This window comes from Streptomyces sp. NBC_01381 (assembly GCF_026340305.1).
Lineage (GTDB): Bacteria > Actinomycetota > Actinomycetes > Streptomycetales > Streptomycetaceae > Streptomyces.
In genome coordinates, this window is record NZ_JAPEPI010000001.1 from 3,534,105 (window position 1) to 3,591,087 (window position 56,983).

The following is a 56,983-nucleotide window of genomic DNA, read 5'->3' on the forward strand; positions in this document are numbered from 1 at the left end:
TGTCCGCGGGCACGAACCAGAGAGCGGGCGGCGGGAACATGTTGCTGATCAGGACGTCGGGCTTGAGGCCCGCGTACTTCTCGATGTTGAACTGGTTGAAGGACTCGCCGAGGCTCGTCAGTTTGTCGACATCGAGATCGCCCGCCTGGGGGTTGGGCTTGCCGTCCACCGGCTTGGACGGGCCGAAGATGCCGGTGCACTCGACGCCGTAGTCGTACAGCGCGGCGGCCGTGCTGACGTAGGCGACGATGTTCTTCGGGGTGTGGTTCACCTTGGCGGTTCTGCCGCGGTCGTCCTTGAAGCTCCAGGCCTTGGAACCGGAGTCTTTCTCGGGCTTCTTCTCGCTCCCGCAGGCCGTGAGCAGGGCGCCGGCGCCGATGGCGCCGCCGGCGGTGAGCAGGCCGCGGCGGGAGAGAGTGCGGTGGGTGTTCATCAGACGGCCTTCTTCGACTTGTCGACGGCTGCCGCGAGCTGCTCGATGAGCGGTGCGTAGCCGGCGTGACTGAACTGGGCCTCGTTGGACCACGTGATGACCTGGTCCGCCTTGACGGCAGGGAGCTTTGCCCAGGTCGGTTTGGACTTCTTGAGCTCGGCGGGCTTGAGGTTGCCCGTCCGTTTGTCGACGAGGATCAGATCGGCTTCGTACGTGTCGGCGTTCTCCCAGCCGAGCTCCTGGAAGAAGCCGCCCTTGGCCGTCTCGTCCGGGGTGACGAACTCGATGCCCAGGTCGGCGTAGTGGCGCAGATCGGTGAAGTCGGTGGGGTTGCCCACGTAGAGCAGGTCGGGCTGCGCCGAGATCGCCATGACCTTGATGCCGCCGCTCGCCTTCGCCGCCTTCGCGGACTTGCGCAGGGTCTCCGACGCCGCCTCGAAACGCTTCTTGGCGGCGATGACCTTCTCCGCCTTGAGGTCGGCGCCCAGCGATTCGGCGAGTGCGGCGAAGCGGCCGATCGCCTTCGTCAGCGAGGTCTTGCCGGTGAGGATGCCGACGGTCGGGGCGAGCGAGGTGATCTTCTTGGCGGATTCCTCGGGGACGTACCAGAGAGTCGGCGCCACGTTCATGGTGCTCACGAGCAGCTCCGGCCGGAGCTTGGCGTACTTCTCGATGCTGAACTCGCCCCAGGCGTTGCCGAGGATCGTCACTTTGTCGACATCGATGTCGGCGGCCTGCACATCGGGTTCGCCGTTCCTCAGCTTCGTCGGGCCGAAGACGCCGGTGCACTCGATGCCGAAGTCGTGCAGCGCGGCGGCCGCGCCGATGTAGGCGACGATGCGGCGCGGGGTCTTGCCGGCCTTCGCGGTCGTGCCGCGATCGTCCTTGAAGCTCCAGCCGTCGCCCGATGCTTTCGCGCCATCGTCCGAGCCGTCGCCGCATGCCGAAAGAAGTCCGCCGAGGCCAAGGGCTCCGACGCCGCCGAGCACACCACGGCGGGTCAGAGCGGGAGGTATCGGGCGGCGAGCACGCATGGCTGTTGCTTCTCCCGTCGAAGTCGAGTGAGAGGGTAGGCTAACCTAACCTGGTGTTGGTCGACAGTCCCCCCGAAGCCAGCGCGGAGACCGCTCCCGCGCCACCCAACCGCCGCGCGATACGCAGCGCCGGGCTCCTTGTCTCGGTCGGTGTGCTCGCACTCGTCGCCGTGGCGAGCATCGCGGTCGGTGCCAAGTCGATGCCCCTGGACCACGTCTGGCACGGTCTCTTCCAGGACACCGGGACGTACGACGATGTCGTCGTCGCGGAGCGGCTTTCGCGCACGCTGCTCGGACTGCTCGTCGGTGTGGCCCTTGGTCTCTCCGGTGCCGTTCTGCAGGCGCTCACCCGCAATCCGCTGGCCGACCCCGGACTGCTCGGCATCAACCTCGGTGCATCGGCCGCCGTCGTCACCGCCATCAGCTTCTTCGGCGTCACATCGCTGAGCGGCTATGTGTGGTTCGCGTTCTTCGGCGCTGCCGCGGTCGGCGCCCTCGTCTACGCGCTCGGCGGCACCCGCAACGCGACGCCGGTGCGCCTCGCGCTCGCCGGAACCGCGATCAGCGCCGCCCTCTACGGCTATCTGCAAGCCGTGATGATCATGGACAATGCGGCGCTCAACAAGATGCGCTTCTGGACGGTCGGTTCCCTGGCGTCGGCCAAGAACGAGACCATCCTGCAGGTCCTCGCCTTCTTTGTGATCGGCAGCGTGCTCGCGCTCGGCCTCGCCCGGCCGCTGAACGCCATGGCCATGGGCGACGACACCGCCCGCGCGCTCGGCGCCCACCTCAACCGCACCCGCGCGCTGTCCATGGCCGCCGCGACCCTGCTGTGCGGGGCGGCGACCGCGGCGGTCGGGCCCATCATGTTCGTCGGCCTGATGGTGCCGCACGTCGTGCGCTCCTTCACCGGGCCCGACATGCGCTGGATCCTGCCGTACGCGGCGGTCCTCTCCCCGGTCCTGCTGCTCGGCGCCGACGTCGTCGGACGCATCGTCGCGCGCCCCGCCGAGCTGCAGGTCGGCATCATCACCGCGTTGATCGGCGCCCCGGTCTTCATCATTCTCGTACGACGGCGGAGGCTGGCTCAGCTGTGAAGGCGATACGCACCCGGGGCGGGCTCAGCTTCCGTCTCGACGTCCGCACGGCCGTGGTCGTCGCCCTGCTCGTCGTGGCCGCGCTCGCCGCGAGCGTCGTCCTGATCGGCACCGGCGACTTCGACATCCCCACCGCCGACGTCATCCGCACCCTGCTCGGCAACGGCGACGCCGGGCAGGAGTTCATCATCAACGACCTGCGGCTGCCCCGCGTCCTGGTCGGACTCCTCGTGGGGGCCGCGCTCGGACTCGGCGGCGCCATCTTCCAGTCCATCTCGCGCAATCCGCTGGGCAGTCCGGACATCCTCGGCCTCGGGCAGGGGTCCACCGCCGGGGCGCTCATCATGATCGTCCTCTTCCAGGGCAGCGCGGTGCAGGTCGCCGGCGGTGCGCTCGTCGGCGGTCTGGTGACGGGCACGGCGATCTATCTCCTTGCCTGGAAGCGGGGCGTGCACGGCTTCCGGTTCGTCCTTGTCGGCATCGGCGTCGCCGCCTTCGTCACCGCCATCAACGGCTATCTGCTCACCAAGGCCGACATCGTCGACGCCGCGCGCGCCGTCGTCTGGATGACCGGCTCCCTCAACGGCCGGGACTGGGAGCAGGTCTGGCCGCTGCTCGTGCTGTGCGCGATCCTGGTGCCGCTCGTCATGACGTACGCGCGACCGCTGCGGATGCTGGAGATGGGCGACGACGTCGGATACGCGCTCGGCGTGCCCGTCGAGCGCACCCGCCTCGTCCTGATGGGCTCGGCCGTGCTGCTCACCGCGGCGGCGACCGCCGCCGCGGGACCCGTCAGCTTCGTGGCGCTCACCGCGCCGCAGCTGGCCAGGCGGCTCACCCGCTCGCCGGGACCGAACCTGATCCCGTCCCTGTGCATGGGCGCCACCCTGCTGATCGTCGCGGACTGGGCCTCGCAGCGGGCGTTCGGCGCCGATCAGCTGCCCGTGGGCGTGGTCACCGGTGTGCTCGGCGGCGTCTATCTGCTCTGGCTGCTCGTCATCGAGCGCAAGGCGGGGCGGATATGAGCGGCGGGGCGCAGATCAACAGCGGGGCGCAGATGAACAGCGGGGCGCGTATGAACACCGGGAAGACCACCAACTCTGAAAGCACCGACAGGCAGGAGCGTGCCGCAGTGAACCGGCTCATCGCGGACGACGTGACCCTTGGCTACGACCAGCGCGTCATCGCCGAGAAGTTGTCCGTCGAGATACCCGACAACTCCTTCACGGTGATCGTCGGCCCGAACGCCTGCGGCAAGTCCACCCTGCTGCGCGCCCTGTCCCGGATGCTCAAGCCGTCGGCGGGCCGCGTCCTGCTCGACGGGAACGTCATCCAGTCGATGCCCGCGAAGAAGGTGGCGCGCACCCTCGGCCTGCTGCCGCAGTCGTTCATCGCGCCCGACGGGATCACGGTGGGCGACCTGGTGGCCCGCGGCCGCTATCCGCACCAGGGCCTGCTTCGGCAGTGGTCGGCGGACGACGAGCGGATCGTCGGCGAGTCGATGGCCTCGACCGGTGTCGCCGAACTGGCCGACCGCTATGTCGACGAACTGTCCGGCGGGCAGCGCCAGCGGGTCTGGATCGCCATGGCGCTCGCCCAGCAGACCCCGCTGCTGCTGCTCGACGAGCCGACGACGTACCTCGACATCCAGCACCAGATCGACGTACTCGACCTGTGCGCCGAACTCCACGAGGAGCAGGGGCGCACCCTCGTCGCCGTCCTGCACGACCTCAACCACGCGGCCCGGTACGCCACTCACCTCATCGCCCTGCGCGACGGCGAGGTCGTCGCCGAGGGCGCGCCGGCCGACATCGTCACGGCGGAGTTGGTGCGGGACACCTTCGGGATGGACTGCCAGATCATCGACGACCCGGAGTCGGGGACGCCGCTGGTGGTGCCGGCCGCGCGCAGGGGACGTACGAAGCTGGCGAAGAAGGCCGGCGCTGATGCAGGTGCCGGTGCTGTGGCCGGTGGGGCTAAAGCAACGTCCTGAGGCGGAGCAGATCGCGCAGTCCTGCCTCCAGCTTGACCCGGCCGGAGGCCCAGGCCTTCGCGAAGTTCAGCTCGCCGTCCACCATCGCCACCAGATCGTCGCCGGACATGGCGAGCCGGATCTCGGCCTTCTCCCTGGGCGCGCCGGAGTAGGTGTCGAGCACCGTGATCCGGCCGTTCTCGAGACGGCCCGTGAACGAGACGTCGAGGTCGGTGATGCGGCAGCTCAGCGAGCGGTTGAGCGCTGCCGCACTGCGCACGCCGCCTTCCGCGCCCGCCAGGTTGTCCGAGAGTTTGTCCAGTGCCGCGCGGCACTCTTCGATCGTCGCCATCGTGATCGACGGTACCCCAGCGCTTCGCGGTAGCGTCGTGGCATGAACGACTCGTTGCCGGGCCCCGGGCCCGAGGCCGCGGAGCCCGAGGCTGAGCCTGAGCCTGTGGAGGCGTACGACCCCGCGGGCCCCGCGCCGCTCGGCGTGGAGCGCGCGCCGACCGGTGACGCGGAGGTGGACGCCCTGCTCCAGCGCCTCGGCGACGCCGACCACCTCGCCACGGACGGCCACATCGAGGTGTACGAGGATGTGCACCGGGGACTGCGTGACGCGCTGACCGCGCTCGACGCACGCCCCGGGCCGCCGGCGCCCTCGCCTTCGTCCCCGCACACACCGTCGTACACACCCTCGTACAACAGGAGCTGAACAGAACGTGGCAGGAGTGGCACGCCGCCGCCTCGACGCCGAGCTGGTCCGTCGCAAGCTGGCGCGCTCGCGCGAGCACGCAAGCCAGCTGATCGCCGCAGGGCGGGTGACCGTCGACAAGAACACCGCGACGAAGCCCGCGACGCAGGTGGAGACCGCCGCAGCCATCGTGGTCGCGGCCGACGAGAGCGACCCCGACTACGTCTCGCGCGGCGGCCACAAGCTGGCGGGCGCGCTCGCCGCGTTCGGGCCGCAGGGGCTTGTCGTCGAGGGGCGGCGCGCGCTGGACGCGGGCGCTTCGACCGGCGGCTTCACCGATGTGCTGCTGCGCGCCGGTGCCTCCGGTGTCGTCGCCGTGGACGTCGGATACGGACAGCTCGCCTGGTCGCTGCAGAGCGACGACCGGGTCACCGTCAAGGACCGTACGAACGTACGTGAGTTGACGCTGGAACTCATCGACGGCGTCCCCGTCGACCTGGTCGTCGGCGACCTCTCCTTCATCCCGCTCGGGCTCGTGCTGCCCGCGCTCGTGCGGTGCGCCGCCCCCGACGCCGACCTGGTCCTCATGGTCAAGCCGCAGTTCGAGGTCGGCAAGGAGCGCCTGGGCAGCGGCGGTGTGGTGCGCAGCACGGAGCTGCGGGCCGACGCGGTGCGGACGGTGGCGCGGCAGGCGTGGGGGCTCGGGCTCGGTGTACGTGGCGTGACTGCGAGCCCCCTGCCCGGCCCTTCCGGAAATGTCGAGTACTTTCTGTGGCTGCGTGCCGGGGCGCCCGAACTGGACCCGGCGGACGTTGACCGTGCCGTGGCGGAGGGGCCCCGTTGACTCAGACCCGAGTGACCCAGACCCGAGCTCGTACTGTTTTCCTGCTCGCGCACACCGGGCGGCCCGCGGCCATCCGCAGTGCCGAACTCGTCGTCCAGGGGCTGCTGCGCAGCGGCCTGGGCGTACGGGTCCTTGAGGCGGAGGCGGCCGATCTGCCGCTGCCGCCCGATGTCGAGACGGTCAAGGAGGCCACGGCCGAGTGCATCGACGACTGTGAGCTGATCGTCGTGCTCGGCGGCGACGGAACCTTGCTGCGCGGCGCCGAGTTCGCGCGCGCCTCCGGGGTGCCGATGCTCGGCGTGAACCTGGGCCGGGTCGGCTTTCTCGCCGAGGCCGAGCGCGACGACCTCGACAAGGTGGTCGACCGGGTCGTCACCAAGGCGTACGAGGTCGAGGAGCGGATGACCATCGACGTCGTCGTGCACCGCAACGGCGATGTCGTGCACCGCGACTGGGCGCTCAACGAGGCCGCCGTGCAGAAGATGTCGGCCGAGCGGATGCTCGAGGTCGTGCTCGAGATCGACGGCCGCCCCGTCACCGGCTTCGGCTGCGACGGCATTGTGTGTGCCACCCCGACGGGGTCCACCGCGTATGCCTTCTCGGCGGGCGGGCCCGTGGTGTGGCCGGAGGTGGAGGCGCTTCTCATGGTGCCGATCAGCGCGCACGCCCTGTTCGCGAAGCCCCTTGTGACCTCGCCGGACTCGGTGCTCGCCGTCGAGGTCCAGCAGCACACGCCGCACGGGGTGCTGTGGTGCGACGGGCGGCGGACCGTGGAACTGCCCGCGGGGGCGCGGGTCGAGGTGCGCAGGGGAGGGGTGCCGGTGCGGTTGGCGCGGCTGCACCATGCGTCCTTTACGGACCGGCTTGTGGCGAAGTTTGCGCTGCCGGTTTCTGGGTGGCGTGGGGCGCCTCACTAGGGCTCCGCTGCGGGGCGGTCTTGGTGCGGTCCTCAGGTGCGGGTCGGTGGGGGCTTGGCGCGCCCACGCGGCGGAGCCGCAAATGTCACAGCCCCGCGCCCCTGACGGGGCGCGGCCCTTCTACGGTCACGCCGAGCCGACCACGGATATCGCCTGCCTCCGCATCACCGCACGTACCGGAAGGCCCGTCGCCAGGAGCGTCAGGAGCAGGGTGCCCGTAGCTATCCCCGTCGGTACGCCCCACGGAAGGTAGGGCATCGATGAGCCGAACGCCGTGCTGAGGATCGGCGCCAGTGTGCCGAGTGCGATGGCTGTGCCGAGCAGCAGCGCGGTCCCCGCCACGACCACCGCCTCCCAGGCAGCCATGGCCCGCACCTGGGCCCGCTGGCTGCCGACCACCCGCAGCAGTGCGACGTCGCGGCGGCGCTCGAAGGAGATCATGGCGAGGGTGTTCGCCGCGGCGATCGCGGCGAAGCCCGCGTACAGCCCCGTGCCCACATAGTCGAGCCAGACCTCGCCCGTGCTGCCCGCCGAGCCCGTGTGGTGCTGGGCCGTGGTGTGCATGCCGATCTTGGTGAGGCCGAAGCCCACGACCAGGACGAGCGGCACCACCGCGGCGGAGAAACGGCGGGGCTGCGAGCGGACGTTGAGCATGGCGAGGCGCGCGCTCGGGCCGAACCGGCCGACCAGCGCCGAGACCAGCCAGGCCGCGGGCCCGATGATGCGCGGGCCGAGCAGTCCGGCGCCGACGCAGAAGAGGATCAGGACGAGGAACGCGCCCTCGCCCGCCTCGTCCGCTGGCTGCCGGGACAGGAGCACCGCGATGACGCACGCCCCCGCGACCGCTGTCACGCCGAGCGGCGCCCGCAGCACGCCGAGGCCGCGCCGCCCGGTCGCCGCCTCGCTCAGGGCGCGGGCCGGGCGCAGCAGCGAGAACCGCAGGGCCGAAAGGAGCGCGGCGAGCGTCGTCGTCACCACGGCCACGCCGAGGCACACCGGCAGGGCGACCCAGCTGAAGCGGAAGGCCGCCTCCGCGGGGAGCAGCCCGTGGTCGACCATCCCCGCATGCCACCAGCGGGCGACGAAGCCACCCAGGACGAAGCCGGCGAGGGCAGCGGGGATCGACGCGGCGAGGGCCTGCGCGGCCACCGCGCGGCGGACCTGCCGGGGTCTGGCACCGATGGAGCGCACCATGGCCAGCTCGCGGTGCTGTTGCGCCACGGCCGTGCCCATCGTCGACGCGACCACGAATATCGACATGTAGATCGAACCGATGAGGAGTACGACGGCCATGTCGCCGACGCCGTTCTCGGCGATCTGATCGCGGGCCCGTGCGGAGAGCCCCTCCGTGCCGGTGGTGCCGAGCATCATCGTCGATGCGCTCACCACGGTCGCCGCGAAGAGCGCGGCCACCGCCGTGCCCACGAAGGCCGGGCGGTGCGCGCGCAGCGCCGCCAGTGCGAGTCCCGTTCTCATACAGATCATGGTGGGGTGCTGGGGCCACCGGGCACCATGAGGCAAGCAGGAAGATCACGGTGGGGTAATCCCCACCCCTAAATCCCCACCCCCTGCGGGTGACAGCGTCCGTTCGGTCCGCCTTTGCCACCTGCGCCTTCGCGGAAGGTGGCCAGGGGCCGTCGCACACCCGGGCTCTGACCTCGTAAGGTCGTGTCCGTGTTGGAGGAGATGCGGATACGGTCGCTCGGAGTCATCGACGACGCGGTCGTCGAGCTGTCACCGGGTTTCACCGCCGTGACCGGTGAGACCGGTGCGGGCAAGACGATGGTGGTCACGAGCCTCGGCCTGCTGCTCGGCGGGCGCGCGGATCCCGCCTTGGTGCGGATCGGCGCCAAGGCGGCGGTCGTCGAGGGCCGGATCACCGTGCCCGACGGCGCATCGGCGGCCGTGCGCGCGGAGGAGGCGGGGGCCGAACTAGACGAGGGCGCGCTGTTGATCAGCCGTACCGTCTCGGCGGAGGGGCGCTCACGGGCGCACCTCGGAGGCCGTTCGGTGCCGGTGGGTCTGCTGTCCGAACTGGCGGACGACCTCGTCGCGGTGCACGGTCAGACGGATCAGCAGGGGCTGCTCAAGCCGGCCCGGCAGCGCGGCGCGCTCGACCGGTACGCGGGCGACGCGGTCACCGTGCCGCTGGCCAAGTACACGGCGGCGTACCGAAGGCTGCGGGCCGTGACGACCGAGGTCGACGAGATCACCACGCGCGCGCGGGAACGCGCCCAGGAGGCGGATCTGCTGCGCTTCGGCCTCGACGAGGTCGCGGGCGTCGAGCCGCGTGCGGGCGAGGACGTCGAACTGGCCGCGGAGGCCGAGCGGCTCGGCCACGCCGAGGCGCTCGCGTCCGCCGCCACGGCTGCCCACGCCGCGCTCGCGGGCAACCCCGAGGACCCGGAGGGCGTCGACGCCACGACGCTGGTGGCGGGCGCGCACCGGGCCCTGGAGGCGGTGCGTTCCCACGACGCCGCCCTCGCCGCGCTGGCCGAGCGGATCGGCGAGATCGGGATTCTGCTGGGCGATGTGGCGGGCGAACTGGCCGGTTACGCCGATGACCTCGACGCCGATCCGCTGCGGCTCGCGGCGGTGGAGGAGCGGCGTGCCGCGCTGACTCAGCTGACCCGGAAGTACGGCGCCGACATCGACGCCGTACTTGCCTGGGCCGAGGAGGGGGCCGCGCGGCTCACCGAACTCGAGAGTGACGACGACCGGCTGGAGGAGCTGACGGCCGAGCGGGACGCGCTCCGGGGCGAACTGGCGGGACTTGCGCAGGCGTTGACCGACGCCCGTCAGGAGGCGGCTTCGCGGTTCGCGGCGGCCGTCACTGAAGAGCTCGCCTCCCTCGCGATGCCGCACGCGCGCGTGACGATCGACATCACCGCCACGGAGGTGCCCGAGGGCGCGGACGGTGTGCCGGTCGACGGACGTCTCGTCGCGTACGGCCCGACGGGCGTCGACGAGGTGGAACTCCTCCTGGCCCCGCATCCGGGCGCGCCGCCACGGCCGATCGCCAAGGGGGCGTCCGGCGGTGAGCTGTCGCGCGTGATGCTGGCCGTCGAGGTCGTCTTCGCGGGCACGGATCCCGTTCCCACGTACCTCTTCGACGAGGTCGACGCGGGCGTCGGCGGCAAGGCCGCGGTCGAGATCGGGCGGCGCCTCGCCCGGCTCGCCAAGTCGGCGCAGGTCGTGGTCGTCACGCATCTGCCGCAGGTGGCGGCGTTCGCCGATCGGCAGCTGCTGGTCGAGAAGACGAACGACGGGAGCGTCACCCGCTCCGGGGTCCTGGTCCTGGAGGGCGAGGACCGGGTGCGGGAGCTGTCCCGGATGCTGGCGGGGCAGGAGGACTCGGAGACCGCGCGGGCCCATGCGGAGGAGTTGCTGGCCACGGCTCGGGGGGACGGTTAGCGGGCCGGGGGCCTTGGACGGGCCGTGCGTACCGCAGATCACCGGCTTCGCCGAGTTCGTCCTCAAACGCCGGACAGGCTGATACGCCGTCGCCCGTACGCTGAAACGCATGAACGCCCGACGCATCACCGCCCGCCGCATCACCGCCCGCCGCATCACCGCCCTCCTCACCGCCGCCGCCGTCACCCGCGCCGCCACCACCGCGTTGCGTTCCCGCGCCCCCGGCGGCCCCGACCGCTGGGAGCGGAAGAACTACGCGGGGCGGGCAGTGGAGTTGTACGCCGGGCCCGCTGCCGCTCTGGGGGCCGCGGCCGGTGGTGTCGCCCTGGCGGGCAGGCCTCGCGCCGCCACCGCACTGGCCGTGCTCGCCGCCGGTGCCTGCGGGGTGTACGACGACATGGCGGGGGCAGGCGACCCGCGCCGAGGGTTCCGCGCGCACCTCGCCGCGCTGCGCGGCGGTGAAGTCACCAGCGGGGCCGTGAAGTTGTTCGGGATCTCCGCGGCCGGTCTCGCCGCGGGCGCGCTGCTCAAGGAGCGGCCGGTGGACAAGGTCCTCGCGGGCGTCGTGATCGCCGGTACCGCCCACTTCGTCAACCTCGTGGACGTACGCCCCGGACGCGCCGCCGGAGCGGTGCTCGCCCTGGGGGCGCCGGGGCTGCTGCGCAAGGGCACCGCCGGGGTTCTCGCCGCCGCCTCCATGGGGGCCGCCGCGGCCGTGCTCCCGGAGGACCTGGGGGAGCGCGCCATGATCGGTGACGCCGGAGCGCACGCCCTGGGCGCGGCCCTGGGCACCGCCATCGTCGCGGGCAACGGCCGCGCGGGCCTGGTGGCGCACGCGGCGGGCCTCGTCGCCGCGGCGGCGTACGGAGAGAAGGTCAGCGCGGCAGCCGGGGCCTAGGTCCTGTCTTCGAACGCCCGTCTGCCCCGCGGCACGGCCCCCACGACAGCCGAGCCACGCCGAGCCGCCCGAAAGCCTTCCGTCCGTCGAGGCCCCGCTGCGAAGATGCCTGGGGCCGCAGGGCATCCGCGGCGCTGAAACCCCTTTGTCCTCACCCATGCGAGTGATCCGCTTCAGGGAGTTGCCTGCCCCCGTGCGGAAGAGACCTTTCGGCGGTGCCGGAACGTCCGTACGGACTGGCATCCTTGGCGCAGCCCCCCGACGCCGACTCAGGAGCCCCGGCTACGTGAGCCACGTGAGCAGCCACTCACCGCACGGCCAGACGCCGCTGCACACCGTGCAAGTGCTGGGCGGCGGAAGCGCGGGCAGCAGCGCCCACGTCAGGTCGCTCGCCGCGGGCCTCGCCGCGCGGGGCGTGCGGGTCACGGTGTGCGCCCCTTCCGATGCGGCCTCCGCGTACGACCTGACGGGCACCGGCGCCCGGCACGTCCACGTGCCCCGCCGCAGCGACCCGGCATCCGTCGCCTCCCTCCGTGTGGCCTGCACCGACGCCGACCTCGTGCACGCACACGGACTGCACGCCGCTCTGCGCGCCGCGCTCGCGCTCACCGGCCGCCGTATCCCGCTCGTCGTCACCTGGCACACCCGCGCACATGCGGAAGGCGCGCGCGCCCACGTCCTTCGCGCCCTGGAGCGGCGCGTCGCCAAGGCCGCGGCCGTGGTCCTCGGCACCTCGTCCGACCTCGTCGACCGCGCCCGCCGCAGGGGCGCGCGGGACGCCCGGCTCGCCCCCGTCACGCTCCCCACGCCGCGCGCGGCCGCCCGTGACGACGAGGAGCCGGACGGTCTGCGCCACAAGGCACGCGCCGAACTCGGCGCCGTGGACCGGCCGTTGATCGTGGCGGTCGGCACGCTGGAACGCCACCGCGGCTTCGACGTGCTGCTCGACGCCTCGCGCGCGTGGCGCCACCTCGACCCGCTGCCGCTGCTCGTCATCGCCGGTGAAGGGCCTGAGCGGGCGGAGCTGAAGCGCCGTATCGAGGGCGAGGGTCTTCCGGCCCGGCTCGTGGGGCGGCGTGACGACGTGCCCGAGCTGCTCGCGGCCGCCGATCTCGTGGTGCTGCCCAGCAGCTGGGAGTCCCGTTCCGTGCTGGCCCAGGAAGCCCTGCACGCGCGCGTGCCGCTGGTCGCGACCGCGGTGGGCGGTGTGCCCGAACTCGTCGGCGACGCAGCCGAACTCGTCCCCTACGGCGACGCCGCGGCCCTCGCCACGGCCGTCGCGCGCCTCCTCGCGGACCCCGAGCACCAGGAGCGGCTCAAGGACAAGGGCACCGCCCAGGCGGCGACCTGGCCGACCGAGGACGAGACGGTCACCCAAGTCCTCAGTGTCTACGACGAGTTGACGCAGCCGCGGGCCATGTAGCGGAGAGCGGCGCGGGCGGCTGCGCCACAGCCCGGCGCGCCCGCAGGCCGATCGCCGACGGCGTCGCACCGCATCTGCGCGGGCCGCCCCTGGTCACGAGCCCGCCGGCGCCGGCAAGTCTCGCTCGCGCGGGTGCCGGCGGGTCCTCGCCTGCGCGGGCCGTCGCCGGGCCGAGCCTCGGCCGGCCGCCGCGCGGGCCGCTACGTCACATGCCGCCGCGCCCGCAGCGCCAGGCTCAGCGCGAGCACCGTCTGCGGGTCGTCCAGGTCCGTGCCGAGGAGTTCACTGATCCTGGCGAGACGGTTGTACAGCGTCTGCCGGTTCAGGTGCAGTTCGCGGGCCGTCTCCGCCTTGCGCCCGGCGTGCGCCAGGTACGTCTGCAGGGTGGGCAGCAGTGGTGGCTTCGAGCGCCGGTCGTGGGTGCGCAGGGGGCCGATCGCGCGGTCCACGAAGGCTGCAAGGGCCGAGTCGTCGTAGTTGTGCAGGCGCCACAGGAGGAGGTCGATGTCCAGGCGGCGCGCGTCGTACCAGGGGCGGTCCGAAAGGCCCTGGGCCGCCGTCGCCGTCTCCGCCGCGTGCCGCAGTCCCGCCGACGCCGCCGCCCAGCCGCCCGCGACCCCGACCACCACGACCGGTGGCTGCGCCCCCGCCCGCTGCATCCCCGCCCGCTCGACGCCGGCCCGCAGCGCCGCCGCGACCCGGTCGGCCACCGCGGTGCGCTCGGACTCCGTACGGAGCCCCAGGAGCAGCGGCACGCGGCCCTCGACCGGGCGTACGCCGAGCAGCACCGGCACGCCCACCGCCGCCAGCTCCTCCGCGACCGCACGCGCGAGGACGGCCCAGCCGCCGCCCGGCGGCAGCCCGTCCGCGAGCCGCATCACGACCGGGAGCAGCGGGCTCTCGCCGGGCTTGAAGCCGAGCACGCGCGCCTGGGCGGGCGCGTCGTCGGCCGTGATGCGCCCCTCCGCGAGGTCGGTCAGGAAGTCGCCGCGGCCGCGTGCCGCGAGCTCCTCCTCCTGTCTGGCCTGCATCAGGACCACCGCGAGCGAGCCCGCCGCCCGCTCCGCCGCGATCCGGTGAACCGGGAGCAGCACGGACTCCACGGCGAGCAGTACGAGCCGGGCCCGCACCGAGCCGGTGCCGGGTCCACCGCCCGGCACGTCGACGAGCACCGCGCCCGCGGGCGGTCCGTCCCGGTCGACGGTGCGGCCCCGCAGGCCCTCCCACACCTGGAGCGGATCGGCACACTCCGTGCCCGCCCCGGCGGCGTACAGAAGTTGCCCGTCCGCTGTCTCCAGGAACACCGGATTGCCGCTGAAGTCCGCGAGGACGCCGAGGACCTGTGGCACACCGCCGCCGCCGAGCAGCGCTTCCGTGCAGCGCCGGTGGACCTCCTCGGCCCGCTGGAGCAGCGCGTAGTGACCGTTGACGATCTCCGTGTGCACCTCTTCGGTGACCGTCACGAAGGGCACCTCGCGGTGCAGCTGCACCAGGGGGAGGCCGGCCGCGCGCGCCGTCTCCACGATCGCCGCGGGCAGCCGGGCGAAGCGCGGGCCCAGCTCGACGACGAGCGCCGCGATGCCCCGCTCGGCGAGCTTGCGCACGAAGGCGCGCTGCTCGGCGGGGCGTGCGCCAAGGCCCAGGCCGGTGGTCAGGAGCAGCTCGCCGCCCTTGAGCAGCGAGGCGATGTTCGGCACCTCGCCGGCGTGCACCCACCGCACGGTGCGCTGCAGCCGTTCCGCTCCCGCGACCACTTCCGGCAGTCCGCCGCGCAGACCCGGAAGCTCCAGGGCCCGCTGCACGGTGATTCCGCCCTGAGTGCCCTGCGTGCCCTGACTTTCCATGGGGCGGACGCTACCTGCGCACACGTTCCGGGAACATCTCCGGCCGGTTACGGGCATGGCCGAAAGTGCCCCGGGCCCGACAACTCGTCGCCCCCGCACGCCAATTGCACGACCCCCTGTCGCTTGTGGCGTACGTCACTCCACGGCAAGGTGCCCGCCATGCCAGAGCAGATGCCAGAGCAACCCAGCACACCCGAGGTCCACCGCCTCAAGGCGAACTCCGTCGGTCTCGTCGGCGTCGTCTTCATGGCCGTCGCCACCGCGGCGCCCATCACGGCCATGACCGGAAACCTGCCCATCGCCGTCGGCGCGGGCAACGGCACCGGCGCGCCCGCGGGCTATCTCTTCGCGACCCTCGTCCTGACGGTGTTCTCCGTCGGATACGTCGCCATGGCCAAGCGGATCACCGCGGCCGGCGCCTTCTACGGCTATATCTCGCACGGCCTCGGCCGGATCGCGGGCATGGCGTCCGGGATGCTCGCCGTCCTCGCGTACGTCGTCTTCGAGGCGTCGATCGTCGGCGTCTTCGCCTACTTCGCCAAGACCACCGTCCATGATCAGCTCGGCGCCGATCTGCCGTGGATCCTGTACGCGGCCGCGATGCTCGCCGTCACCGCCGTCCTGTCGTACTTCGACATCAACCTCACCGCGAAGGCGCTCGGCGTGATGCTGATCGCCGAGATCGCCGTCCTCTTCGCCGTCGCCACCGCCGTACTGATCCACGGCGGCGGCCCCGACGGCATCCCCGTAGAGCCGATCAACCCGAAGAACGCCTTCACCGGCACATCCGCAGGCCTCGGCCTCTTCTTCGCCTTCTGGTCCTGGGTCGGCTTCGAGTCCACCGCCATGTACGGAGAGGAGTCCCGCAACCCCAAGAAGGTCATCCCGCGCGCCACGCTCATCTCGGTCGTCGGCGTCGGGCTCTTCTACATCTACGTCTCCTGGATGACGATCGCGGGCAACGGCCTGAGCGGTTCGGTGAAGGTCTCGCAGTCCACCAGCCCGCTCGACCTGTTCTTCGACCCGGCGCACTCCTTCATCGGCGCCTGGGCCGTCGACACCTTCCAATGGCTCCTGATCACCGGCTCGTTCGCCTGCGGCATGGCCTTCCACCAGTGCGCTTCGCGGTATCTGTACGCGGTCGGGCGCGAGGGGTTCCTGCACCGCGGCCTCGGCCGTACGCACCCCACGCACGGCTCCCCGTACATCGCCTCCTACGTCCAGTCGGCGATCGCCGTCGCCCTGGTCGCCGCCTTCTGGCTCACCGGACAGGACCCGTACATCCACCTCTACACCCTGCTCGCGATCCTCGGCACGATGGCGATCCTCATCGTGCAGACCCTCTGCTCCTTCGCCGTCATCGGCTATTTCCGCAGGAACCACCCCGAGGACCGGCACTGGTTCAAGACCTTCCTGGCCCCGTTGCTCGGCGGCATCGGCATGATCGCCGTGGTTGTCCTGCTTGTGATCAACATGGACACCGCGGCGGGCTCGGCCGCCGACTCCCTCTTCTTCAAGGCCATCCCGTGGATCGTCGGCCTCGTCTTCTTCGGGGGCCTGGGGCTCGGCCTGTATCTGCGGGCGAAGCAGCCCGCCCGCTACGAGATCATCGGCCGGATCGTCCTGGAGGACGCGGCCGAACGCACCGAAGACACCGAGCCCACGACGCCCGCCACCGTCTGAGGAGATCCCCGTGTCCCGTACGAACCCGATGCACGCCTTGAAACGCCTGGCCGCGGAGCACGGCGAGGCCCAGCGCCTCGGAGTACCCGTCGCCGAACTCCGGGGCGCCGCCGCACGGCCCGGCCGAAGAACCGTCCTCAAAGGCGCCGCGGGCCTCGCCGTCGGGGCCGCCGCTCTGTCGGCCGCTCCCCGCGCCACGGCCGCCCCGACCGGCAAGGGCGCACCCCGCACAGCCGTCGTGGGAGCCGGGATCTCGGGCCTCACCGCGGCCCTCACCCTCCACGACGCGGGCCTGAACTGCACGCTCTACGAAGCCAGTCCGGACCGGGTCGGCGGCCGCATGTACACCCAGCGCGGCCACTGGGCGTACGGCCAGACCTCCGAGATCGGCGGCGAGCTGATCGACACCAGCCACAAGAAGATCCTGGAGCTCTGCCGCCGCTTCGATCTCCCCGTCGAGGACTTCCTCGGCGGCGGCCCGAACGGGGCGGAGGAGATCCTCTGGTTCAACGGCGCCTACTACCCGCGCGCCCAGGCCGACGAGGACTTCAAGGCGGTCTACCAACTCCTGCGCCGCGACCTGTCGGAGGCGGGCGAGGTCTTCTGGAACCAGACCACCCCGACCGGCACTGCCCTCGACAACATGTCGATCTATGAGTGGATCGAATCGCGTGTGCCGGGCGGGCACGGCTCCCCGCTCGGCCGCTGGTTCGACGTCGCCTACAACGTCGAGTACGGCGCCGACACCACCGACCAGTCCGCGCTCGCCCTCGTCCTGCTGATGGGCTACCAGACCAATCCGGGGCACTTCAACATCTGGGGCCTGTCCAACGAGCGCTACCACATCACCGGCGGCAACGACCGACTCCCGCACGCCATCGCCGACTTCCTGCCCGCCGGGACCCTGCGCCCCGGCTGCGCCCTGACCGCCGTACGCGCCAACGCCGACGGCACCCAGACCCTCACGTACACCGAGGCGGGCGCCGTCCGCACCGCCACCGCCGACCACACGATCCTGTGCCTCCCGCTGCCGGTGCTCCAACAACTCGACCTGACCAAGGCCGGGTTGGACACCCGCATGACGAATCTGCTGCGGGACGCGCGGATGGGCCACTGCACCAAGCTCAACATGCAGTTCTCAAGCCGCCCCTGGCGCGGCACCGGCGCCTGGCCCGGCGTCAGCGCGGGCGACTGCTTCACCGACGCCGACTTCCAGCAGACCTGGGACACCACCAAGATCCAGCCGGGCAGCGGCGGCATCCTCATCCAGTACGGCGGCGGCACCCTCGCCAAGTCCCTGTCACCGGCAGGCCCGTTCAGCACCGAGACGGACCCCTACGTACGCGACCTGTCCACCCGCCACCTCGGCCAGATCGACCAGGTCTTCCCGGGCACCAAGGCAGCCTGGACCGGCAAGGCCCAGCTCTCCGCCTGGCACAAGAACCCCTACGCGCTCGGCGCCTACTCGTACTGGCCCGTCGGCTATCTGCACCGCTACGCCGGCTACGAAGGCACCCCGCAGGGCAACCTCCACATCGGCGGCGAGCACTGCAGCTACGACTTCCAGGGCTTCATGGAGGGCGGCGCGACCGAAGGGGAGCGCGCCGCCCGGGAGGTGATCGGGAAGCTCACCTAGGGCTCAGGGCCTAACCGCCGTACGCCCCCGAAGCCGTCAGCCGCAGTGCCGTGTCGATCAGCGGCACGTGGCTGAAGGCCTGCGGGAAGTTGCCGACCTGGCGCTGCAGCCGCGGATCCCACTCCTCGGCGAGCAGCCCCAGGTCGTTGCGGAGCGCGAGCAGCTTCTCGAAGAGCTTGCGGGCCTCGTCGACCCGGCCGATCATCGCCAGGTCGTCCGCCAACCAGAACGAGCAGGCCAGGAAGGCGCCTTCGTCCCCCTCAAGGCCGTCCACGCCCGCGTCGTCGCCCGAGGTCGGATAGCGCAGGATGAAGCCGTCCGACGTCGAGAGCTCACGCTGGATCGCCTCGATCGTGCCGATGACGCGCTTGTCGTCGGGCGGCAGGAAGCCCATCTGCGGGATCAGCAGCAGCGAGGCGTCAAGCTCCTTGGAGCCGTACGACTGCGTGAACGTGTTCCGCTCCTTGTCGTAGCCCTTCTCGCAGACGTCACGGTGGATGTCGTCGCGCAGCTCGCGCCACTTCTCCAGCGGGCCGTCCGCGTCGCCGGACTCGATGAGCTTGATCGTGCGGTCGACGGCGACCCAGCACATCACCTTGGAGTGCACGAAGTGGCGGCGCGGTCCGCGCACCTCCCAGATGCCCTCGTCGGGCTGGTCCCAGTGCCTCTCCAGGTAGCGGATCAGTTTGAGCTGGAGCAGCGAGGCGTAGTCGTTGCGGGCCAGGCCCGTCATGTGCGCCAGGTGCAGGGCCTCGGTGACCTCGCCGTACACATCGAGCTGAAGCTGGTGCGCGGCGCCGTTACCGGCCCGGACCGGTGTCGAGCCCTCGTATCCGGGAAGCCAGTCCAGCTCGGCCTCGCCCAGCTCACGCTCGCCCGCGATGCCGTACATGATCTGCAGGTTCTCGGGGTCGCCCGCCACCGCGCGCAGCAGCCACTCGCGCCAGGCGCGGGCCTCCTCGCGGTATCCGGTGCGCAGGAGCGAGGAGAGCGTGATCGCCGCGTCGCGCAGCCACGTGTAGCGGTAGTCCCAGTTGCGGGAGCCCCCGATGTCCTCGGGCAGCGAGGTGGTGGGCGCGGCGACGATGCCGCCGGTCGGCGCGTACGTCAGGGCCTTGAGCGTGATCAGCGAGCGGACCACGGCCTCGCGGTAGGGCCCGTGGTACGTGCAGTGCTCGACCCAGTCGCGCCAGAAGTCCTCGGTCGCCGTGAGGGCGCCCTCGGGATCGGGCAGCGCGGGCGGCTGCCTGTGGGAGGGCTGCCACGAGATGGTGAACGCGATCCGGTCACCCGGCGCGACCGTGAAGTCCGAGTACGTCGTGAGGTCCTTGCCGAAGGTCTCGGCCGGGGTGTCGAGCCACACCGAATCGGGCCCGGCGACGGCCACCGTGCGCCCGTCGACCTTGTGTACCCAGGGCACCACACGCCCGTAACTGAACCGCATGCGCAGCGCGGAGCGCATCGGCACCCGGCCGCTGACGCCCTCGACGATCCGCACCAGCTGCGGGGCGTCCGTGTCGCGGGGCGGCATGAAATCGGTCACGCGGACCGTGCCGCGCGGGGTGTCCCACTCGGACTCCAGGACCAGCGAGTCGCCGCGGTAGGTGCGCCGCGCCGCCGTCGGTGGCGGGGCGTCCGGGCTGTGCGCGGGTCCAAGCCGCCAGAATCCGTGCTCCTCCGTGCCCAGCAGGCCGGCGAAGACGGCGTGTGAGTCGAAGCGGGGCAGGCACAGCCAGTCGACCGTGCCGTCCCGGCAGACCAGTGCGGCGGTCTGCATGTCTCCGATGAGTGCGTAGTCCTCGATGCGCCCGGCCACGTGCATCTCCAGTCAAACGGCCACGTCGCCCTCGCGGGGCGCTCGCTCTACGGTCAGAGTTCGCTGTAAAACGAACTGCGCGAGCCTCTTGTTCCTGGAGAACGGGCGGGGGTGATGCCGTTGGTCGGACGGCTCGGCAGCAAGTGTCCGAGCAGGATACGACGCACCCCGGTGATCTGCGCGCCGGTCCGGGCAACGCAGCTGCGCCGAACGGGTGAGCGCCAGGTGAGGCGGCTGTGAAGAGAGTGGCGGAGCGTGGCCGGAAGCAGCCTCGTCCCGTCGCTGATACCCTGGTAGCCCGTGAGCCGGTGGTCCTAGAACCCCCGAACCGCAGCGACGGCACCTCCCCCGAATCCCCGGTGAGAGTGCCGGTACGCACCCTCCAGACCGCGACCACGGGAGCCCCCCTTTGGCTATGCAGCCCAAATCCACGACGACCAAGCACATCTTCGTCACCGGGGGTGTCGCCTCTTCCCTCGGCAAGGGTCTGACTGCCTCCAGCCTGGGTGCGCTCCTCAAGGCTCGTGGCCTGCGCGTCACCATGCAGAAGCTCGACCCGTACCTGAACGTCGACCCGGGCACGATGAACCCCTTCCAGCACGGCGAGGTGTTCGTCACCAACGACGGCGCCGAGACCGACCTGGACATCGGCCACTACGAGCGCTTCCTCGACGTCGACCTCGACGGCTCGGCCAACGTCACCACCGGCCAGGTCTACTCGCAGGTCATCGCCAAGGAGCGGCGAGGCGAGTACCTGGGCGACACCGTGCAGGTCATCCCGCACATCACCAACGAGATCAAGCACCGCATCCGCCGCATGGCCACGGACGACGTGGACGTCGTCATCACCGAGGTCGGCGGCACGGTCGGTGACATCGAGTCCCTGCCGTTCCTGGAGACCGTCCGCCAGGTCCGCCACGAGGTCGGCCGCGACAACGTCTTCGTCGTGCACATCTCGCTGCTGCCCTACATCGGCCCCTCCGGCGAGCTGAAGACCAAGCCGACCCAGCACTCGGTCGCCGCCCTGCGCAACATCGGCATCCAGCCCGACGCCATCGTGCTGCGCGCCGACCGCGAGGTGCCGCTGTCCATCAAGCGCAAGATCTCGCTGATGTGCGACGTCGACGAGGACGCGGTGGTCGCGGCCATCGACGCCAAGTCGATCTACGACATCCCGAAGGTCCTGCACACCGAGGGCCTTGACGCCTACGTCGTCCGCAAGCTGGACCTCCCGTTCCGCGATGTGAACTGGACGCAGTGGGAGGACCTCCTGGACCGGGTGCACAACCCGAACCACGAGGTCACCATCGCGCTGGTCGGCAAGTACATCGACCTGCCCGACGCCTACCTCTCCATCACCGAGGCCATGCGCGCCGGCGGCTTCGCCAACAAGGCCCGCGTCAAGGTCAAGTGGGTCACCTCGGACGACTGCAAGACCCCGGCGGGCGCCAAGAAGCAGCTCGCCGACTGCGACGCGATCCTGATCCCCGGCGGCTTCGGCGACCGTGGTGTCTCCGGCAAGGTCGGCGCGATCCAGTACGCCCGCGAGAACAAGGTGCCGCTGCTCGGCATCTGCCTCGGCCTGCAGTGCATCGTCATCGAAGCCGCCCGCAACCTCGCGGACATCCCCGACGCCAACTCCACCGAGTTCGACGCCGCGACCTCCCACCCGGTCATCTCGACCATGGCCGAGCAGCTCGACATCGTCGCGGGCGAGGGCGACATGGGCGGCACGATGCGCCTGGGCATGTACCCGGCCAAGCTCGCCGAGGGATCGATCGCGCGTGAGGTGTACGACGGCAAGGAGTACGTCGAGGAGCGCCACCGCCACCGCTACGAGGTGAACAACGCCTACCGCGGCGAGCTGGAGAAGAAGGCCGGCCTGCAGTTCTCCGGCACCTCCCCGGACGGCAAGCTCGTCGAGTACGTCGAGTACCCGCGCGACGTCCACCCCTACCTGGTCGCCACACAGGCCCACCCGGAGCTGCGCTCGCGCCCGACGCGTCCGCACCCGCTCTTCGCCGGTCTGGTGAAGGCGGCCGTGGAGCGCCAGACGGCGGCCAAGAAGGGCAAGTAACACAAGGGTTGTACGGTTGCCGGGGTACGCGTCTTTCGAGGTGCGTGCCCCGGTTTCTGTTTGTGTGCGTGTGGGAGGACAGGGCGACATGACGATCAAGGACACCGCCGAGGAGTGGCAGGTCACGGCGACGGAGACCCCGTTCGTCGGCAACAAGACCTCCGTCCGCACCGACGACGTGGTCATGCCCGACGGGACCGTCGTCCGCCGCGACTACCAGGTGCACCCCGGCTCGGTCGCGGTGCTCGCACTCGACGACGCGGGCCGCGTCCTGGTCCTGCGCCAGTACCGCCACCCGGTCCGCCAGAAGCTCTGGGAGATCCCGGCAGGACTGCTCGACATCCCCGGCGAGAACCCGCTGCACGCCGCCCAGCGCGAGCTCTACGAAGAGGCGCACGTCAAGGCGGAGGACTGGCGCGTCCTCACCGACGTCTACACCACGCCCGGCGGCTGCGACGAGGCCGTGCGCATCTTCCTCGCCCGCGATCTCTCCGAGGCCGAAGGCGAGCGCTTCGAAGTCTCCGAGGAGGAGGCGGACATGGAGCTGGCGCGCGTACCGCTCGAAGAGCTCGTACGCGGCGTGCTCGCCGGTGAACTGCACAACAACTGCCTCGTCGTGGGCGCCCTTTCACTCACCGCCGCGCTGAACGGCGACGGCGTGGACGCGCTGCGCCCGGCCGAGGCGCCTTGGCCCGCGCGTCCCTTCGAGGCCTGAGCACACATCAGGGGGCGGCTTCAGGCTCCGGTGTGACGATCTGCTGATCCGATCGGGCGACTGTGTGCGCCGCGTGACGGGGGACGCGGCAGGGCCTGAACTAGGCTCTGGAAGCGTCCCGACCGGAGTCCCGGCGGGTTCGCGCGCAGGCGGACGGAGCATGGCCCGTGACGGATCAGGCGGTCGACACGGACGGTTCGGCGGCGGGCGGCGCGGTGCCGCGGCCCGCGTCGGCCCGGACTTCCGGGGAAGGCCAATTCACCGGCCGGCGCCGGGAGTTGAAGGAGCTCCGCGCCGACATCGACCGCGCGGGCCTCGACACCATCTCGGGCCGCAAGGCGCCACGCGCGCGCGTGCTGCTCATCGCGGGACGCCCGGGCTCGGGCCGCACCTCCCTCGCGGAGGAGCTCGCCCGGCAGGTCGCCGGCAACTACCCGGACGGCACCCTCCGAGCCCACCTCACAGAACCCGACGGCACGCGCGTGCCGACCGAGCGCACCGCGCGGGAGCTGCTCGACGTCCTGGAGGTGCCCGCACCGCCGGGGGCCGACGAGGACGAGCTGACCGAGGTGCTCCGCGAGGCCCTGGCAGGACGCCGGTGTCTGCTGCTGCTCGACGGAGCGGCCGATGCCGAGCAGGTCGACCCGCTGATCCCGGACGCGCCCGACTGCCTGGCCGTCGCCGTCTCCGAGGGCCCGCTCACCGGAATCCCGGACGTGCGGCCCTGCACGCTCGGCGGCCTGGACACCGCCGCCGGCGTCGAGCTGCTCTCCCGCGCCGCGGGCCAGGTGCGCGTCACCGTCGACCCGCGCTCCGCGGAGAGCCTGGTCGAGGCGTGCGCCGCGCACCCCGCCGCCCTCGTCCTGGCCGGCGGCTGGCTCTCCGTGCGGCCCAAGGCGGCCCTCGCCGACCTGGCCAAGCAGGTGCACGAACGCCCCGACGAGGGGTCCGCCCTTGCCCGCGTCTTCCAGCACTCGTACGCCTCGCTGCCGGGCCCCGCCGCGCGGATACTGCGCTTCCTCTCCCTCGCCCCCGCGGGCCACGTCGACCCGCACACCGCGTCCGCCCTGGCCGGCTGCTCGGTCTCCGCCGCCCGCACCACCCTGGACGACTTCGTGAAGCTCGGCCTGGTCAGGGCCGTGGAGTCGCCGCTGCCGCAGTACGAGGTGCCCGGCTGCCTGACGCCGCTGCTGCGCTCCCTCACCGAGAGCCAGGACCGCCCCGCCGAGGTGCAGCTGGCGCGGGCCAGGATGCTGGAGCGGACCGTGCGGCTCCTGCAGTCCTGCCGGGCGATCACCGAACCGGACGGCTCGGCGGCCCGCAAGAAGCTCGCCGGTCTGCCGCGCGCCCTGCGCTTCCCCCACCGGGCGGCCGCCGCCGAGTGGCTGCGCATCCGGCAGCCCGCGCTGCTCGCCGCCGCCCGCCTCGCGGTCGCCGACGGGGAGCTCGACACCCTCGCCCGGCGCCTGATGGCGGCCCTGACGCGGGCCCTGGTCGCGCACCGCGGCACGGAGGACGCGGCTCCCGAGCTGTACGGCATCCATCAGCTGGTCCTGGATGTCGCCGAGCGCAGGGATCTGCCCCGCGAGCAGGCGGCCGCGCTGCTCAATCTCGCGGATCTGGATGCGCGCACGGGACGTACACACGAGGCGCTGGTGCGATATCGGTCAGCTTTGGACGCCGGACGCAGAGCAAATGACCCGTACGCGACCGGCCGCGCAATGGAATCCGTAGGTGGCGCATACCAGGAGCTGGGGGACTGGTCGCGGGCGTCGGACTGGTTCGGCCGGGCCCTCGCCCAGCGCCTGGGTCGGGACGAGCGCGCCGACGCGGCCCGGCTCTACGGCCGCATCGGCACCGCACACACCTATGCGGGGCGCTACGGAGAGGCGCTGCGCAACTGGAGCTCGGCCGTCACCGGGTACCGCAAGTGCGGTGATGTGGCGGGCCAGGCAAGGGCGTTGAGCGAGCTGGCGCGGGTGCAGGAGTACGCGGGGCGGCCCGAGGAGTCGCTGCGTACCTGCCAGGAGGCGGTCGAGTGGGCGCGGCAGGCCGGCGACGTACGTCTCCAGGCGGCGCTGCAGCTCAGGCTGGCCGACACCCTGGAGCGTCTTGGCGACCCGGCGGCCGCCCGGCTGCACCGCGCCGCCGCCGAGCGCATGCTGGGAAGGGAGATCGAGGAGGTCACGGGGCTTGCATCGAAGGATGGACCCGAGGGTTCCGCCTACGAAATCCGTAGCGCTTCCGCAGAAGATTGATGCATTGAAAGGCTAGACAGAGAGAACTCCTTCATTAGACTGGCTCCGCCGCGTACTTCCGTGGTGTCTTCCGATGCGCCCTCTTGTGTGTCGGTACGTAGTTCATTGCCCGAAACATCCCTGAGCCAAGAGGACCGTGATCCACGTGAAGGTCGGCATCCCCCGCGAGGTCAAGAACAACGAGTTCCGGGTGGCCATCACCCCCGCCGGTGTGCACGAGCTGGTGCGCCATGGCCACCAGGTCGTCATCGAGCGCAACGCCGGTGTCGGCTCCTCCATCACGGACGACGAGTTCGTCTCGGCCGGCGCCCAGATCCTGGACACCGCCGACGAGGTCTGGGCCACCGCCGACCTCCTGCTGAAGGTCAAGGAGCCCATCGCCGAGGAGTACCACCGCCTCCGCAAGGACCAGACGCTCTTCACCTACCTGCACCTGGCCGCCTCCAAGGAGTGCACGGACGCGCTCCTGGAGTCCGGCACGACCGCCATCGCGTACGAGACCGTGGAGACCGCGAACCGCGCGCTCCCGCTGCTCGCCCCGATGTCCGAGGTCGCGGGCCGCCTGGCCCCGCAGGTCGGCGCGTACCACCTGATGGCCGCCCAGGGCGGCCGCGGTGTCCTGCCCGGCGGTGTCCCGGGTGTGGCGGCCGGCAAGGCCGTCGTCATCGGCGGCGGCGTCTCCGGCTGGAACGCCGCGCAGATCGCCATCGGCATGGGCTTCCACGTGACCCTGCTCGACAAGGACATCAACAAGCTCAAGGAGGCGGACAAGATCTTCGGCACGAAGATCCAGACCGTCGTCTCCAACGCCTTCGAGCTCGAGAAGGCCTGCCTCGACGCCGACCTCGTCATCGGCGCCGTCCTCATCCCGGGCGCCAAGGCCCCGAAGCTCGTCACCAACGAGCTCGTCTCGCGGATGAAGCCGGGAAGTGTCCTTGTCGACATCGCGATCGACCAGGGCGGCTGCTTCGAGGACTCGCACGCGACCACGCACGCCGAGCCGACCTTCCCGGTCCACAACTCGGTGTTCTACTGCGTCGCCAACATGCCCGGCGCGGTGCCCAACACCTCGACGTACGCGCTGACCAACGCCACGCTGCCGTACATCGTCGAGCTCGCGAACCGCGGCTGGGTCGAGGCGCTGCGCCGTGACCACGCGCTCGCCCTGGGTCTCAACACCCATGACGGCAAGGTGGTTTACAAGGAGGTCGCCGAGTCGCACGGCCTCGAGCACGTCGAGCTGGAGACGCTCCTCGGCTGATCCTGACCACTTTCGTCAACGAAAGTCGTCAATCTCACGCCTGCGGCCGGACCTTGAGAGGGGTCCGGCCGTATGCGTATGTCCGTGGACATGGTCAACTCGCCTTGAACGTAGCCCTTTAACCGATTCGCCCACCCCGGAAATGTGCCAATGGCACCCCACGCGCCCTTGACATGGGGGCGTTCGATTGCCGACACATCGGGCCGGGTCCGGCGGATTGTGTTGCTGCGGACCGGTGACACGCCATAGAGTCGCCAACCGTCGGCATGGTGTCACGCTGACCTATCGAGAAATTTCCTGGTCACCAAGGAGGTAAGACGACTTGTGAATGAGTCGACATTTGCTCCCGGGGGTGGTCAACCAGGAATGTCTGCGCGGGGCCAAGGACCCGTGGGGCTCGAGGCTGTCGGCTCCGTCGCTGTCCGCACCTTCGAAGCCCGCCAGAAACCGCAGCCGACGCAACCGACATCGTCTGCACCCCAGAGCATGGATGGCCATCACGTGAACGCCATGGCCGGCGACCGGAGTGGCGAGAACACCACCCACACCCAACTCGCCGACTACGAGGAACTGCCCCAGGGGCACTTCTACGACCCTGACGCCGAGTACGAGCCCGATCCTGAGTACGCGGCCACGCTGGCCCCGGACGCGGCCCGTCAGCGCCGTGAGCGCATCGGTCCCACGGGACGCCCGCTGCCGTACTTCCCGATCCCGGGCCCGCTGACCGATCACGGCCCCGCGAAGATCATCGCGATGTGCAACCAGAAGGGCGGCGTGGGCAAGACGACGTCGACCATCAACCTGGGTGCCGCGCTCGCGGAGTACGGACGCCGGGTCCTGCTCGTCGACTTCGACCCGCAGGGCGCCCTCTCGGTGGGCCTCGGGGTGAACCCGATGGAGCTGGACCTGACGGTCTACAACCTGCTCATGGAGCGGGGCATGTCGGCCGACGAGGTGCTGCTGAAGACGGCGGTCCCGAACATGGACCTGCTGCCCAGCAACATCGACCTGTCCGCCGCCGAAGTGCAGTTGGTCAGCGAGGTCGCCCGAGAGTCCACGCTGCAGCGGGCGTTGAAGCCGCTGATGCAGGACTACGACTACATCGTGATCGACTGTCAGCCCTCGCTCGGCCTGCTCACCGTGAACGCCCTGACGGCGGCTCACAAGGTGATCGTGCCGCTCGAGTGCGAGTTCTTCGCGCTGCGCGGTGTGGCCCTCCTGACGGAGACCATCGAGAAGGTCCAGGAGCGGCTCAACCCCGACCTGGAGCTCGACGGCATCCTCGCCACCATGTACGACTCGCGCACGGTGCACAGCCGTGAGGTGCTCGCGCGGGTGGTCGAGGCCTTCGACGATCACGTCTACCACACGGTCATCGGGCGCACGGTCCGCTTCCCGGAGACCACGGTCGCCGGTGAGCCGATCACGACGTACGCCTCGAACTCCGTCGGCGCCGCCGCCTACCGTCAGCTCGCCAGGGAGGTGCTCGCCCGGTGTCACGCCGAGTGAGTCTGCCGGGGGCCGACGAACTGTTCCGTACGACCGGGGGGATGGCGCTGCAGTCGTCGTCTCCGCGACGCCAGGCCAATGGCGAGCCGCGGGTGCCGGCGCCCGCGGGGGAGAGCGACGAGACCGCCGCCGGTGACTCCACCGGGGGCACGGGCGACGCGGACGGCGGTGAGTCCGCCGAACACGGCGCCGCCGACGCGGAGTCGGGGGCCGGGGAATCCCGTAGCCGCACGGCGTCCGCCGAGGGCGAGAAGGGCGGCGGCCGGTCCGCCGGCTCCGCCTCCACCGCGCAGGCGCGGCGGCGGGCGCGGGCGGCCAATCGGCGGCCGAGCGGGCGTGAGCGGCACGACGAGAAGATCACCGTGTACGTGTCCGCCGAGGAGCTCATGGATCTTGAGCACGCCCGGCTCGTGCTCCGGGGTGAGCATGGTCTCGCGGTCGACCGCGGGCGGATCGTCCGCGAGGCGGTGGCTGTCGTCCTCGCCGATCTCGAGTCCCGCGGGGACGCGAGCATTCTCGTACGACGGCTGCGTGGGCGGTAGGGGTAGCCTTCCCGCCGATGCCCCTGAACGACGATTCCGCACCACCTGCCCGCCGCCGCGCCCTGGGGCGCGGTCCCGCGGTGGCTCCGGCGGAGGAGCCCGCCCACGACCAGGAACCGGCGGTCGAGCCGGAGGCGGTGGCGGAACCGGAGACGTCGGTCGAACCGGAGGCGCCCGCCGAGCCTGACGACGGGCGGTTCAAGGTTCGGCTCGCGAACTTCGAAGGGCCCTTCGATCTGCTCCTTCAGCTCATCTCGAAGCACAAGCTCGATGTCACCGAAGTCGCGCTGTCCAAGGTGACCGACGAGTTCATGGCGCACATCCGGGCCATGGGACCCGACTGGGATCTCGACCAGACCACCGAGTTCCTGGTGGTCGCCGCCACTCTGCTCGACCTCAAGGCGGCCCGGCTGCTGCCCACCGCCGAGGTCGAGGACGAGGCGGATCTCGCGCTGCTCGAAGCGCGGGACCTGCTCTTCGCGCGACTCCTTCAGTACCGCGCGTACAAACAGATCGCGGACATCTTCAGCGGGCGGCTGGAGGAGGAGGCGCGGCGCTATCCCCGGACCGTGGGGCTTGAGCCGCACCATGCCGAGCTGCTGCCCGAGGTCGTCATCAGCATCGGCGCCGAGGGCTTCGCCAGGCTCGCCGTGAAGGCGATGCAGCCGCGGGCGAAGCCTCAGGTGTACGTCGACCACATCCATGCCCCGCTGGTCTCCGTGCAGGAGCAGGCAGGGGTGGTCGTGGCCCGGCTGCGGGAGCGGGGCGAGGCCAGCTTCCAGATGCTCGTCGAGGACGCGGGGGACACCCTCACCGTGGTCGCCCGCTTCCTGGCGCTGCTCGAGCTGTACCGCGAGAAGGCCGTCGCCCTGGACCAGGAGGACGCCCTGGGCGAGCTGATGGTGCGGTGGACCGGCGGCGACGGCGACGGGCAGCCGACGGTGACCGACGAATTCGACCGGGCCCCGGAGCTGCCGGGCGAGACGAGCGAGGAGCAGACGGCATGAGCAGTCCCGCGGGAGACCTGGCCGGCGCCGTCGCCGATCTGGAGCTGCGGCCCGCCCTGGAGGCCGTCCTCATGGTCGTCGACGAACCGGCCACCGAGGAGCACCTCGCCAAGGTCCTCGACCGGCCCCGGCGGCAGATCGCCGACGCGCTGCGCGAGCTGGCCGACGAGTACACCGTGCAGCGGCGGGGCTTCGAGCTGCGGCTCGTGGCGGGCGGCTGGCGGTTCTACACGCGCCCCGAGTACGCGGCGGCGGTCGAACGCTTCGTGCTCGACGGGCAGCAGGCCCGGCTCACCCAGGCGGCTCTGGAGACCCTCGCGGTCGTCGCGTACCGCCAGCCGGTCAGCCGTTCCCGGGTCTCCGCCGTGCGCGGAGTGAACTGTGACGGCGTGATGCGCACCCTTCTCCAGAGGGGTCTGGTGGATGAGGCGGGCGCGGAACCCGAAACAGGTGCGATCCTGTACAGGACGACGAACTACTTTCTGGAGCGGATGGGCCTGCGTGGCCTTGACGAGCTCCCGGAGCTCGCGCCCTTCCTCCCCGAGGCGGACGCGATCGAGGCAGAGACGCAGGAAGGTGTCCCGTCGTTCGACCCGGACGCTCCTGATGCGCCGGGTTACGAGGACGCAGACGACTAACGGAAATTTGATGCGAAGCAGCAGCGGCAGGAACAGCAGCGGAAACAACGGCGGGAGCCGTGGTGGCAACAGCGGCGGCCGCGGCGGGAGCAGCGGTGGCCGCGGTAACTACCGCGGTGCCGGCAACGCCCGCGACGACAGGCGCGGGGCCGGCAGCGCCCGCGACGACAAGCAGGGCGGCAGCGGCCGTCCGAAGAAGCCGCGTCCGGAGGAGCGGCGCTACGACGTGGGCACCGGCGGCACGCAGGACGGCCCGAAGTCGGGCCGTGGTGCCTCGGCGCGCGGCGGCGCCAAGGGCGGCCCCAAGCAGGGCAGCCAGGCAGGCGGACGCGGGCGTTGGGCTCCGGCCACCTCCCGTGAGTACGACGCGCGGGCCGAGGAGCGCAACCGCGAGCGGTACGCGGGCAAGCCGAAGACCAACCTGCCCAAGACCTTCCCGGGCGCCGAGCAGGAGGGCGAGCGGCTGCAGAAGATCCTCGCCCGCGCGGGCTACGGCTCGCGCCGTGCCTGTGAGGAGCTGGTCGAGCAGGCCCGCGTCGAGGTCAACGGCGAGATCGTGCTCGAGCAGGGCATGCGGGTCGACCCGGAGAAGGACGAGATCAAGGTCGACGGCCTGACGGTGGCGACCCAGTCTTACCAGTTCTTCGCCCTGAACAAGCCGGCCGGCGTCGTCTCCACCATGGAGGACAGCGAAGGCCGCCAGTGCCTCGGTGACTACACGAACAACCGCGAGACGCGGCTGTTCCACGTGGGCCGGCTGGACACCGAGACCGAGGGCGTCATCCTGCTCACCAACCACGGTGAGCTGGCGCACCGCCTCACGCACCCGAAGTACGGCGTGAAGAAGGTCTACCTCGCGCACATCGTCGGGCCGATCCCGCGTGACCTGGGCAAGAAGCTCAAGGACGGCATCGAGCTGGAGGACGGGTACGCGCGTGCGGACCACTTCCGCGTCGTCGAGCAGACCGGCAAGAACTACCTGGTCGAGGTGACCCTGCACGAGGGCCGCAAGCACATCGTGCGGCGCATGCTGGCCGAGGCCGGGTTCCCGGTCGACAAGCTGGTGCGGGTGGCCTTCGGGCCGATCACCCTCGGCGACCAGAAGTCGGGGTGGCTGCGCAGGCTCTCGAACACCGAGGTCGGCATGCTGATGCAGGAAGTCGACCTGTAGACACCACTCAGGGCTTGTGACTGCCCGTCCGTTCTCTTTATAGTCTTCATGACTATTAAGGGGGTGGGCGGGCATGCCTGTGTCCGGGACCTACGACAAGTACGCCTTCGAGCCGTTCGCCGTCACCGTCGACCTCGCCGTCTTCACCGTCCGCGCGGGCCGGCTGCACGTGCTGCTCGTCGAGCGGGGCCAGGAGCCGTACGCGGGACGCTGGGCGCTGCCCGGCGGCTTCGTGCTCCCCGAGGAGTCGGCCGAGACCGCGGCGGGCCGTGAGCTCGCCGAGGAGACCGGCCTCACGGACGCCGGCGGGCTCCACCTGGAGCAGCTGCGCACCTACAGCGAACCGGACCGCGACCCTCGGATGCGGGTCGTCTCGGTGGCGTTCGCGGCGCTCGTGCCCGATCCGCCCGAGGTGCGCGGCGGCAGCGACGCCGCCCGCGCCGCCTGGTTGCCGTACGGCTCCGCGTACGGGCCGCTCGCGTTCGACCACGAGCGGATCCTCGCCGACGCCCATGACCGCGTCCGCGCCAAGCTCGAGTACACCGGCCTCGCCACGGCCTTCTGCCCGCCCGAGTTCACGCTCGGCGAGCTGCGGCAGGTCTACGAGACGGTGTGGGGCGTCGAGCTCGACCCGGCCAACTTCCGGCGCAAGGCGCTCGGCACGCCCGGCTTCGTCGCGGCGATCCCCGGGGCCGCGCGCCTGACCGGCGGGCGCGGAAAGCCCGCAGCCCTCTACCGCGCGGGCGGCGCCACCGAACTGCACCCGCCCCTTCTCCGTCCCTCGACCATTGCCTCGGACCTCTCGGAAGGAAAGACCTCATGAAGCGCGCCGCCACCGGATCCCTGATCGGGCTCGCCCTCGGGGACGCGCTCGGCTTCCCGACCGAGTTCAACGACGTACCCTCGATCCTCGCCAAGTGCGGGCCCTGGCGGGAGATGGAGCTGCCGAAGCCCGCGTTCGTCACGGACGACACGCAGATGACGCTCGCGCTCGGCCGTGCGCTCAAGGCCGCGTCCGCGCGCGGGCTCTGCGGGCCCGAGCGGTTCGCGCACCTCACCCGCCGGGAGTTCGTCGCCTGGAACTTCTCGCCGGACAACAACCGCGCCCCCGGCGACACCTGCGTCACCGCCTGCGAGCTGCTCGCCGACGAGCAGCGCCCCTGGCGGGACGCCAGCCAGCTGCACTCCAAGGGCTGCGGCGCCAATATGCGGGTCGCGCCGCTCGGGCTCATGCCGTGGCTCAGCGAGGAGATGCGGGCCGGCGCCGCACAGACCCAGTCGGCGCTCACCCACGGCCACCCCACGGCCCTGGCGGCCAGCGATCTCACGGCGTACGCGGTGAAGCTGCTCGCCGAGGGCACGGAACCGATGGGCCTGGTCGGCCTGCTCCGGTCGTACGCCATCGACAACCGCACCCGGTACCGCGAGGACTGGCTCGGCGACCTGTGGACCCGCTCCCAGGACCCGACCCCCGAGCACTTCATCGCGCGCGGTTGGGACGAGTGCCTCGCGATACTCGAACGGCTCGCGGCGGCGCTCAAGGACGCCAACCCGGAGACCGACCCCTGCCTCGCCACCGGCGCGGGCTGGATCGCCGAAGAGGCGCTCGCCACCGGCCTGCTCTGCTTCCTGATGTTCCCCGACGAGCCCCTCACCGCCCTGCGCAGGGCGGCCTGCACCTCGGGGGACTCCGACTCCATCGCCTGCCTGGCCGGCGCGTTCGCGGGCGCCCATCTCGGCGCGGACGCCTGGCCCGCCGAGTGGGCCGAGCGGATCGAGTACCGGACGGAGCTGCTCGAACTCGGGGCGCTCTGGGACGGGGAGGCCTAAGCCGCAGCCGCCGCCGACGCGCGGCGCACCCGGAACAGGAAGTCCTCGACCCGGCGGCGGGGCAGCTCGTCGGGAGGCGTGGGCGGGGCCCAGGCTTTCGGCACCGGGGACGCATCGCGTGCTTCCAGCGGGGCGCGCCGTGCAGGCGTACGTCCGCGTCGAGCTTCTTGCGCTGGCCGAGCGCGTAGCCCGGAACTGCGCCTCCGCCAGTCCTTCGACATGCGTCGGCGGCTTCTCGAAGCGGTCGCGTACGAGGTCCAGGTCGCTCAGGCGCTGCATTGGTGAGCGTACGGGCCACCGTCAGCCGAGCGTGATCGAATTTCCGGTGACCGTGATCTTCTGCGCGGGGAGCGGCCGTGGCGCGGGGCCTTCCGCCACCGAGGCGTCCGCCACGCGGTACTTGCTGCCGTGGCACGCGCAGTTGATCGTGCCGTCCGTGACCTCGCTGACCGTGCAGCCGGAGTGCGTGCAGACCGCGGAGAAGCCCTTGAAGTCGCCCTCCTCGGGCTGTGTCACGACGACCTTCTTGTCCTTGAAGATCTTGCCGCCGCCGACCGGGATGTCCGACGTCTTGGCCAACTCGTCGGCCGCGGGCGGCTTCTGGGACTTCTCGCCGCCGGAGGAGGACGGTGCGGCGGAGGACTCGGTCTCGGGCGGCTGCTCCGGCTCCGCGTCCTCGTCGCCGTACTTGCTGCATCCGGCGGCCAGCGCGACCGCGCCGCCGGTGGCGAGGACCGTGCGCCGGGTGGGGGGCGTACCGCTCATGTCGTCACTCCGAACGTACGGAAGAACCACAGCGCCGACGTCAGCCAGATCACCGTGAGGACCGTGAAGACCAGGCCTCCGATCACCGGAAGCAGCCAGCCGGGCAGCTTCTCCGAGCGGAGCAGCAGCATCTTGGCACTGAAGGCGCCGAAGAAGAAGCAACCGAGCAGCGAGTGCCACATCACGCGCGTCGAGTACGTCTGATAGCCGAGCGCGTAGAGGCAGTGCACCGCCACGGGCACCGACACCAGGAACGCGATCCGGCCCGACCAGCGGTGCAGCGCCGCCGACCAGGACGGGCCCGGAAGACGGCCGTACACCATGAACGCCGATGCGACCTGGACGAGCGCGAAGGCGAACGCCGTCGTGCCCAGCCAGGCCTTGACCGCGCTGGTGCTGCTGAACCCGGCGAGGTTGAAGGCCGTGCCCTCCGGGTCGTGCGTCCTGCCGTACACACCGAGGCCGACCGCGACCGCCGCGGCGACCAGGGCGGGCACGAGATAGCGGGCGGGGTGCGGGCGACGGTGGTCGCCCGTCGCGGGGGGCGGGCCGAAGCCGCCCTGGGTCGCGGCGTTCGGATCGACGCTCATGGTGGCTCCCTGGTCGGGCGCGGCGGGGTCGGGGTGCGGGCGGGTCAGGGCACGACGGGGCGGGCGGTGAGGCGGCCGCCGTCGAAGGGCACGGCGCCGGTCTCCGGGTCCAGGCGCGGGGCGGGCGCGGGCTTGCCGTCGCGCTTGAGGATGCCGACCTGGCTGCCGTCGGGCAGCACGATCCAGCCGCCGTCGACCTCGGCGCCGCGCACCTCGGTGGTCGCGCGGTACAGGCCGGAGGGCTTCTTCGCCCGGTCCGCGGTGAAGTCCCATGTCTTCTTGTCGATGTCGACCGTGCCGCGGACCTTGTCGTCGTCGCGCAGGGTGCCGTCCAGCTTCGCGCCGTGCTTGCCGGTCAGCCGCATCGAGCCGTCGTCCTCGACGTTGCCCTTCAGCCAGGATTCCGTGTTCCGTCCGTCGCAGAAGTACGCGATGGCCTTGCCGTCACGGATCGAGATGGAGACGGCCGAGGTGTCGTCGTCCGTACGGCCCGCGTACTCGGCCTTGGCCGGCGGCTTCTTCGACGGCTCCTTCGAAGGATCGTCGGTCGGACTCTTGGAAGGGTCGCTCTTGGAGGGCGCCGGAGACGAGGGCGCCGGTGACGCGGCACCGGGCGAGTCCTCTCCGTACGACGAATTGCCCGTCCCCGTGGTCGCGTTGAGCGACAGCATGAACAGGGCCAGCAGCAGCCCCCCGAGAAGCGTGTACAGCGGTCCCGAGCGCTTCATACGGGCCTCCCCCGAGGCGTGGGCCGTGCCGGCTCCTCCATGCAAGCGGACGCGCGCCCCCTGCGTCCAGGGCTGAACCGTCACGGATCGTTCCAAGTGGCGACAGAAGGCGATCAGGGCGACATTGGCAGGGTCCGAGGTCCCGCCCCTGGGCGGCGCGGCACGGGCGACAACCACGCGGCGTCCGTCTCGGCAGGCGGGCGCCGCGCACTCGTCCCCGGGGCCCTGACTACCCTTGTGAGCACAGCAAGTCGTAGATACACGAGCGAGGAGCAGCACTGTGGCGGTACGAGCGGTCCGGGGCGCCGTCCAACTGAAGCGGGACGCGGCCGACCACATGGACGAGCAGGTCAGCGAGCTGCTCACCGCCATCCTCGAGCGGAACGGACTGACCCAGGACGACCTGATCAGCATCTGGTTCACGGCGACGCCCGATCTGCACTCCGACTTCCCGGCCGCGGCCGCGCGCAAGCTGGGCATCGTGGACGTCCCGCTGATCTGCGCGCAGGAACTGGAGATCAACGGCGCGATGCCCCGCGTCGTCCGGGTCCTCGCGCACATCGAGACCGACAAGCCCCGCTCCGAGATCACGCACGTCTACCTCGGCGCAGCTGCCACCCTTCGCAAGGACATCGCCCAGTGAGAACCGCCCTCGTCATCGGCACCGGCCTGATCGGCACCTCCGCCGCGCTGGCGCTCGTCTCGCGCGGTGTGACCGTGCACCTCGCCGACCACGACCCCGGGCAGGCCCGCACGGCGGCCGCGCTCGGCGCAGGCACGGACGAGGAGCCCGAGGGCCGCGTCGACCTCTGCGTCGTCGCCGTGCCGCCGGCGCATGTCGCCGCGACCCTGGCCGACGTCATGGGGCGCGGGGCGGCGCGCGGCTACCTCGACGTGGCCAGCGTCAAGGGCGGGCCGCGCCGTGAGCTGGAGGCGCTCGGCCTCGACCTCACCCCGTACATCGGTACGCACCCCATGTCCGGCCGGGAGCGCAGTGGCCCCCTGGCCGCCACCGCCGACCTCTTCGAGGGGCGGCCGTGGGTGCTGACCCCGACCCGGGACACCGACACCGAGGTCCTCAACCTCGCCCTCGAACTGGTCGCGCTCTGCCGTGCGGTGCCGGTCGTCATGGACGCCGAGGCGCACGACCGCGCGGTCGCGCTCGTCTCGCACATGCCGCACCTCGTGTCCAGCATGGTCGCCGCCCGCCTGGAGGACGCCGAGGAGACGGCGGTGCGCCTGTGCGGCCAGGGTATCCGTGACGTCACGCGCATCGCCGCGTCCGACCCGGGGATGTGGATCGACATCCTGTCCGCGAATCCCGGCCCGGTGGCCGACCTCCTCGCGGCGGTCGCCACCGACCTGGACGAGACGGTGACCGCGCTGCGCGCCCTGCAGTCGGCGGACGAGTCCAAGCGGCGGGACGGCGCGGCCGGAGTCGAGGGCATGCTGCGGCGTGGCAACGCCGGGCAGGTCCGGGTACCGGGCAAGCACGGGGCGGCGCCGGCCACGTACGAGATCGTCGCCGTGCTCATCGACGACCAGCCAGGACAGCTGGCCCGGATCTTCGCCGACGCGGACCGCGCCGGGGTCAACATCGAGGACGTACGCATCGAGCACGCGACCGGGCAGCAGGCGGGCCTGGTCCAGCTGATGGTGGAGCCGAAGGCGGTGCCGGTGCTGAGCGCGGCACTGCGGGAGCGGGGCTGGGCCATCCGGCAGTAAGAGGCGCTCGCGGGAGCCAGTAACCTTGTGCGGGGCGTGTCTGCGCCCCGCCTCCTTGCCCCGCGTCCTGAGAAAGGTGCCCGCACCCCGTGGAAACCGCCGAAACCGCCACCCAGGCTGCCGTCATCGTCGCCATCGACGGACCCTCCGGCACGGGCAAGTCGAGCACCTCCAAGGCCGTCGCCGCCCAGCTCGGCCTCAGCTACCTGGACACCGGCGCCCAGTACCGCGCGATCACCTGGTGGATGGTGAGCAACGGCATCGAGCTGACGGACCCGAGCGCCATCGCCGCGGCCGCCCAGAAGCCCGAGATCATCTCCGGCACCGACCCGTCCGCCCCGACCATCACGGTCGACGGCACGGACGTCGCGGGCCCGATCCGCACGACCGAGGTCACCTCCAAGGTCAGCGCCGTCAGCGCCGTGCCCGAGGTCCGCGCCCGGATCACGGACCTGCAGCGCTCCATCGCCGCGTCCGCCGAGAAGGGCATCGTCGTCGAGGGCCGTGACATCGGTACGACCGTCCTGCCCGACGCCGACCTGAAGATCTTCCTGACGGCCTCGCCCGAGGCCCGCGCCGCCCGCCGCTCCGGCGAGCTCAAGGGCGCCGACGTCAAGGCGACCCAGGAAGCCCTCATCAAGCGGGACGCGGCCGACTCCAGCCGCAAGACGTCCCCGCTGGCGAAGGCCGGCAACGCCGTCGAGGTAGACACCACCGAGCTCACGCTCCAGCAGGTCATCGAGTGCGTCGTCACCCTCGTCGAGGAGAAGCGGGCCTCGAAGTGATTGCGGCTCCATCGGAACGCGGTGCGGAGGTCGGCCGCCGTATCGGCGTCGGCCTCATGTACGGGCTGTGGAAGCCCCGCGTCCTGGGCGCCTGGAAGGTCCCCGCGGCAGGACCGGCGATCCTGGCCGTGAACCACTCGCACAACGTCGACGGTCCGATGGTGATGGGCACGGCCCCGCGGCCCACGCACTTCCTCATCAAGAAGGAAGCGTTCATCGGCCCCCTCGACCCCTTCCTGCGCCGCATCGGGCAGCTGAAGGTGGACCGTGAGATCGCCGACCGCACGGCGATCACCCGCGCCCTCGGGGTCCTGGAGGACGGCGGCGTCCTCGGGATCTTCCCCGAGGGCACCCGGGGCGAGGGCGACTTCGCCTCGCTGCGCGCGGGCCTCGCCTACTTCGCCGTACGCAGCGGAGCGCCGATCGTGCCCGTCGCGGTCCTGGGAAGCACGGAGAAGCGCGGACGGTTGATAAAGGGGCTGCCGCCGCTGCGCAGCCGGGTCGACGTCGTCTTCGGAGACCCCTTCGAAGCGGGCGACGGCAGCGGACGGCGTACGCGCAAGGCGCTGGACGAGGCGACGGTGCGCATCCAGGAGCGGCTCACCGCCCACCTGGAGAACGCCAGGCGCCTGACCGGGCGCTGAGCGAGACTTTCAGTAGTGGCCCGTCGCCAGAGAGAGACGGTCCACCGATCACCACGATGAACGACGAGGTACGGACTTCATGAACGACCAGATCCAGCCCGAGGGCTCGGAGCACGAGCACGGTGCGCTTGGCGATGCCGAGTACGCGGAGTTCATGGAGCTCGCCGCGGAAGAGGGCTTCGACGTCGAGGACGTCGAGGGCGCGATCGAGGCGGCGGGCCACGGCCCGCTGCCCGTCCTCGCCGTCATCGGCCGCCCCAATGTCGGCAAGTCGACCCTCGTCAACCGCATCATCGGCCGCCGCGAGGCCGTCGTCGAGGACCGCCCCGGCGTGACCCGCGACCGCGTGACGTACGAGGCGGAGTGGGCGGGCCGCCGCTTCAAGCTCGTCGACACCGGCGGCTGGGAGCAGGACGTGCTCGGCATCGACGCGTCCGTCGCCGCCCAGGCCGAGTACGCGATCGAGGCGGCCGACGCGGTCGTCTTCGTTGTGGACGCCACCGTCGGCGCCACCGACACGGACGAGGCCGTCGTCCGGCTGCTCCGCAAGGCGGGCAAGCCGGTCGTCCTGTGCGCCAACAAGGTCGACGGCCCGTCCGGCGAGGCCGACGCCACCGCCCTGTGGTCCCTCGGCCTCGGCGAGCCGCACCCCGTCTCCGCGCTGCACGGCCGCGGCACCGGCGACATGCTGGACGCCGTCCTGGATGCGCTGCCCGAGGCGCCCGAGCAGACCTTCGGCGCCGCCATCGGAGGACCGCGCCGCATCGCGCTCATCGGCCGCCCGAACGTCGGCAAGTCCTCGCTGCTCAACAAGGTGGCGAACGAGGACCGCGTGGTCGTCAACGAGCTCGCGGGCACCACCCGCGACCCGGTCGACGAGCTCATCGAACTCGGCGGGATCGTCTGGAAGTTCGTCGACACGGCGGGCATCCGCAAGCGCGTCCACCTGCAGCAGGGCGCCGACTACTACGCATCCCTGCGCACCGCCGCCGCCGTCGAGAAGGCGGAGGTCGCGGTCATCCTGATCGACGCCAGCGAATCGATCAGCATCCAGGACCAGCGCATCGTGACGATGGCCGTCGAGGCGGGCCGCGCCATCGTCCTCGCGTACAACAAGTGGGACACCCTCGACGAGGAGCGCCGCTACTACCTGGAACGGGAGATCGAGACCGAGTTCCAGCAGGTCGCGTGGGCGCCCCGGGTCAATGTGTCGGCGACGACCGGCCGCCACATGGACAAGCTGGTCCCCGCGATCGAGACGGCCCTTGAAGGCTGGGAGACGCGCGTCCCGACGGGCCGTCTGAACGCCTTCCTCGGCGAGCTGGTGGCCTCCCACCCGCACCCGGTGCGCGGCGGCAAGCAGCCCCGCATCCTCTTCGGCACGCAGGCGGGCACGAAGCCGCCGCGCTTCGTCCTCTTCTCCTCCGGCTTCATCGAGCACGGCTACCGCCGCTTCGTGGAGCGCAGGCTGCGCGAGGAGTTCGGCTTCGAGGGCACGCCGATCCACATCTCGGTTCGGGTGCGCGAGAAGCGCGGCCGCAAGAAGTAGCAGCCACGCAGCAACGAACGGGTGAGGCCCCGCCTTCTTGGAATTCTTTGAAGAATCCGAAGAAGGCGGGGCCTCACCCGTGTGCGGTGCCTCACTGCCCCCTGCGCGGTCCCGGTGGCAGCGCCGCGGGGAACTGCTGGTGGCCCGTGCCGTGCTGCTCCTGGCCGTAGCGGGTCACATGCAGCTGGCTGAGCGTGTTGTGCCGCGGGCTCTGCCGGTCGCCCGCCCGGTGCATGCCGTACGGCATGGCGCCGAAGGCCGTGAAGCCCAGATCCTCCTCACCGCTCCGGTCACCCGGCAGGGCCTTGAACGACCTGCGGTACTCCGAGAACAACGCGTCGTAGATCGGCGTGGCCGAGTAGGAGCCCTCGGTGTCCTGCGCAGAGCGCATGGACGGGATGGGGTTCTGGTAAGCGGGCCGGTGGCGAGTGGCGTCGTATGTGTGCACGTATGTGCCAACGACCCCATGCGCGTACGGATGCGGGGGGCCGCGCCGCTTTCGCGCGGCGCCGGGAGTGTGACCGGCGCGTTTGCGGCTCGCGGCGCGGCCCGGGAGTGGTCGGCTCAGGTGCCCGCGAGCGGCATCGCAGCCGCCACCAGGCGCCCGTGCGCCGCCGCGTTGTCCAGGGCGCCGCGCAGCAGGTCCTCGCGGGGCTGCCGGCCGATGGAGCCGACCGGCGCCGCGAACAGGAGCACCGTCTGCAGCTTGTTGGCCGCGGCCCGCCAGGCTTCGGTGACCTGGAGCGGGTGGTGCGCCTGCCACCAGGCGACGGAGCCGCCGTCGGCGCCGGGCTGGAGCACGGCGTGCAGCTGGCCCATGGCGAGCAGCACCGACCAGCCGTGCAGCACGTCGGGCACGGTGTCCAGCGAGGTCACCGGCATGAAGCCCTGCTCGATCAGGAGCGGCAGGAAGTCGTCGCCGCCGCCCGCGGCGGCGACGGGGCGCCTGATGACGTCGGTCGGCTCGACGACGAGCGCGGGGTGCAGCTCGCCCTCGATGAGGACGAGACCGCTGGTCACGCCGAGGACGGCCTGGGCGGGCACTCCTCCGGCGGGCCCGGTGCCGTCATCGCCGGTGATCGAGCGAACGGCGCCCTGGAGCTGCTCCTCGGAGACCTGGACGATCTGGGAGGGCAGGCAGGTGGCGTGGGCGAAGGCGAGTACGGCGGTCTCCTCGCCGATGAACAGGACCGTGCTGGTGCGTTCCTGCTCCGAGTCGCCCGGGGTGCGGCAGGAGGTGCAGTCGTAACTGCCCGGGGCGTTCTCACCGGCGAGCAGCCGGTCGGCTTCTTCGTCGCCGATCTCGGCGCGTACGTCGTCGCCGACGTCGAGCATGCGCGGCACGGGTGGCTCCTCGGAATCGATGCGTGGGAGCCGGCGGTGTCCGGCTCATAAGGAGACAACGGGCGATCAGTGGCGCAAGTCACGCACGAGGGCGAACGGAATCGAACCATCCGCAGCAGAGGGTGAGTGGTCCGGCGGAATCCGTCACTCCGCGCCAACGTCTGGCGCGTACAGGGAAGTTGGGGCGGTGAGGTGGGTCACAGATCCACTGAGATGCAGGTCGACAAATACGGAAATCAGTGAATTAAGTGGCTGGCCGAAAATCGACGATACCGGCGGTAACGGTCAACTGGCCTGGAATGACAAGGAGTTGGTTGATATCGGGGTGGGCGGGCTCCTAGATTCCCCCCTCGTGTGCAGCGAGCACCGCTCGGGTACGTCCGTCGGCCGCACCAGCCAGCTCAAGCACCGCGGCACGAGAGTGCCGACTCCGGCGGACGGGGTGGAGTGGACCTCAGGCGTCAGATGCGCGATGGGGACCACGGCACCAGGGGGAGCCTGGGTCCTTCGAGAGGGACATACATGTCCGCACATCCCAAGCGCGTTCGCAGGACGGCAGTGATCGGCGGAGCGGCGTTGCTCGCCCCGCTGGGACTGCTCACCGCCACCGGCCAGGCCGGAGCGGCGGACAGCGGAGTGTGGGATCGCATCGCTCAGTGCGAGAGCGGCGGAAACTGGAGCATCAACACCGGCAACGGCTACTACGGAGGACTGCAGTTCTCCGCCGGTACCTGGCGCGCGTACGGCGGAGGGGCCTACGCGGCGACCGCCGACAAGGCGTCCAAGGCGCAGCAGATCGCTGTCGCCGCCAAGGTGCAGCGCGCTCAGGGGTGGGGCGCGTGGCCCACGTGCTCGGCACGGGCGGGAGCGTCCGGCAGTGCGCCGGGGGCGGCGGCTCCCGCGGCGCCCAAGGCCGTCAAGGAGCGGCCCGCGAAGGAACGGCCCGCGAAGGAGCGCGGCCGTACGCCGAGCCACACCGACCGGGGTTCCGGCCGCGGTGACTACACCGTCGAGCGAGGGGACACCCTCAGCAGAATCGCGGCGGAGCACGGTGTCGGCTGGCGTCAGGTCTACGCCGCGAACAAGGCGGTCATCGGCGGCGATCCGAACATGATCGTGCCGGGGCAGCGGCTCGACCTCTGAGCCGGACCGCTTCGGGCATGGCCCTGCCCGGTCGTCCGACCGGGTGGGGCCGTGTCCGTGGCGGGCGCGGCACGCCTTTGCGCGGCTCTCGGCCTGCCTAGCGTGGCCGGATGTACCCGATGCGGATGTTTCCGATGCGGATGTTCCCGATGTCGATCGAGCGGCTCCGGTCGCTGTGGCCCGCCGCGCTGCTCGCCACCGCGGTGTCCCTGCCGGCGACGCTTGTGCCGGCGGCCGCGTCGGCCGCTCCTCCGCCGCCGCTGCCCGGCCCCCCTGCCGCCGCCGCGGCGTACGACTGCTCCCGTACCGAGGGGCCGTGGACCTGCCTCGCCCAGTGCGAGAGCAGCGGACGGTGGAATGTGAACACCGGGAACGGCTTCTACGGAGGGCTGCAGTTCTGGCAGCCCACCTGGAAGGCGTACGGCGGGCTCAAGTACGCGCCGCGTGCGGATCTCGCCACCAAGGAGGAGCAGATCAAGGTCGCCGAGAAGGTGCTGCGGAGACAGGGGTGGGACGCCTGGCCCGCGTGCTCGAAGAAGATCCCGAAGGAGATCCGGGACGGGCTCGCCAGGGTGCATGTGGTCAAGAAGGGCGAGACGCTGAGCTCGATCGCCCGGCGCTACAAGGTCAAGGGCGGCTGGCAGGCCCTCCACAAGGCCAACCGGAAGATGGTCGGGAGCCGTCCCGATGCGCTGAACGTCGGCGCGGAGCTGATCATCCCCCGGGCGGGGGCCAACCGGTCCTGAGGTCATGGCCCGGGTGGCGGTCTTTCGGCCAGCTCCGCCGCCTCGCCGCTGAACACGACCTCGCCCCTGCGCAGTTCGTGCACCACCACTGCCGTCCGGCTCGCGCGTTCGCGTACGCCGGGCGGCAGTCGCTGTTCCGCGGTGATCACGCAGGTGTCCGGGGCCAGGGTCATGAGGAGCTCGTACGTCCGGGACGCCACCGCCGGTGACATGCCCTGGGTGGGCTCGTCCACGAGGATCACCCGGGCCGGGGCCAGCAGGGCGCGGGAGAGGGCCAGCATGCGCTGCTCGCCGCCGGAGAGGGTGCCTGACCGGCGGGGGAGCAGGGCGCGAAGCTCGGGGTACGCGTCCAGGGCGGGGGCGAAGTCGCCCTTGGGGGCCGAAAGGCCGAGGTTCTCGCGGACCGTGAGGGTGCCGTAGATCGCCTGTCTGTCCGGTACGAAGCACAGGCCTCGCCTCGCGCGTTCGTGCGGGGTGAGCCGGGTGACGTCCCTGCCGTCCCAGGTGACGGTGCCCGCGGAGAGGGGGGCCGTGCCGGCCAGGGCGCGCAGGGCGGTGGTGCGGCCGGAGCCGTTGCGGCCGAGGAGGACGGTGAGGCCGTGGGGGTGGGCGGCGAGGGTCACGCCGTGCAGGGCTTCCAGGGGGCCGTAGCGGACGCGGGCCTGGTGGAGCGCGATGCCGGTGCTCATGGTGCTGCCCTGTGGAGCACTTCCGTCGGCGGGCCCGATGTGATGATGCGGCCCGCCGTCATGACGTGCACGGTGTCGGCCAGGTCCGCCACCAGGTCCAGGTCGTGCTCCACCACGAGCAGCGCCATGCCGTCCGCCGCGAGGGCGCGCAGGAGGCGGGTGAGGGCGGCCGCCTCGGCGGTGTCCAGGCCGGCCGCGGGCTCGTCCAGGAGGAGGGTGTGCGGGGTGCCCGCCAGGGCTCGCGCGAGTTCTACGCGTCGGAGGGTGCCGGTGGGGAGGTCCGCCGCGGGGTGGTGGCGGGTGGGGCCGTCCAGGGAGAGGAGGCGGAGGGCGTGGGTGGTGGCCTCCGGGGCGTCTGCCCGGCTCTGGTCCGCGGCGACTTGGACGTTCTCGGTGATGGTCAGGGACGGGAAGACCGACAGTTGCTGGAAGGTGCGGGCGATGCCGAGGCGGGTGCGGGTGTGGGCGGGGAGGTGGGTGATGTCGCGGTCGTCGAGGGTGATGCGGCCGGAGTCGGGGCGGAGGGTTCCGGCCAGGCAGTGGAAGAGGGTGCTCTTGCCCGCGCCGTTGGGGCCTACTACGGCGGTGATGTGGCCCGGGGGCACGGCCAGGGTTACGCGGTCCAGGGCGGTGAAGCCGTTGTAGGTGAGGGTGATGTCGTGGGCGGCGAGGGTTGCGGGAGCCTGGGGAGCGGTTACGGGGGTTTGGGGTGAGGAGCCGTCGCGCCCTTCGTTCGGTTGTGGGGCGGGGCCGCGCCGGTATGTCCGTACTCGCCATCTCGGTCTGAGCGGCTTGCTGCTGCGGCTGGGGAGTGCTTCGTACTGTGCTCCGTGCGGACATACCGACACGTCCCCTCCCGTCTCACGGGCGCCTGCCGGCCGGATCGACTTCCGGTCCGAGCGGGGATCGTCTCCGGTTCCCGTTCCGGTTCCGTCTCCGCGCTCGTCGCCCTCGCCAGGACCGTTCCCGGCTCCGGGACCGTCCCCTGTGCCGGGCCCGTCTCCCGTCGCGGGCCGGTCGCCTGTGCGGCTCCTGCTGCCCCTGCTGCCCTTGCTGTGGGCAGGCGTTCCGCAGGGCGAGTGGGGTCTCCCCTGCTCGAGCGAAGCCGAGAGCTTGGGGAAGGGTGGGCACAGCCCCAACTGCCGGGTGCCGATGGGCGTGGCGGTGAGCAAGGCCTCGCGGGCCCGCTTGCCCAAGGGGGTCAGCGTCGGATGCCGGGTCAGGCGGGCCGTCGCTGAGCGCAGAGCCTCGTAAGGACCGCCGGGGAAGCGGCCGATCAGTACCGCCAGGATGCCGATCAACGCCGCCGCCACACCGCCCCGCGCCCCCGCGTCCAGGCCCACCAGAAGCGCCGCCGCAACCAGCGCGCCCAGCAGGCTGTCCGCGCCCAGGACCAGTACCGCCGCGAACCAGAGGAGGCCGCGTACGGGGTCGTACGCGGCGGGGTCGAAGGCCCGCAGCCCCATGCCCAGCATTCCGCCGCCGAGAGCGGCAAGCGCCGCGCCCGCGACGAACGCGGTCAGCTTCAGGGTGCGGACCGGGACGCCCGAGGCCGCCGCCCCCGCCTCGTGGTCCCGCATCGCGGCCAGGGCGCGGCCCATGCGGCCCCGGCGAAGTGTCGTGGCGAAGAGCAGCGCCGCGGCGAGGAGGAGGAGTTCCAGTACGTAGTACGCGCGGTCCCCCGCGAAGCCCGCGGGGCGGTCCAGGTTCAGGCCCGACGTCGCGTACGGCTGCGCGAAGACGAAGCGGCTGACCCCGACGCCGACCGCGAACGTCGCGAGGGCGAGCGCCAGGCCGTGGCGGCTGATCGCGGGCCAGCCGGTGAGGAGGCCGAGGGGGGCCACGAGGAGGACGGCCACGGCAAGGGCGGGGAGATGGGGGAGTTCCGGCAGGCCGGGGAAGCGGCCCGCCGCGAGGAGAGCCGTGAACAGCGCGCCAAGCCCCGCGTACGCCGCCTGGCCCAGGGAGATCTGCCCTCCCCTGCCCGTGACGATCACCAGGGAGAGCAGGATCACCGCAAGGGCCGGGACCTGGACCGATGTCGTCAGGTCCGAGCCCGCGAAGCCCAGCGGGATGAGGAAGAGGACCACCGTCACTATCCACGCGCCGGGCGGAGTCGGCACGCGTGCTGTCGCCGTGCGCGGGAGCGTGGTCCGCGCGCCGATGCCGGGGAGCACCAGGGCCGCGACGAGCAGCGCCACCACGAAGAGGTTCGCGCCGAGCGCCTGGACCAACGGCTCCGCCCAGCCCGAGGGATGAAGGCGGGTCAGCTGGCTCTGGGCCACCCCGAGGCCCAGGGCCACCACGACCGCGACCGCCAGGCTCCGCATCCGCGCCGCCACCGCGACGGCCACCACTTCCATGACCAGGAGCGGCATGCCGTAGGGGTCGAGGCGTACGAAGGGGGCGAGCAGCGCTCCGGTGAGGCCGGCCGTGAACGCGCCGAACGCCCAGCCCGCCGCCGCCACCCGGTCCGCGTCGATACCGCCGAGGACGGCGAGGGACCGGTTGTCGACCACCGCCCGCAGCTCGCCGCCGAAGCGGGTCCAGCGGGTGACCGCCCAGACGGCCGCCGCGAGCGCCACGGTCACCGCCAGTTGGGCCCAGGGGTCCGACGAGACGAGCACGGGCGCGTCCGCCTTCGCCCCGGGGCCCCACAGCAGCGCGGCGCCCCCCACGAGGAGTACGAAGACGCCGATGGACGCCACCAGGGTCTGTGCCGGGTCGCTGCCGAGGACCGAAAGGGGGCGGAAGACCGCTCGCTCCAGGAGCAGGCCGATGGCCGGGGCGATGAGGAGGAGGGTGACCGTTGTCGCCAGCCAGAGCGGCCAGTTCCACTCGACCGTCAGCTCGCGCAGGACGTACGCACAGACCATCGCGATCGCCCCGTGCGCGAAGTTGAGCACGCCCGTCGCGCGGTACGTGACGATCAGGCCGATGCCGGTGAGGGCGGCCGCGCTGCCGACCGCGAGCCCGGCCAGCGTCAGGTCGTACGTCAGGGACGCCACCGGGTCAGTGCTCCGGGGACGGGGCGGCGGGGGCCTGTGGTTCGCAGATGGGGCAGGGGTCCAGGTCGCCGGTGGCCAGGATGCGGGCGTCCGCGGGTACGGCCTCCGGCTTGCCCGCGACCAGGGGGCAGTCGGCCCGGTGCCAGAGCGTGCCGCCGGGGATCATCAGGAGGTCGCCGCTGGTCGCGACGGGGGCCGGCTGTTCACTGACCGGGGGAGGCGCTCCCGCCGCCACGAGGAGGCCGTACAGCTCTTCCACGCGGGCCGCGGCCAGCGCGCTCCTGCCATGGGCGAAGAGCACCGCCCCTGCGATGATCAGCGCCGCGCCCGGCACCGTGCAGGACGCCAGATACGGCAGCTGCCGCTCGGCGAAGCGTTCACCCGACATGCCATACCAGCCGATCACGCTGAGCACGGCGCCGGCGGCGAGGGCGGCGAACGCCGTCCAGAGGATCGGGCGTACGGCGCGGAGCCGAGCCGTACGAGCTGTCCGAACCGGTTGAGCCGCCCGCATTTGGCCCCCTGGGACATGTCGTCACGTCGATGGGCTGTCCATGTCAGTCGATGGCTTGCACTATGCCTTCTGGAAGCTGACCCTGAAAGAACCGGGCCCTGATGGCTCGGACCGACACCCGGTGGTGAGCCAGATGGTTCTCTGGACCAGCCCCAGGCGGGGGATCGATCGCGAGCGGGGAAGGGCGCGGAGCGCGGCTTTGGCGGCTGCCGCGGTCCTGCTGATCGTTCCGGCCGCCGTGGCGTGCGGCGACGACAGCGGCGGGGGCGGCGAGAGCACCCCGCCGAAACCGTCGGCCGAGAAGTCCACGCAGCAACCCCCTTCGGACGACGCGACCGCGCCCGCGGACCCCGCGGCGGCCGAGAAGCAGGTCAAGGAGAACTGGGAGAAGTTCTTCGATCCCGCCACCTCCATGAAGGACAAGGAGGCCCTGCTCGAGAACGGCACGAAGATGCGCGCCGTCCTGGAGAGCTTCAGCGGTGACGAGCGCGGCGAGCAGGTCGGCGCCGAGGTGAACAAGGTCGAGTTCACCTCCGCGACCGAGGCGGATGTGACGTACGCGCTGACGTTGAAGGGAGCCACCGCGCTGCCCGACGCCTCGGGAACCTCGGTCAACCAGGACGACACCTGGAAGGTCTCCGTCAAGACCCTGTGCGCGCTGGTGAAGCTGAGCGGCAATGAGTCGCCCGGTCCGGGCTGTTGAGCTCCTCGCCGTATCCGCGCTGCTCGTCGTGGTGGCCGGGTGCGGCAGCAGGCTGCCCGAGAGCGACTTCGAGGACCGGGCCACGGCCCCCGTCCCGTCGGGGGAGGGGGGTGCGCCGATCCCCGTCGGCATCATCACCAGCGCCACGAGCCCGGTCGGCGGCTCCGCGTTCACCGGGCCGCGGGACGGGGCGAAGGCGTACTTCGAGCGGCTGAACGAGCGCGGCGGCATCGACGGGCGCAAGGTCGAGGTGCACACCTGTGACGACGGCGGCAGCGGCGTCGGCAACAACGAGTGCGTGCACCAGCTGGTCGACGAGGAGGAGGTTGTCGCCCTTGTCGCCACCACGTCGATGGAGTACGCCGGGGCCGCCCGCGTCTCCGGCGCGCGCGTGCCCGACATCGGGGGACAGCCGATCGGGTCCGCGTACGACACGTATCCGCATCTGTACGGGATCTACGGCAGCCTCGCGCCGAGGGACGGGAAGCCGGGCTGGGACGGCAAGCTGTACGGCGGCACCGAGGTCTACCGCTACTTCAAGCGGGAGCAGGGGGCACGGACCGCCGCCGTCGTCTCCTACAACCAGTCCGCGTCGGCCGCCTACGCCCGGCTCGTCAAACGCGGCCTGGAGGCCGAGGGCTACAAGGTGGTCACCGAGCAGGTCGACTTCGCGCTGCCCAACTTCCGCGCCGCGGCGGCCGACCTGAAGGAACAGGGCGCCGACCTCGTCTTCGACGCGATGGACACGCACGGCAACGCCCAGCTGTGCGAGGCGATGGACGACGTCGGCGCGAAGGTCACCGCCAAGGTGACCAACGTGCAGAACTGGACATCCTCCGTCGCCGACGACTACAAGGACGCGCCGCGCTGCCGCAACGCCCTGTGGGCCACCGGAGCGAGCCGCAACTACGAGGACGAGGACCAGCCGGAAGTACGCGCGTTCCGTGCCGCCCTGAAGGGCAAGGCGCTCTCCCAGTGGCACCTCGAGGGCTGGGCCGCCGCCCTGTGGTTCACGGACGCGGCGAAGTCCTGCCGGGGCGACGTCACGCGCGCGTGCGTCGACCGCTTCATGAACCGCGGTGAGCCGTACACCGCGCGCGGGCTGCTGCTCCCGGTGACCTACGAACAGCGGGCCGAACCGCCGAAGACCCGCAGGACGTGTCTGTCCGTGGCCCGCTGGAAGGACAGTGAGGGCTGGGTCACACAAGGCGAGATGGACAAGAACTGCTTCGAGGTGCCCCAGCTCTCCTACCAGCCATGATGCGTGTGCCTGCCAAGAAGTTCCCGAAGGCGACTATCGATGGCGCAACTGTTGGGGAACAAGATGATGATGAAACCCAACCCTCTGGCGGGATTCCCCGTCTAACCCTGCGGTAGGCGGACGAGACGGACTGTCCGCGGGGTAGCGGGGGATACGGGGACGCATGCACATCTCTTTCCTGATTCACAACGCGTATGGAATCGGCGGGACGATCCGGACGACGTACAACTTGGCGAACACCCTCGCCGAGCAGCACGACGTCGAGATCGTCTCCGTCTTCCGGCACCGGGACGAACCCGTCTTCGCCCCGGACCCACGCGTCGCGCTCAGCCACCTCGTGGACATGCGCAAGGAGAGCCCCGGTTTCGAAGGGCAGGACCCCGACGCCCTGTTGCCCGCCCGTACGTTCCCTGCCGCGGAAGGGCGTTACGACCAGTACAGCGCCCTCACCGACCGGCGCATCGCCGAGCATCTGGCATCGGTGAGCGCCGATGTGGTGGTCGGGACGCGCCCCGGGCTCAATGTGCACATCGCGCGTGAGACCGCGCGCGGACCGCTGCGCGTGGGCCAGGAGCACCTCACGCTCGACAGCCACTCCAAGGAACTGCGCCGCCAGTTGCGCAGCGTCTACCCCCGCCTCGACGTCCTGACCACGACGACCGAGGCCGACGCCCGCGCCTACCGCCGCAAGATGCGGCTGCCCGGCGTCCATGTCCAGGCCGTGCCCAACCCTGTGCCCGCGCCGGGCATCGAGCCCGCCGACGGCTCCCACAAATGGGTCGTCGCGGCCGGGCGGCTCGCCCCCGTCAAGCGGTACGACCTGCTGATCAGGGCCTTCGACAAGGTGCGGCGCGAGCGCCCCGACTGGCGCCTTCGGATCTACGGCGGCGGCAAGCAGAAGGAGAAGCTGCGCGCCCTGATCGATGAACTCGGCCTCTACAACCACGTGTTCCTGATGGGCCCCGCCCACCCCATCGAGCCCGAGTGGGCCAAGGGCTCCATCGCGGCCGTCACCTCCAGCCTGGAGTCCTTCGGCATGACGATCGTGGAGGCGATGCGCTGCGGCCTGCCCGTCGTCGCCACCGACTGTCCGCACGGGCCCGGCGAAATCATCGACAACGGTGTCGACGGGCGCCTCGTCGAGGTCGGCAACACCGACGCGATCGCGGGCGGACTGCTCGAACTGATCAACAACGACTCGCTGCGGCAGCGGATGGCGGGTGCGGCGCTCCAGGACTCCGAACGCTTCGACCCGGCCCGGATAGCCGAGCGCTACGACGCGATGTTCAGCGGAATGCTCGCCCGCGGCAGCTCGTTCGGCGGCCGGATGCGCGGCTCGCTGCACCGCACGCGCGGCGCGCTGCTCGGCGGTGCGTACGCCCTGCGGGACATCGGACACGGCATACAGACGAAGGGATCCCCCGCATGACGGCCTTGGCCACCTCGGACGCCTCGACGCCCTGTGACGCCGGGAGCGGGCAGGATGTGGCCGCGGCACCGCGCGCCGACTGCATAGCCGACTCGGCGGGCGGTCTGACCTTCGACGTCACCGACCCGGGCGGGGCGGGCTCGGCCCATCTGCTCCTTCGCCGCCGCGAGGCCGCGTCCCCTGATGAGGACGTGTGGCTTCCGCTGTCCCCGGGCGGCGACGGCAGGCTGCGGGCCGCGCTGCCCAGCAGCGTCGAGCTTGCCGAGGGCCGCTGGAACGCCTACGCGCAGGTCGAGGGCGGCACACCGCGCCGCCTCGCGCCGGGCGTGAACGACCTGCGCTCACTGGTCGACCGCGCGCCGAGCGGCGCCCGCGGCCACATCGCCGTACGCATTCCGTACGCCACCAAGCAGGGCAACCTCTCCGTACGCAGCTGGCTGCGCGCCCCGCACGCGGAGATCGGCGAGATCGAGATCACCGGCGCCGCGGTCACCGTGCGCGGGCGGGTCTACGGCACCGCGGTGACGGGCGCCGCGTACGCCGAGGCGACCCGCAGGGCCGAGCCCGACCGGGTGGAGAGCTGTGAACTGACCGCCGACGGGCCCGAGTTCGGCTTCGGCCTTCGCTGCGACCGGCTCGCCGAGAGCGGCCCGGGGCCGTGGGACCTCTGGCTGCGCCCGCTGGGGGAGAGCGGGCCCCGGATCCGCCTGGCCCGGCTCCTGGACGACGTACCGGACAAGAAGCCGATCTTCACGTACCCGGCGGCGCGGATCGAGACGGCGGCGCACGGGCCGCTTGAGGCGGGCCCGTACTACACGAACGACAACGACCTCTCGGTACGGATTCGCGAGGCGAGTGTGATCGGGGGCTGACTCCTTCCGCCCTCGTCGAGGACAGTGGCTGTCCGCGACGCCGGGCACAATCACCCCCATGTTGGAGACCTCCGCACGACTGCTCCGCCTGCTCTCGCTGCTGCAGGCCCACCGCGACTGGTCGGGGGCTGACCTGGCCGACCGGCTCGGCGTCACCCCGCGCACCGTCCGCCGTGACGTGGACCGGCTGCGCGAGCTCGGCTACCCCGTCAACGCGAGCCCCGGCACGGGCGGCGGCTACCAACTGGGGGCGGGCGCCCAGCTGCCGCCGCTGCTCCTGGACGACGACGAGGCGGTCGCGGTGGCGGTGGGCCTGCGCACCGCCGCGGGGCAGGGCATCGAGGGCATCGGTGAGAGCTCCGTACGCGCCCTGACCAAGCTGGAGCAGGTGCTGCCCGACAGGCTGCGGCGCCGGGTCGGCGCGCTGAACGCCTTCACCGTGCCGATGCTCAGGCCGCAGCGGCAGCAGGCCGTCGACCCCGCTGTCCTCACCGAACTCGCGAACGCCTGCCGGGACTCGGAGCGGCTGCGCTTCGACTACCGCGACCACGGCGGCAGTTCGAGCCGCCGCACCGTCGAACCGCACCGCCTCGTCTGCACCGAGCAGCGCTGGTATCTGGTCGCCTGGGACGTGGACCGCGACGACTGGCGCACGTTCCGCGCGGACCGCGTCGAGCCGAGACCGCCGCACGGCCCGCGCTTCACCCCGCGCACCCCGCCCGCCGACGACCTCGCCGCGTACGTCTCCAAGGGCGTCTCCACCCGTGCGTACGCCGCGCAGGCGGTGATCCGGCTGCTCGTGCCCCTGGAGGCGGCGGCCGGGCGGATCACCCCGTCGGACGGGACGCTGGAGGCCGAGAGCGAGGGGAGCTGCCTGCTGCGCACGGGAGCCATGAGCCTGGACGTCATGGTGATCCATGTTCTGCTGATGGGCTTCGAGTTCGAGGTCGTCGAGCCGGCCGACCTCACCGGCCGGCTCAGCTCGGCGCGGGACCTGCTGAGCCGGGCTCTGGAGCGGGGGGCTCGGTCCGCGGAGCCGGCGGCCGGGCGTCCGGTGCCTTGAGCGCCGCGTACTCGGGATGGTGCAGATCGAACGCCGGGGACTCCGAGCGGATCCGGGGCAGCGTGACGAAGTTGTGCCTCGGCGCCGGGCAGGCGGTCGCCCACTCCAGGGAGCGGCCGTAGCCCCAGGGGTCGTCGACCTCGACCTTCTTGCCGTACTTGGCGGTCTTCCAGATGTTGTAGAGGAACGGCAGCGTGGACATGCCGAGCAGGAACGCTCCGATCGACGAGATGGTGTTGAGCGCGGTGAAGCCGTCCGCCGCCAGGTAGTCCGCGTAACGGCGCGGCATGCCCTCGGCGCCCAGCCAGTGCTGCACCAGGAACGTCGTGTGGAAGCCGACGAAGAGCGTCCAGAAGTGGATCTTTCCGAGCCGTTCGTCCAGCAGCTTCCCGGTGAGCTTCGGCCACCAGAAGTAGAAGCCGCCGAAGGTCGCGAAGACGACGGTGCCGAAGACGACGTAGTGGAAGTGCGCCACCACGAAGTACGAGTCGGTGACGTGGAAGTCCAGGGGCGGCGAGGCCAGGATGACGCCCGTCAGGCCGCCGAAGAGGAAGCTCACCAGGAAGCCGACCGCCCACAGCATCGGTGTCTCGAAGGACAGCGAGCCCTTGAGCATCGTCCCCGTCCAGTTGAAGAACTTCACCCCGGTGGGCACCGCGATCAGGAAGGACATGAAGGAGAAGAAGGGCAGCAGGACCGCGCCCGTCGCGAACATGTGGTGCGCCCACACGACGACCGAGAGTCCGGTGATGGCCATCGTCGCGCCGACCAGCGTCACATAGCCGAAGATCGGCTTCCTGCTGAACACCGGGATGATCTCGCTGATGATCCCGAAGAACGGCAGCGCGATGATGTAGACCTCGGGATGCCCGAAGAACCAGAAGAGGTGCTGCCACAGCAGCGCACCGCCGTTCTCCGAGGCGAACACCATGGAGTGGAAGCGCCGGTCCGCCTCCAGGACGAGCAGCGCGGCCGCGAGCACCGGGAACGCGATGAGCACCAGGATCGACGTAAACAGCACATTCCAGGTGAAGATGGGCATCCGGAACATCGTCATTCCGGGCGCCCGCATCCCGATGATGGTCGTCAGGAAGTTCACGGAGCCGAGGATCGTGCCGAACCCGGAGAGCGCGAGCCCCATGATCCACAGGTCGGCGCCGATGCCCGGCGACCGCTCCAGGCTGTTGAGCGGGGCGTAGGCGAACCAGCCGAAGGCGGCGGGCCCGCTCGGCACGAGCAGTGAGCCGAGCACCATCAGGCCGCCGAAGAGGAACAGCCAGTACGAGAGCATGTTCAGGCGTGGGAAGGCGACGTCGGGCGCGCCGATCTGCAGCGGCATGATCTCGTTGGCGAAGCCCGCGAAGGTCGGGGTCGCGAAGAGCAGCAGCATGATCGTGCCGTGCAGGGTGAACATCTGGTTGAACTCGTTGTTCGACATCAGCTGCAGCCCGGGGCGGGCGAGCTCGGCCCGCATCATCAGCGCCATCACGCCGGCGGCCAGGAAGAACACGAACGACGTGATCAGGTACAGATGACCGATCTTCTTGTGGTCGGTGGTGGTCAGCCAGTCCACGAGGACCCGGCCAAGACGCCTCTCCCGGACCGGTGGTGCCGCCGCCTGTGCGGTCTCAGTCCCCATCGCCTGCCCCTTCGCCGTCGCGCCCTGGGCCTGACCGAAGCACCCGCCATGATGCTCGCGTCACACCCGACTCCGACAGAGGGCGTACCGGCCCGCTGTGCCGGAACCCTGAATTCCCTATGCGGCGTCACATCCTGTGGACCGACCACGATTCGGAAATGCGGAGGGTCTGTAAAGGCAACTCGCCGACCTTTTGGCCGCCCCATTCGCGCCGTATCAGAAGTGTCTCGGGGAGCCTGTGGGAAATCCATGAATCACTTCCGGACGCGTACGGAACCGCCCGTACGTGTGACGGACTTCGGGTGAAACGGGCGTCGTGATGCTGTGACAAAAGCGTGACCGGGGTGGGATAGGTGACGCATGGTGTCCGGCCCCGGCCTTCCCCGGCGGGGCCGCGCCGCCTAACGTGGCGGCCATGGCACCTATTCCGACCCCTCCCGCCGAACCCCAGGACACTCCGGACGCCTACGTCGGCCTGGCCGCCGAAGGCGCCGAGCGGCAGGCCCGCGAGCGTGGCTGGTCCACCGTCAGGTCGCTGCCGCCGGGCGCGATCATCACCATGGAGTACCTCGCGGGGCGGCTCAACTTCGAGGTCAAGGAAGGCGTCGTGATCCGCTGCTGGAAGGGCTGAAGGCCGCTTCCGGCCGACCGCGCGCACGGCGAAGGCCCCGGCTCCTGTGAGGGAACCGGGGCCTTCGCCGTGCGGGGGTGTGGTTGTGCGTACCGTCCCCGCTGCTAGGAGGTCGGACCGCCCGCCATCGGGCGGGCCGACGATGCGGGGCGCGAGCCCCGCTCGGAGTGCGGCGGGCGGCGGCTGCCCGCCGGGGTGACCGGGCTGCGCTCGGAGCGCGGTGTGTGCGGTCCCGGCGCGAGGTAGGCCGGGGCGCGGGCGGGGCGCGTGGCGCCGACCGGCTCGAGGACCGGCGGCTCGTCGACCGGCCCACCGGGGTGCGGCACGGGCGCGGGCAGCGGGGCGGCCGGGGCCGCGGCACCGGTGCGACGCTCGCGCCAGCTCTCCCGCAGGCTGAAGATCCAGCCCTCGATCCGGGCGATCAGCGGCTCCACCCAGGGCAGGGCGAGCAGGATCAGCAGACCGGCGGCCCAGCCGAGCAGCACATCGCTCAGCCAGTGCGTACCGAGGTAGACGGTGGTCAGACCCACGCTGAGGGAGACCACGGCGGAGAGCGCCGACAGATAGCGGCGGGTGACCGGGGTGGAGGCAAGGTAGGCCAGGATTCCCCAGGTCACGACCGCGTTGGCGGTGTGGCCGCTGGGGAATATATCGCCGCCGAGCCCCATCTCGTGGGCGCCGATCGTGGTGGCGTAGTGCGGGCCGAGGCGGCCCATGCCGATCTTGGCCGCGCCGACGGTGACGTTGAGCAGCAGCAGGGAGGCGCCGAACATCAGGAGCGGGCGGATGGTGTGCTGCCGCCAGGAGCGCCAGCCCAGCCAGGCCGCGACCATCACGGCGGTCGGGCCGCGCTGGCCGAGGACCACCCAGTAGTCGAGGAACGCGTGGATCTCGGGCCACTGCTGATAGGGCCGGAAGAACATGACCTGCCAGTCGAACCGCACCAGCCAAGAAGTGGTCAGCACGGCGACCACGATGGCGAGGTAGAAGGCCAGGGTCGCGCTGAAGAGCACGATCCGGTGCCTGCTCATCCTCGGCACATCGAGGCCGGCCGGTCGCTCCGGCTCACGGTCTAGCCGGGCGAAGACCCGATCCAGACGGGTGAGGTTTCGTTCGGTACGCACTCAATCGACGTTACAGCGAGTGAGTGCGGAACTAGGCCGAATCAGTGGCTTTGTGATGACGATGTGATGTGGCATTGATCTCAGACGGGGACTTATTCCCTGCCTTTCCCTATTCCGCGACGATCTCCTTACCCAATTCTTTGATCATTATCGCAGCAGTTTTATGGCGCTTATTTATTCGTTCACCGGGACCTGGTCCGGAATTTTCCCCTCGATCACCGGAGGAGCGAGTTGATGATCATGGAGGTCCCGAGCCGTTGAGCCAGAACGCCCCGTACACCGCGCTCGCCACGGCCACACCCCCGAGCACCAGCGCCGACCTGGACGTACGCAGCCGGGCGAGGGCCACCGCGAGCGGCAGGAGCAGCGGGAACGCGGGCAGCAGGAGGCGCGGCTTCGAGCCGAAGTAGCCGGCCGCGCACAGGGCGAGCGCGACGACGATGCCCGTGTAGACGAGAAGCGGCAGTGGCTGCTTCTGGCGTACGCCGATGACGTACAGCCAGATCAGCAGGGCGACCCCGATGATCAGGCCGACGCCGGCCAGGGCCGCGGGGAAGCCGGTGAACTTGTCGCCGATGAAGCGGGCGAAGGCGTAACCGAAGTCGAAGCCGTTGCCCCACCCGGCCTGGACGTCGAGATAGCCGAAGAGACCGTCGCCGGTGCGGTGGCCCACCCAGAGCACATATCCCGCGGCGCCGAGCGGTGCCAGAAGCACCCCGAGGATCATCCGCGCGTCCGCCCGCCGCTCCCGGTGGACGCGGACGGCGGCCGTCACCCAGATCGCGGCGACCACCGCGGCGCCCACCGGGCGGGTGAGACCCGCGAGGGAGGCGAACACGCCCGCCCACACCCAGCGGCCCGTGAGCACCGCGTACAGCGACCAGGCCGCGAGCGCGGTGAACAGTGACTCGCTGTACGCCATCGACTGCACGATGCCGACCGGCAGCACCGCCCACAGCGCGACCGCGCAGATCCCCGCCCGGCGCCCGTACAGATGATCGGCGACCGCGAAGATCCCTCCGGCCGCGCAGAGCGACGCGAGCCAGCTCACCACCAGGCCCGCATCGGCGTACGACAACGGGCTGACCGCCGAGACGAGCCGCTCCAGCCAGGGAAGGAGTGGGAAGAACGCCAGGTTGGAGTGGACGCTGCCGTCCGGCAGCTTCACCTCCCAGCCGTAGCCGAACTCGGCGACGCGGGTGTACCAGAGCGAGTCCCAGCGGGCGGTGAGCAGCGTGTGCGGGCTCTTGCCCGCCGCAGCGCTCCACACCGCGAGGACCGCGATGCCCAGGGCGCGCACCCCGGCGTAGGCGAG

The 56,983-nt window shown here is 71.3% G+C and carries 52 protein-coding genes and 1 pseudogene (2 of these 53 only partly in view); 35 read left to right on the top strand and 18 right to left on the bottom strand.

Annotated elements, in window-relative coordinates; all coding sequences use genetic code 11:
* Both OG453_RS16475 and OG453_RS16480 read right to left on the bottom strand, forming a co-directional pair.
* Positions 1-433 carry the 5' portion of an ABC transporter substrate-binding protein gene (locus OG453_RS16475; protein ID WP_266868587.1) on the bottom strand. 578 nt of this gene lie to the left of the window's left edge, so only the first 433 of its 1,011 coding nucleotides appear in the window; its start codon is at positions 431-433; its stop codon lies off the left edge, out of view.
* Positions 433-1,467, bottom strand: a complete 1,035-nt coding sequence (locus OG453_RS16480; RefSeq protein ID WP_266868589.1) for an ABC transporter substrate-binding protein — start codon at positions 1,465-1,467, stop codon at positions 433-435. The genes OG453_RS16475 and OG453_RS16480 overlap by 1 nt, the downstream gene beginning before the upstream one ends.
* Positions 1,468-1,520: 53 nt before the next feature.
* On the opposite strand from OG453_RS16480, the gene OG453_RS16485 reads away from it, so the two are divergent.
* From OG453_RS16485 to OG453_RS16495, 3 genes are read left to right on the top strand one after another with little or no spacing between them, the layout of a single operon-like run.
* Positions 1,521-2,564 carry an iron ABC transporter permease gene (locus tag OG453_RS16485; protein ID WP_266868591.1) on the top strand — a complete coding sequence of 348 codons (1,044 nt, stop codon included), beginning with the start codon at positions 1,521-1,523 and terminating at the stop codon, positions 2,562-2,564.
* Entirely contained in the window at positions 2,561-3,589 is a 1,029-nt protein-coding gene (locus OG453_RS16490) for an iron chelate uptake ABC transporter family permease subunit (RefSeq protein ID WP_266868593.1), read from the top strand. The genes OG453_RS16485 and OG453_RS16490 overlap by 4 nt, the downstream gene beginning before the upstream one ends.
* Positions 3,590-3,639: 50 nt before the next feature.
* Entirely contained in the window at positions 3,640-4,557 is a 918-nt protein-coding gene (locus tag OG453_RS16495) for an ABC transporter ATP-binding protein (RefSeq protein WP_266869893.1), read from the top strand.
* On the opposite strand, the gene OG453_RS16500 is transcribed toward OG453_RS16495, so the two are convergent.
* Complete coding sequence (locus OG453_RS16500) at positions 4,541-4,888, bottom strand: SCP2 sterol-binding domain-containing protein (RefSeq protein ID WP_266868594.1); 348 nt, start codon at positions 4,886-4,888, stop codon at positions 4,541-4,543. The genes OG453_RS16495 and OG453_RS16500 overlap by 17 nt on opposite strands.
* 42 nt (positions 4,889-4,930) lie before the next feature.
* Here OG453_RS16500 and OG453_RS16505 point away from each other — a divergent pair, with 42 nt between their 5' ends.
* Genes OG453_RS16505 through OG453_RS16515 form a run of 3 tightly spaced genes read left to right on the top strand, consistent with a single transcriptional unit; the run spans position 4,931 to position 6,994 of the window.
* On the top strand, positions 4,931-5,254 hold the full coding sequence (locus tag OG453_RS16505) for a hypothetical protein (protein WP_266868596.1): 324 nt from the start codon (positions 4,931-4,933) through the stop codon (positions 5,252-5,254).
* A gap of 7 nt (positions 5,255-5,261) precedes the next feature.
* Entirely contained in the window at positions 5,262-6,077 is an 816-nt protein-coding gene (locus OG453_RS16510) for a TlyA family RNA methyltransferase (protein WP_266868597.1), read from the top strand.
* An 11-nt stretch (positions 6,078-6,088) separates the two neighbouring features.
* Positions 6,089-6,994, top strand: coding sequence for an NAD kinase (locus OG453_RS16515; RefSeq protein ID WP_135331494.1), 906 nt, complete (start codon positions 6,089-6,091; stop codon positions 6,992-6,994).
* Between the two features lie 126 nt (positions 6,995-7,120).
* On the opposite strand, the gene OG453_RS16520 is transcribed toward OG453_RS16515, so the two are convergent.
* Positions 7,121-8,470 carry an FtsX-like permease family protein gene (locus OG453_RS16520; protein WP_266868599.1) on the bottom strand — a complete coding sequence of 450 codons (1,350 nt, stop codon included), beginning with the start codon at positions 8,468-8,470 and terminating at the stop codon, positions 7,121-7,123.
* Positions 8,471-8,680: 210 nt separating this feature from the next.
* Between OG453_RS16520 and recN the strand changes: the two genes are divergently transcribed.
* From recN to OG453_RS16535, 3 genes are all read left to right on the top strand, one after another.
* Entirely contained in the window at positions 8,681-10,408 is a 1,728-nt protein-coding gene (recN, locus tag OG453_RS16525; RefSeq protein WP_266869894.1) for a DNA repair protein RecN, read from the top strand.
* A gap of 109 nt (positions 10,409-10,517) precedes the next feature.
* Positions 10,518-11,306, top strand: coding sequence for a hypothetical protein (locus OG453_RS16530; protein WP_266868601.1), 789 nt, complete (start codon positions 10,518-10,520; stop codon positions 11,304-11,306).
* A 286-nt stretch (positions 11,307-11,592) separates the two neighbouring features.
* Positions 11,593-12,729, top strand: coding sequence for a glycosyltransferase family 4 protein (locus OG453_RS16535; protein WP_266868603.1), 1,137 nt, complete (start codon positions 11,593-11,595; stop codon positions 12,727-12,729).
* A 200-nt stretch (positions 12,730-12,929) separates the two neighbouring features.
* Here OG453_RS16535 and OG453_RS16540 read toward each other — a convergent pair whose 3' ends face one another.
* Positions 12,930-14,573: a PucR family transcriptional regulator gene (locus OG453_RS16540; protein WP_266868605.1), complete on the bottom strand. Its 1,644-nt coding sequence runs from the start codon at positions 14,571-14,573 to the stop codon at positions 12,930-12,932.
* Positions 14,574-14,744: 171 nt separating this feature from the next.
* Here OG453_RS16540 and OG453_RS16545 point away from each other — a divergent pair, with 171 nt between their 5' ends.
* Positions 14,745-16,256, top strand: a complete 1,512-nt coding sequence (locus OG453_RS16545; RefSeq protein ID WP_266869895.1) for an APC family permease — start codon at positions 14,745-14,747, stop codon at positions 16,254-16,256.
* Between the two features lie 10 nt (positions 16,257-16,266).
* Positions 16,267-17,892 (top strand): NAD(P)/FAD-dependent oxidoreductase, encoded by a 1,626-nt coding sequence (locus tag OG453_RS16550; protein ID WP_323178635.1) that lies wholly within the window; start codon positions 16,267-16,269, stop codon positions 17,890-17,892.
* A gap of 10 nt (positions 17,893-17,902) precedes the next feature.
* Here the strand turns inward: OG453_RS16550 and OG453_RS16555 are convergent, their stop codons facing one another.
* Positions 17,903-19,714: a glycoside hydrolase family 15 protein gene (locus tag OG453_RS16555; RefSeq protein ID WP_266868607.1), complete on the bottom strand. Its 1,812-nt coding sequence runs from the start codon at positions 19,712-19,714 to the stop codon at positions 17,903-17,905.
* A 409-nt stretch (positions 19,715-20,123) separates the two neighbouring features.
* On the opposite strand from OG453_RS16555, the gene OG453_RS16560 reads away from it, so the two are divergent.
* From OG453_RS16560 to OG453_RS16610, 11 genes are all read left to right on the top strand, one after another.
* The gene (locus OG453_RS16560; protein WP_266868609.1) at positions 20,124-21,785 is read left to right on the top strand and encodes a CTP synthase; all 1,662 of its coding nucleotides are present in this window, start codon (positions 20,124-20,126) and stop codon (positions 21,783-21,785) included.
* An 88-nt stretch (positions 21,786-21,873) separates the two neighbouring features.
* Complete coding sequence (locus OG453_RS16565; RefSeq protein WP_266868611.1) at positions 21,874-22,500, top strand: NUDIX hydrolase; 627 nt, start codon at positions 21,874-21,876, stop codon at positions 22,498-22,500.
* A 215-nt stretch (positions 22,501-22,715) separates the two neighbouring features.
* Positions 22,716-24,758: a tetratricopeptide repeat protein gene (locus OG453_RS16570; RefSeq protein WP_266869897.1), complete on the top strand. Its 2,043-nt coding sequence runs from the start codon at positions 22,716-22,718 to the stop codon at positions 24,756-24,758.
* Between the two features lie 145 nt (positions 24,759-24,903).
* A complete protein-coding gene (gene ald, locus OG453_RS16575) occupies positions 24,904-26,019 on the top strand; it encodes an alanine dehydrogenase (protein WP_266868613.1) in 1,116 nt (371 codons plus the stop codon).
* 366 nt (positions 26,020-26,385) lie between these two features.
* Positions 26,386-27,528: a ParA family protein gene (locus OG453_RS16580; protein ID WP_135331483.1), complete on the top strand. Its 1,143-nt coding sequence runs from the start codon at positions 26,386-26,388 to the stop codon at positions 27,526-27,528.
* Positions 27,513-28,070, top strand: coding sequence for a hypothetical protein (locus OG453_RS16585; RefSeq protein ID WP_266868615.1), 558 nt, complete (start codon positions 27,513-27,515; stop codon positions 28,068-28,070). Before OG453_RS16580 ends, OG453_RS16585 begins: the two co-directional genes overlap by 16 nt.
* Positions 28,071-28,087: 17 nt before the next feature.
* Entirely contained in the window at positions 28,088-29,077 is a 990-nt protein-coding gene (locus tag OG453_RS16590) for a segregation/condensation protein A (protein ID WP_266868617.1), read from the top strand.
* Positions 29,074-29,715 (top strand): SMC-Scp complex subunit ScpB, encoded by a 642-nt coding sequence (scpB, locus tag OG453_RS16595; protein WP_266868619.1) that lies wholly within the window; start codon positions 29,074-29,076, stop codon positions 29,713-29,715. Before OG453_RS16590 ends, scpB begins: the two co-directional genes overlap by 4 nt.
* A gap of 10 nt (positions 29,716-29,725) precedes the next feature.
* On the top strand, positions 29,726-30,886 hold the full coding sequence (locus OG453_RS16600) for a pseudouridine synthase (protein WP_266868621.1): 1,161 nt from the start codon (positions 29,726-29,728) through the stop codon (positions 30,884-30,886).
* Between the two features lie 73 nt (positions 30,887-30,959).
* On the top strand, positions 30,960-31,709 hold the full coding sequence (locus tag OG453_RS16605; protein WP_266868622.1) for an NUDIX domain-containing protein: 750 nt from the start codon (positions 30,960-30,962) through the stop codon (positions 31,707-31,709).
* Positions 31,706-32,716 (top strand): ADP-ribosylglycohydrolase family protein, encoded by a 1,011-nt coding sequence (locus OG453_RS16610; protein WP_266868624.1) that lies wholly within the window; start codon positions 31,706-31,708, stop codon positions 32,714-32,716. Before OG453_RS16605 ends, OG453_RS16610 begins: the two co-directional genes overlap by 4 nt.
* Here OG453_RS16610 and OG453_RS16615 read toward each other — a convergent pair.
* The 4 genes and pseudogenes from OG453_RS16615 to OG453_RS16630 all read right to left on the bottom strand — a co-directional run.
* A pseudogene (locus OG453_RS16615) lies at positions 32,713-32,903 on the bottom strand (nucleotidyltransferase); the annotation flags it as partial. The gene OG453_RS16610 and the pseudogene OG453_RS16615 overlap by 4 nt on opposite strands.
* 113 nt (positions 32,904-33,016) lie before the next feature.
* Positions 33,017-33,481, bottom strand: coding sequence for a Rieske (2Fe-2S) protein (locus OG453_RS16620; RefSeq protein WP_266868626.1), 465 nt, complete (start codon positions 33,479-33,481; stop codon positions 33,017-33,019).
* Entirely contained in the window at positions 33,478-34,071 is a 594-nt protein-coding gene (locus OG453_RS16625; RefSeq protein WP_266868628.1) for a DUF6529 family protein, read from the bottom strand. The genes OG453_RS16620 and OG453_RS16625 overlap by 4 nt, the downstream gene beginning before the upstream one ends.
* Positions 34,072-34,115: 44 nt before the next feature.
* A complete protein-coding gene (locus OG453_RS16630) occupies positions 34,116-34,799 on the bottom strand; it encodes a hypothetical protein (RefSeq protein ID WP_266868630.1) in 684 nt (227 codons plus the stop codon).
* A gap of 280 nt (positions 34,800-35,079) precedes the next feature.
* On the opposite strand from OG453_RS16630, the gene aroH reads away from it, so the two are divergent.
* The 5 genes from aroH to der all read left to right on the top strand — a co-directional run bounded on the left by aroH (position 35,080) and on the right by der (position 39,502).
* Entirely contained in the window at positions 35,080-35,442 is a 363-nt protein-coding gene (gene aroH, locus OG453_RS16635) for a chorismate mutase (RefSeq protein ID WP_266868631.1), read from the top strand.
* A complete protein-coding gene (locus OG453_RS16640; protein WP_266868633.1) occupies positions 35,439-36,524 on the top strand; it encodes a prephenate dehydrogenase in 1,086 nt (361 codons plus the stop codon). The genes aroH and OG453_RS16640 overlap by 4 nt, the downstream gene beginning before the upstream one ends.
* 89 nt (positions 36,525-36,613) lie before the next feature.
* Positions 36,614-37,309 carry a (d)CMP kinase gene (cmk, locus tag OG453_RS16645; RefSeq protein WP_266868635.1) on the top strand — a complete coding sequence of 232 codons (696 nt, stop codon included), beginning with the start codon at positions 36,614-36,616 and terminating at the stop codon, positions 37,307-37,309.
* On the top strand, positions 37,267-37,953 hold the full coding sequence (locus tag OG453_RS16650; protein WP_266868637.1) for a 1-acyl-sn-glycerol-3-phosphate acyltransferase: 687 nt from the start codon (positions 37,267-37,269) through the stop codon (positions 37,951-37,953). Before cmk ends, OG453_RS16650 begins: the two co-directional genes overlap by 43 nt.
* A gap of 79 nt (positions 37,954-38,032) precedes the next feature.
* Positions 38,033-39,502, top strand: coding sequence for a ribosome biogenesis GTPase Der (gene der / locus OG453_RS16655; RefSeq protein WP_266868639.1), 1,470 nt, complete (start codon positions 38,033-38,035; stop codon positions 39,500-39,502).
* 91 nt (positions 39,503-39,593) lie between these two features.
* Here the strand turns inward: der and OG453_RS16660 are convergent, their stop codons facing one another.
* Both OG453_RS16660 and OG453_RS16665 read right to left on the bottom strand, forming a co-directional pair.
* On the bottom strand, positions 39,594-39,893 hold the full coding sequence (locus OG453_RS16660; RefSeq protein WP_323178636.1) for a hypothetical protein: 300 nt from the start codon (positions 39,891-39,893) through the stop codon (positions 39,594-39,596).
* A gap of 173 nt (positions 39,894-40,066) precedes the next feature.
* Positions 40,067-40,846, bottom strand: coding sequence for a hypothetical protein (locus OG453_RS16665; protein ID WP_266868642.1), 780 nt, complete (start codon positions 40,844-40,846; stop codon positions 40,067-40,069).
* A gap of 522 nt (positions 40,847-41,368) precedes the next feature.
* On the opposite strand from OG453_RS16665, the gene OG453_RS16670 reads away from it, so the two are divergent.
* Positions 41,369-41,989, top strand: coding sequence for a transglycosylase family protein (locus tag OG453_RS16670; RefSeq protein WP_266868644.1), 621 nt, complete (start codon positions 41,369-41,371; stop codon positions 41,987-41,989).
* A 125-nt stretch (positions 41,990-42,114) separates the two neighbouring features.
* The gene (locus OG453_RS16675; RefSeq protein ID WP_266869898.1) at positions 42,115-42,735 is read left to right on the top strand and encodes a transglycosylase family protein; all 621 of its coding nucleotides are present in this window, start codon (positions 42,115-42,117) and stop codon (positions 42,733-42,735) included.
* A gap of 2 nt (positions 42,736-42,737) precedes the next feature.
* On the opposite strand, the gene OG453_RS16680 is transcribed toward OG453_RS16675, so the two are convergent.
* From OG453_RS16680 to OG453_RS16690, 3 genes are read right to left on the bottom strand one after another with little or no spacing between them, the layout of a single operon-like run.
* Entirely contained in the window at positions 42,738-43,424 is a 687-nt protein-coding gene (locus tag OG453_RS16680; RefSeq protein ID WP_266868646.1) for an ATP-binding cassette domain-containing protein, read from the bottom strand.
* Positions 43,421-46,432, bottom strand: a complete 3,012-nt coding sequence (locus OG453_RS16685; RefSeq protein ID WP_266868648.1) for an ATP-binding cassette domain-containing protein — start codon at positions 46,430-46,432, stop codon at positions 43,421-43,423. The genes OG453_RS16680 and OG453_RS16685 overlap by 4 nt, the downstream gene beginning before the upstream one ends.
* Before the next feature lie 4 nt (positions 46,433-46,436).
* Positions 46,437-46,946, bottom strand: a complete 510-nt coding sequence (locus OG453_RS16690; protein WP_266868650.1) for a hypothetical protein — start codon at positions 46,944-46,946, stop codon at positions 46,437-46,439.
* Between the two features lie 133 nt (positions 46,947-47,079).
* Here OG453_RS16690 and OG453_RS16695 point away from each other — a divergent pair, with 133 nt between their 5' ends.
* The 5 genes from OG453_RS16695 to OG453_RS16715 all read left to right on the top strand — a co-directional run bounded on the left by OG453_RS16695 (position 47,080) and on the right by OG453_RS16715 (position 52,274).
* Positions 47,080-47,649, top strand: a complete 570-nt coding sequence (locus OG453_RS16695; protein WP_266868651.1) for a hypothetical protein — start codon at positions 47,080-47,082, stop codon at positions 47,647-47,649.
* A complete protein-coding gene (locus tag OG453_RS16700) occupies positions 47,624-48,910 on the top strand; it encodes an ABC transporter substrate-binding protein (RefSeq protein ID WP_266868652.1) in 1,287 nt (428 codons plus the stop codon). Before OG453_RS16695 ends, OG453_RS16700 begins: the two co-directional genes overlap by 26 nt.
* Positions 48,911-49,073: 163 nt before the next feature.
* Positions 49,074-50,339: a glycosyltransferase family 4 protein gene (locus tag OG453_RS16705; RefSeq protein WP_266868654.1), complete on the top strand. Its 1,266-nt coding sequence runs from the start codon at positions 49,074-49,076 to the stop codon at positions 50,337-50,339.
* Entirely contained in the window at positions 50,336-51,211 is an 876-nt protein-coding gene (locus OG453_RS16710; RefSeq protein ID WP_266868655.1) for a hypothetical protein, read from the top strand. The genes OG453_RS16705 and OG453_RS16710 overlap by 4 nt, the downstream gene beginning before the upstream one ends.
* A gap of 58 nt (positions 51,212-51,269) precedes the next feature.
* Positions 51,270-52,274, top strand: a complete 1,005-nt coding sequence (locus tag OG453_RS16715) for a YafY family protein (RefSeq protein WP_266868656.1) — start codon at positions 51,270-51,272, stop codon at positions 52,272-52,274.
* Here the strand turns inward: OG453_RS16715 and ctaD are convergent.
* Positions 52,189-53,913: a cytochrome c oxidase subunit I gene (gene ctaD, locus OG453_RS16720; protein ID WP_266868658.1), complete on the bottom strand. Its 1,725-nt coding sequence runs from the start codon at positions 53,911-53,913 to the stop codon at positions 52,189-52,191. The genes OG453_RS16715 and ctaD overlap by 86 nt on opposite strands.
* 415 nt (positions 53,914-54,328) lie before the next feature.
* On the opposite strand from ctaD, the gene OG453_RS16725 reads away from it, so the two are divergent.
* A complete protein-coding gene (locus OG453_RS16725; protein WP_266868660.1) occupies positions 54,329-54,544 on the top strand; it encodes an I78 family peptidase inhibitor in 216 nt (71 codons plus the stop codon).
* A 104-nt stretch (positions 54,545-54,648) separates the two neighbouring features.
* Here OG453_RS16725 and OG453_RS16730 read toward each other — a convergent pair whose 3' ends face one another.
* The gene (locus tag OG453_RS16730) at positions 54,649-55,668 is read right to left on the bottom strand and encodes a phosphatase PAP2 family protein (RefSeq protein ID WP_266868662.1); all 1,020 of its coding nucleotides are present in this window, start codon (positions 55,666-55,668) and stop codon (positions 54,649-54,651) included.
* A 238-nt stretch (positions 55,669-55,906) separates the two neighbouring features.
* Positions 55,907-56,983, bottom strand: the 3' portion of a protein-coding gene (locus OG453_RS16735) for a glycosyltransferase family 39 protein (protein ID WP_266868664.1). Its footprint extends 84 nt past the window's final position; 1,077 of the gene's 1,161 nt are visible here — the last part of the coding sequence; its start codon lies beyond the right edge, outside the window; its stop codon occupies positions 55,907-55,909.

Bases quoted from the DNA above. Each gene is read 5' to 3' on its own strand.
- OG453_RS16715 (WP_266868656.1), top strand. From the start codon at position 51,270: ATGTTGGAGACCTCCGCACGACTGCTCCGCCTGCTCTCGCTGCTGCAG.
- OG453_RS16565 (WP_266868611.1), top strand. From the start codon at position 21,874: ATGACGATCAAGGACACCGCCGAGGAGTGGCAGGTCACGGCGACGGAG.
- OG453_RS16695 (WP_266868651.1), top strand. From the start codon at position 47,080: ATGGTTCTCTGGACCAGCCCCAGGCGGGGGATCGATCGCGAGCGGGGA.
- OG453_RS16680 (WP_266868646.1), bottom strand. From the start codon at position 43,424: ATGAGCACCGGCATCGCGCTCCACCAGGCCCGCGTCCGCTACGGCCCC.
- OG453_RS16600 (WP_266868621.1), top strand. From the start codon at position 29,726: ATGCGAAGCAGCAGCGGCAGGAACAGCAGCGGAAACAACGGCGGGAGC.
- OG453_RS16590 (WP_266868617.1), top strand. From the start codon at position 28,088: ATGCCCCTGAACGACGATTCCGCACCACCTGCCCGCCGCCGCGCCCTG.
- OG453_RS16545 (WP_266869895.1), top strand. From the start codon at position 14,745: ATGCCAGAGCAACCCAGCACACCCGAGGTCCACCGCCTCAAGGCGAAC.
- recN (WP_266869894.1), top strand. From the start codon at position 8,681: ATGCGGATACGGTCGCTCGGAGTCATCGACGACGCGGTCGTCGAGCTG.
- ctaD (WP_266868658.1), bottom strand. From the start codon at position 53,913: ATGGGGACTGAGACCGCACAGGCGGCGGCACCACCGGTCCGGGAGAGG.
- OG453_RS16530 (WP_266868601.1), top strand. From the start codon at position 10,518: ATGAACGCCCGACGCATCACCGCCCGCCGCATCACCGCCCGCCGCATC.
- OG453_RS16690 (WP_266868650.1), bottom strand. From the start codon at position 46,946: ATGCGGGCGGCTCAACCGGTTCGGACAGCTCGTACGGCTCGGCTCCGC.
- OG453_RS16555 (WP_266868607.1), bottom strand. From the start codon at position 19,714: ATGCACGTGGCCGGGCGCATCGAGGACTACGCACTCATCGGAGACATG.
- OG453_RS16500 (WP_266868594.1), bottom strand. From the start codon at position 4,888: ATGGCGACGATCGAAGAGTGCCGCGCGGCACTGGACAAACTCTCGGAC.
- OG453_RS16505 (WP_266868596.1), top strand. From the start codon at position 4,931: ATGAACGACTCGTTGCCGGGCCCCGGGCCCGAGGCCGCGGAGCCCGAG.
- OG453_RS16670 (WP_266868644.1), top strand. From the start codon at position 41,369: ATGTCCGCACATCCCAAGCGCGTTCGCAGGACGGCAGTGATCGGCGGA.
- OG453_RS16660 (WP_323178636.1), bottom strand. From the start codon at position 39,893: ATGCGCTCTGCGCAGGACACCGAGGGCTCCTACTCGGCCACGCCGATC.
- OG453_RS16620 (WP_266868626.1), bottom strand. From the start codon at position 33,481: ATGAGCGGTACGCCCCCCACCCGGCGCACGGTCCTCGCCACCGGCGGC.
- OG453_RS16710 (WP_266868655.1), top strand. From the start codon at position 50,336: ATGACGGCCTTGGCCACCTCGGACGCCTCGACGCCCTGTGACGCCGGG.
- scpB (WP_266868619.1), top strand. From the start codon at position 29,074: ATGAGCAGTCCCGCGGGAGACCTGGCCGGCGCCGTCGCCGATCTGGAG.
- OG453_RS16480 (WP_266868589.1), bottom strand. From the start codon at position 1,467: ATGCGTGCTCGCCGCCCGATACCTCCCGCTCTGACCCGCCGTGGTGTG.
- OG453_RS16610 (WP_266868624.1), top strand. From the start codon at position 31,706: ATGAAGCGCGCCGCCACCGGATCCCTGATCGGGCTCGCCCTCGGGGAC.
- OG453_RS16495 (WP_266869893.1), top strand. From the start codon at position 3,640: ATGAACACCGGGAAGACCACCAACTCTGAAAGCACCGACAGGCAGGAG.
- OG453_RS16625 (WP_266868628.1), bottom strand. From the start codon at position 34,071: ATGAGCGTCGATCCGAACGCCGCGACCCAGGGCGGCTTCGGCCCGCCC.
- OG453_RS16725 (WP_266868660.1), top strand. From the start codon at position 54,329: ATGGCACCTATTCCGACCCCTCCCGCCGAACCCCAGGACACTCCGGAC.
- OG453_RS16675 (WP_266869898.1), top strand. From the start codon at position 42,115: ATGTTTCCGATGCGGATGTTCCCGATGTCGATCGAGCGGCTCCGGTCG.
- OG453_RS16560 (WP_266868609.1), top strand. From the start codon at position 20,124: ATGCAGCCCAAATCCACGACGACCAAGCACATCTTCGTCACCGGGGGT.
- OG453_RS16580 (WP_135331483.1), top strand. From the start codon at position 26,386: ATGTCTGCGCGGGGCCAAGGACCCGTGGGGCTCGAGGCTGTCGGCTCC.
- OG453_RS16700 (WP_266868652.1), top strand. From the start codon at position 47,624: ATGAGTCGCCCGGTCCGGGCTGTTGAGCTCCTCGCCGTATCCGCGCTG.
- OG453_RS16540 (WP_266868605.1), bottom strand. From the start codon at position 14,573: ATGGAAAGTCAGGGCACGCAGGGCACTCAGGGCGGAATCACCGTGCAG.
- der (WP_266868639.1), top strand. From the start codon at position 38,033: ATGAACGACCAGATCCAGCCCGAGGGCTCGGAGCACGAGCACGGTGCG.
- OG453_RS16630 (WP_266868630.1), bottom strand. From the start codon at position 34,799: ATGAAGCGCTCGGGACCGCTGTACACGCTTCTCGGGGGGCTGCTGCTG.
- OG453_RS16520 (WP_266868599.1), bottom strand. From the start codon at position 8,470: ATGAGAACGGGACTCGCACTGGCGGCGCTGCGCGCGCACCGCCCGGCC.
- OG453_RS16605 (WP_266868622.1), top strand. From the start codon at position 30,960: ATGCCTGTGTCCGGGACCTACGACAAGTACGCCTTCGAGCCGTTCGCC.
- OG453_RS16705 (WP_266868654.1), top strand. From the start codon at position 49,074: ATGCACATCTCTTTCCTGATTCACAACGCGTATGGAATCGGCGGGACG.